Genomic DNA, 54,224 nt, shown 5'->3' with positions numbered 1-54,224 from the left:
ACACCGCGCGCTTGAACAGGTCGCGGTGGTCGAACCGGCGAGCGAGTTCCGCCGTCGTCTCCGTGTTCCGCAGCGTGGAGAGCAGGTCGTGGTCGTCCATCCGGCGGAGTTCCCCGGCGCTGGTCTCGGTCGTGTCCAGCAGGCGCTCGCCGGCCTGCCGGAGCATCGCCTTCGAGATGCGGGCGACGTGGTGACCGTACACCGTCGGGGTCATCAGCGCCCGTGCCACGAGCAGGCTCTCGGCGGTCTGGACGTTCCCCTCGTCGAGGACGAGTTCGCCGTCGTCGTCGAAGGTGAGTTCGCGGAGCAGGCGCGCGTGGTCGATGGTCCCGTACGGGACGCCCGTGTGGTGGGCGTCGCGGACGAGGTAGTCCATCCGGTCGACGTCGAGTTCGCCCGAGACGATCTGGCCGTACTGCCCGTCGCCGGCGACGAGGTCGGCGACCTCGTGGGGAGCGATGTCGTGCTCGCGCAGCACCTCGCCGATGGTCCCACGCTCGAACAGTTCGTGGACGTCGTCGTGGTACTTGCCGGTGCGCCGGTGGGTCAGCGGTTCGAGGTTGTGCGAGAACGGGCCGTGGCCCACGTCGTGGAGGATGGCGGCGGCCCGGACCTTCTCCGCGTTCTCCCCCTCGATGCCGAGGTGGTCGAGGGCCTCGCAGGCGTTGTGGTACACGCCGAGGGAGTGTTCGAACCGTGTGTGGTTCGCCGACGGGTAGACCAGCGAGGCGGTGCCGAGCTGTGTGATGTGCCGGAGTCGCTGCACCTCCGGCGTATCCAGCAGCGCCCGGGCCACACCGTCGACCTCGATGTGGTCGTGAACGCTGTCCTTGATGGTCTTCATTACCGGGTGATTCGGCGCGTTCGTATAAAAGGAACCGGGCGAGGGAGGCCGCCCTCGCGTCGTCGCTACCGTGTCTCGCTCACTCGACGACCACGTCGAAGCCGAACGACTCCTGGTTCGGGGCGCCGTTGTCGACGACCTTGACCTCACCGGAGACCGTGAAGCCGTTCGTCAGGTCGGCCGGGGTGGTGTTGATGAGCAGGTAGTCGAGGTCTCTCCCGTCGCCAGCGTTGCTGGAGGAGACGGTGGTCGGACCCGAGAGCGTCTGTGCGACGCCGTCCAGCTCGAGCGCGACGTTCTGGACCGACACCTCCGCCTCGTCGGCCTTCGTCTGGATGGCGATGCGCCCGCCGGCGAACGCGGGTGCGATGGCACCACTCACGCTGTCACCACCGACGGTGAAGGTGTACATCCCGGTCGCGTCGTCGTACTCGAACGAGAACGGCTCGAAGTCGCCGGTGTAGGTGTGCCCGACGAAGCCGTCGACGACGGCGTCACCGGTCGTCCGGAGCGCGAGCTGGTCCTGCGGGGTGTTCCCGTGCCGGGCGTGTCCCTCGGCGCTCTTGGAGCCGTCGCTGTTGAAGTTCTCCTCGAGCTTCGCCCAGCCCTCACCGGGGACGGTCGTGAACTCCACCTCGACGTCGCTGCCGGTGTTGTGGCGGCACTGCTCGGCGGTGAAGCGAAGACCCACGTGGCAGGTGTCGGTCTGGGTGACGTTCACGTCCTTCGTGACGTCGAGGCCGTCCACCTCGTCCTGGTAACCGCGGGCGCGCAGTTCGTCGTTGAAGGTCACGCCCTCCATGCCGTCCTCGCCGCCCGAGAGCGGCTCGCCGTTCACGAGGACGCCCTTGACGGGGAGGTCGGTGAAGCCGAGCCGCTCGGCGTCGAACTCCTTGCACGGGAGGTACCAGTTCATCACGTAGCAGTGGACGCCCGGTTCGAAACAGGCGGCGTCCACGTCGGGGTCGCCCGCGACGCCGGAGCCGTCTTCCTTGACGACCGGCGGGAGGCGGACGCGGCCCGAGAAGTCGGGACCGAACTGTTCGAGCCAGCCGGTCATCGACCCGGCGTAGAGGACGTTGCCGGCCTCGCCCTCCTCGCCGAAGGGGTTGAGGATGTCGTCGTCGCTGCCCGGCGTGGAGAGATTGTCACAGTCGGGGTCGGTCGAGACGACCACGTACATGTAGTCGCACAGTTCGCCGACCTCGGCGGTGTCGTCGCCGGCCGCGACCTCGGGTTCGGTCGGGTCGACGACGCCATCGCGGTAGTCCTCACCCGAGCGCGGGAGCGGGAGACCGTCGGCGTCCTCGTCCATGAGCTCCGCGTAGATGAACGACGGGTTGCCACAGAGGTGGAAACTGAAGGTCGTCTCGCCCTCGTCGTAGGGCTTGATGTCGTCGAGGTCCACGAACATCGCGGACGCGCCGTCGACGTAGCCCGGGAGGTAGTCGTTGTCGGGGTCATTCAGGACGGAGAGCCCACCGAGGACGTCCGGGTTGCGCTGGTCTGCGAGGTCGGTCGGGACCGGCAGTGCACACACGTCGAGCGACGTCTGGATGGCGCCCCAGTCCTCGTGGCTGATGGCCTCGCCGTTCTCGTCACGTACCGCGGGCGCGGCTGCGACCTCGTAGGTCATGCCATCGGTGTCGGCCACGACCGCTGGACGCAGGTCCATCGGGACGTTCTGGAGGTCGTAGCGCTCCCAGGGCTTGTACGTCGAGCGGTAGTCGAGGATGAGGTCGACGCGGCCGGCCTCGTACCAGCCCTCGAGCGATTCGCGGTCGCTGTAGAACGCGGTCGTGCCGAGACCCGCACCCGCACTCGCGACGCCGATTGTTCCGAGTCCTGCCAGCACCTGCCGGCGTGAGATCTTGTTTGCCATGGTTGTTGGTTGATGATCACCTGGGTCGCCAGGTGTTGGTTGAGACGAGGACTGGGACCCATTTCCTTATGAGGCGCTTCGGGGAATGCAACCGCTGGTTAGCCGAGAACCGAACGAAGGCAGGGCTCTCCTACCGGACGTTCAGGCTCCCCTGACCCAGGGTATGTGCGCCATACCCGGTAATCGGGGACAGTCCGAGACACCGTGATGCCGGTCGGAGGGCAGGGCTCGATACGGATTGGGGTATCGGGGGTCGATACCGGTTCAGGCACAGGTAGCTCGTCACTCGTCGGTGTGTCCGACAGGACCGACCCAGAAGAGATTCCGAGCACGAGGCCCGGACCGCACCAGGCGTGCCGGTCGCCGCACAGTCAGCGGTACCACACGTTCGTCGTCGGATCAGAACGCGATCTGGTCCACGCAGTTGTCGGGCGTCGTGATGACGACCGTGTTGTCGACGCCGGACATGTCGAGTTCGATCTCGCTGCCGTCGTCGCTATGGGCGACCCACTTGCTGATGACACCGGGGTCGAGCGGCGGCTGGTCGGCGTCGCCGTTGAAGCTCGCCGTCACCGCGATGGAGAAGCTCCCCGGCATCGGCCCGACCGCCATACCGTCGGTCTTCGCGTTCGCCCACTGCCAGTCGGCAGCCTCGAGGACGCCGCCGGTGACGGTGTAGTCGTCGCTGGTCGAGGCGTCGTCGTCCTCAACGAGCAGGTTCTGGGCCGGCGTGAAGCCGACGAACTCCATCGAGGCCGCGCCGCCGGTCCCGTTGTTCTCGTCGTTGACCACGACGAACGCGAGGCCGTCGGCCGCGTCGACGAGCATGATCTTGCTCACGTCGGAGTCGAGGCGGGACTCGATGTCGCCGGTGGCGACGAAGTTCTGGAGACCGTAGAACTCCGCGATGGTCTGGTCGGTCTGGACGGCGTCGATGCAGCCCAGCTGTTGCCCGTTCTGGAAGACCGCGAACTGGCCTTCCTCGCAGTCCGGGCAGCCCTCGAACTCGAACTGCGGCTCGGTGTTGTGGCGGCACTGCTCGGCGGTGAACGTCATGCCGACGTGGCAGGTGTCGGACTGCGTGATGTTGGCCGAGAGGACGCCGTCGTCGCCGTCTCCGTACCCGCGGGCGAGCAGTTCTTGGGTGAAGCTCCCTTCTGCCAGCGGGTTGTTGACCAGCGGGAGGTCGTCGAAGCCGTAGAGCGGCGAGTCCTCCGGTTCGGTCTGGATGCAGGGCAGGTACCACTCCATGACGTAGCAGTGGACGCCCGGCTCGAAACAGTCCCCGTCGTTCGCACTGCCGGTGACGGGCGGGAGCCGGAGGCGCCCGTCGGGCGCGTTCCGGATGATCTCGATCCAGCCGGACATCGAGCCTGCGTAGACGGGTGCGACCTCGGTGTCGGGGTCGGACTCGGTGAACAGTTCGGCGTTGCTGATGTTGTCGCAGTCCGGGTCCGGCGAGACGACCACGTAGAGGTAGTCACAGAGTTCGCCACCGTCGAAGGTCTCGTCCTCGGGGTCCTCCCCGGCCTCGACCTCGGGTTCGGTGGGCTCGTCGATGCCCTCGCGGTAGTCCTCCTCGCTGCCGGTGGTCGGTCGTCCGTCGACCATCTCCTCGACCAGCTCGACGCTGATGAACGAGGGGTTGCCACAGAGGTGGAACGAGAACGTGGTCTCCCCGCGGTCGTGGGGCTTCAGGTCGACGAGGTCGATGAACATGGCGTCCTCGTGGCCGTCGACGTACCCGGGCAGGTAGTTGCCCTCGGGCCCGACGACGCTGAAGTCGCCGAGGTCGAGGTCGTTCTCCTCGCTCGCGAGGTTGGTCGGGTCGCGGAGCGAACAGGGGTCGATGACGTCGGTGTTGAGACTCCCCCACGTCTCGAAGTCGACGGGCGAGCCGTCGGCGTTCCGGACCGCCGGGGCGGCCGCGATCTCGTAGACCATCTCGTCGGTCCCGGGCACGATCGGTGGCCGGTCCTCCGGCGCCACGTCGTGGAGGTCGTAGCGTTCCCAGGGAACGTAGGTCGAGCGGTAGTCTAGGACGAGGTCGACCCGGCCGGCCTCCAGCCAGCCCTCCAGCGACTCCCTGTCGCTGTAGAAGGCGGTCGTTCCCAGTCCGGCACCGGCGCTGGCCACCCCGATGGTGCCCAGGCCAGCCAGAACCTGTCTGCGTGATAGTTTCGAACTCATGTGTCGTCGCACCCCCACTGGGTGTCGTCCACGTGTTGGCGGAACAGGGGGTTACCTATGAGTCGCTTTGCGGGACAGAAGTGAACCTTATCTGATACTAGGAGTCGCCGAACGGGCGATTACCACGCGGTAACCACTCCCTCTGCCACGCTGCTGTCGGCCGGTTTCGAACCCTGGCCTGTCGGCCTGTGGGTACGGCTTCGAGACACGGAAACAGGAAAGAAGGTGTTCGGTCGGGGCAACCGGTCGGTTTACTGGGTGGCCAGTTCTCCGCCGGTGTTGTGGCGGCACTGGACCGCCTCGAACTCGATGGTCATGTGGCACGAGTCGGTCTGCGTGACGTTCACGTCGATGGTCGCGCCCTCGTCGTCGACGAAGCCGCGCTGGCGGAGTTCGTCGTTGAAGCTCAGGCGGCTCGCACCCTCCTGACCGTCGGTGTCGTCGTCCTGCTCCACGATCAGGGCGCCGCTCTGGTCGATGGCACCGTAGACGGGCAGGTCGGTGAAGCCCAAGCGGTCCGGGTCGTTCTCCTTGCACGGGAGGTACCACTCCAAGACGTAGCAGTGGGCACCGGGTGCGAAACAGTCGCCCGGTTCGCCCTCCGGGTCCGGGTCGAACTCGTCGTCGAACAGTTCACAGTAGAACAGCTGGACGTTCGAGATCGCCGACTGCTGGTCGTTCCCGACGATGATGTCGCTGGAGTCGACGGTGAACTCGTCGCCGGTCTCGAGGCACTCGTACTCGAAGACCTGGAACTGGTCGTCGTCCTGGTCCTCGGGGAGGGTCTCGAAGTCGGTGTTCGGACCACCGCCGCCCTTTACGACCGCGCCACAGATACCGACGTTCCCACCGAGTATCTCGAACGTGGTCTCCTTCGGGTCGTCCGTGTCGTCGACGGCGGTGACCTCCAGGGAGACGAACGCGCCGGAGTCGTCGTTGGCGGTGATGACGAACTGGTCGCCGACTGCACCGGCGGCGTCGGTCAGCTTCGCGTCGTTGTCATCGTCCTCCTCGACGTCGTACTCGCCGCCGTCGTCGTCCCACTCGATTTTGCCGAGGCGGTGACAGCCGTCATCCTCCTCGGTGATTGATATCTGTCCCTGGTCCACGCCGTTCTCCATCGTCGGGCTGCCGGCAGCACCGGCGCCCGAGGGTGGCAGGGCCACGCCCTCGGCGAGGAGCTGCTTCCAGCCGGCGAGCGACCCCGCGTAGAGGACGTTGTTCCGGAGGACGTCGAAGTCCCCGTCGATCTCGAGTTCGCTGCGGATGTCGTCCACGTCGGACTCGGTCAGGATGTTGTTCGCGGTCAGGTTGTCGCAGTCCTGGTCGACGGAGATGATCACGTACATGTAGTCGGCGAGTTCGCCACCGTCCCAGACGGCCATCTCCTCATCGGTTCGGTCTCCGGCCTCGGGTTCGCCTGCCTCGACCTCCGGTTCGATCGGGTTCTCGGTCTCGTCCGAGTCCTCGAGGTCGAGCATGTCCGCCAGCGAGGCGGTGATGAACGACGGGTTGCCACAGAGGTGGAGACTGAACGTCGTCTCCCCCTCGTCGTAGGGCTTGATGTCGTCGAGGTCGACGAACATCACCGGGCCGTTCTCGCCGTTGTCCTGCCCGTCGACGTAGCCGGGCAGGTACTGGTTCTCGGGGTCGTTCTCGACGGTGAGGCCGCCGAGGACGTCCGGGTTCCGGTCGTCCGTGAGGTCGGTCGGGACCGGGAGCGTACAGACGGGGAGCGACGTCTGGATGTCGCCCCAGTCCTCGTGGCTGATGGCCTCGCCGTTCTCGTCACGCACCGCCGGGGCGGCGCCGATCTCGTAGGTCATCCCGCCGGTACCGGCCACGACCGCCGGACGGGCGTCCATCGGGACGTCGTGCAGGTCGTAGCGTTCCCACGGTTTGTACGTGGTGCGGTAGTCGAGGATGAGGTCGACGCGACCGGCCTCGAGCCAGCCTTCGAGCGATTCTCTGTCGCTGTAGAACGCGGTCGTGCCGAGCCCGGCACCAGCGCTCGCGACACCGATTGTTCCGAGTCCTGCCAGCACCTGCCGGCGAGTGACCCGTGGGTTGTGTTGTTTCGTCATACGTTCCCCACCCCCATCTGAGGGTGATATTCACTGTACGCGAGACCAGGGGTTACCTATGGGCAACTTCGACCGGGGAGAAGCACAGGTTACCGAACGGTAGGCACGCAGGACCGATAGGACCGACCGGCTGAACTATCCGTTATATCGTGGTATGGGGCCCCTTGCAGCCGAGCCGGCCGGTCCGCAGGTACGTCCCGTCAGCAGACCTCGTCGAAGTCCTTGTGCCCGCGGATGTCGACGCCCTCACCGGTCACCTCGGCGAGGAAGACGCCGTTGCCGGAGCCGGTGTCGCGCTCGGCGGCCGAGCGGACCGCGCGCGCCGCGACGGTCTTGGCCTCCTCGTTCGAGAGGTCGTCCTCGTACTCCTGTTCGAGCAGGCCGTGGGCGACCATCATGCCGGAGCCGGTGACGGTGTAGTCGTCGCGCATGACGCCGCCGGCGGGGTCGATGGAGTAGACGTGGTGCCCGTCGTCGTCGACGCCGCCGAGGATGGGGTTGATGGCGAAGAAGGGGCCGCCGCGGGCGAAGTTGCCCGCGAGCGTCGAGAGGGCCTGCATGGACATCTCCTCGCCGCGACGGGCCTCGTAGAGGTTGGCCTCGGCGCGCAGGGAGCGGATGAACGACTGGGCGCCGCCGACGCTGCCGACGAGGGTGAGCGCCGCGGTCGGGTGGACCTGTTCGACCTTCTGGACGTCCTTGTTCGAGACGAAGATGCCGCCGAGGGAGGCGCGCATGTCGGTGGCGATGACGACGCCCTCCTCGGTGGTGATGCCGACCGTGGTCGTCCCGGTCTTCGAGACGTTCTCGAGGTCCGCCTCCTCGACCTCGGTCTCCGGGAGCGACCCCACCTGTGGCGTGTAGGGGTCGACCGGTTCGAGCGAGAGTGCGTCCGGAATCTGTGGGTCGTCCGCGCGTGGCGTTCGCATTGGTCGGCACTAACACGCGCCCCGGTATAAAAGGGCGGCGTTGCCGATGGCGGCGGCTCGCTCCGTGGGTCCGAGAGAATCGGTGGTCGTGTGTCGTGCTCAGTTCGCAGCGGTCTCCTCGTAGGCACCGCCGAACCGCTCGACGAGCCGGTGCACCGGCAGCGACACGCCGAAGCGACGCATCGCGAGTGCAAGCGGCATCAGCACGATGCCGAGTGCGATGCTGGTCTGGTACAGTGCGAACAGGGCGGCTTGGGTGGCCCGGTCGATCATCTGCCTTCGCCTGAAGCCAGTGACCAGCCAGTATATAACTGTTCCTGCCAGACAGCGCCGTGCGATGCGGACGCACCCCGACGCAGTCGTGCGATTCAATTCGACTTTGCTTCTATCCAACTGGAGGTGCGAATCTCGGCGGGATTTCGGTCTCTCATCGCTCAGGCATGGCCGGGATTCCCGTAACTTATGAGAATAATACGCTCGGCTTGCGCGACGGGACGGTCGGCGGTCGCTCGCGTCGGCGGGGCAGGACGAACCACAAAGCAAGCCTTGCTGCGGCCCAATGGTCGCGGTATGAGCAATTATCTGGTTGCGATGGAAGCCGCCTGGTTGGTGCGAGACGTGGACAACATCGACGACGCCATCGGCGTCGCGGTGAGCGAGGCCGGCAAGCGCCTCAACAACGAGGGGAAGGACTACGTCGAGGTGAACGTCGGGCTCACGGGCTGTCCGGCCTGTGGCGAGGACTTCGACTCCGCCTACATCGCTGCCGATACCGCGCTCGTCGGCCTCGTGCTCGAGATGGAGGTCTTCAACGCCGACAGCGAGGAACACGCCCAGCGCATCGCCAAGAGCGAGGTCGGCGGCGCGCTCCGGGACGTCCCCCTGAAGGTCGTCGAGACCATCGAGCGCGAAGAGGACGAGGACGCGTAGGACCCCGAAAGCTTATTTTATAACCGGGGGTTATCGGGTTGTATGGAGCTTCCCACCCCGACAGACCTCCGCGAACGTCGCAAGGGGCTCGACCTCACCCAGAGCGAACTCGCCGACGCCGCCGAGGTCTCACAGCCGCTCATCGCCCGCATCGAGGGTGGTGACGTGGACCCGCGACTCTCGACGCTGCGGCGCATCGTCGAGGCACTCAACGAGGCCGAGGGCGAGATCAAGCGCGCCGAGGACGTGATGCACGAGGAACTGGAGTTCGTCCGGATGGACGACAGCGTCGGGCGCGCCATCGACATCATGGGCGAGCAGGGCTACTCCCAGCTGCCCGTCGTGGACGAGCGCGGCACCCCCGTCGGTCTCATCTCGAACAGCGACATCCGGCTCCACCGCGAGGACCGCGACATCGAGGAGCTGCCCGTCGCCGAGGTCATGAACGAGAGCTACAGCACGGTCGGTCGCGACGCCACCCTCGACAGCATCGACAACCTGCTCGAACTCCACGACGCGGTCATCGTCAAGGAGGAGGGCGAGATGGTCGGCATCATCACCGAGGCCGACATCGCCACGCACCTGTCCTGACCCTGCAAGCATCGCACCGCTCTCGGGCGGTTCGCGGCCGCGTGCGGGGTGCGTTTCCGCTGAGAGGTTTTTATCCGTCGCGCGCCAACGTCTCCCATGACACACTACTGTCCGGACTGCGACGTGGGACTCGTCGAGACCGACTACGGGACCAGCGAGGGGTCCGAGGACATCCGCGTCGAGGCCGGCGGCGGCCTGTTCGGGGCCCTGAGCATGGAGGGGAATCCCGTCGTCGCGCACGTCTGTCCGGAGTGTCGGCTGGTGCGCTTCTACGCCGAATCGGTGATGTAGGCCGGTCTGTGCTGTTTCTGGGACGGTTCCGGTGACCGACCGACCCACGGCGCGAGCAGTTCCGGTGCGGGACCAAACACTTTGTATTTCCAATGGCAATAAACTGGTATGGTCTCGGAGAATCGCGTCCGCGACGCGGCCGGTATCACCATCATCGCCGGGGCGTTCCTGCTGCTGTACGCCCTCGTCGTACGGGGAGAACTGACCGTCCCGGTCATCGGGGCCGTGTTGCCCCTGTTCGGGCTGGGCGCCGCACTGGTCGTCGGGGGTGGGGCGGTGATGACGTACCTGAAACGGGTGTATCCGGCCGACTCGAACTGACCGTCAGTCCAGCGAGAGGCCGCGGACCTCGACGCTCGCGCCCTCGGTGACCTCGCCGATGACCTTCCCGTCCTCGGTGGCGTCGGCCAGCGCCTCGGCCTCCTCGGCGGGGACCGCCGCGACGAAGCCGGTGCCCATGTTGAAGGTGCGGTACATCTCCTCGGGCGAGACGTTCCCGAGGTCCTGCACGAGGCCGAAGATGGCCGGCGCGCCGAAGGGCTCGGTGATGTCGTACTCGAACTCGCCCATCCGGAGGAGGTTCGTCCAGCCACCGCCGGTGACGTGGGCGGCCGCGTGGACGCCGTGTTCGTGCATGGGTTCGAGCAGGTCGGTGTAGATGCGGGTCGGTTCCAGGAGCTCCTCGCCGATGGTGCGGTCGTCCTCGGCGGGCGGGAAGGGGTCGTCGTAGTCGTACTCGCGCTGGACTGCCTTGCGCGCGAGGGTGAGCCCGTTCGAGTGGATGCCCGAGGAGGGCCACGCGACGAGCCTGTCGCCGACCTGTGCCTCGCCGTCGAAGACGGCCTCCTTCGTCGCGAGCCCGGCGCAGGTGCCCGCGAGGTCCAGCCCGGAGACGACCTCGGGCATGACCGCCGTCTCGCCGCCAAGGAGCGCCACGTCGGCGCGGTCGGCGGCCTCGGCGAGGCCCTCGCCGACCTGCTCGGCGAACTCCTCGGTCGGCTCGTCCACCGCGAGGTAGTCCACGAACGCGACCGGCTTGACCCCGGCCGCGACGAGGTCGTTCGCGTTCATCGCCATGCAGTCGATGCCCACGGTGGAGTAGTCGCCAAGCGCCTCCGCGACGAGCAGTTTCGTCCCGACCCCGTCGGTCGCCAGGCCGAGGTACTGGTCGCCGATGTCCAGCAGGCCCGCGTACTCGGTGTCGACGACGTTCCCGACCGCGTTCAGTAGCGCCGCCGTCGCCGCCTCGCTCTCCTCGATGTCCACGCCGGCGTCGGCGTAGGTGAGTTCGTCCTCGTCCTCGGTCATACGAGTTCGCGCCACGTGAACGCGCAAAAGCCCACCGGTGTCCGGCCGGGGTCGCCCCGACGAATTCTAGAAGGATTCTGGTGACAGTTCGAAAAATCCCTTTCTACACCCCCTGCCTCCCATCCAGTGGAGATGCGAGACCGAACACCGATACCGAGCCGACCCGACCTCGTCCTCGCGGCGCTGGCCGGCGTGGCCGCCGTCGTGGGCTCGTACGCCCTCGCCGGCTGGTCGCGCCAGTCGTTCGTGGTCGCCCCGATAGACGCCGCGGTGGTGAACGCGACGCCGGACGTCGTCGTCAGGTACGCCATCCAGTACCTCGGCTCGGCCGGCCACGTCCTGCACATCGGACTGGCCATCGCCATCGCGGTGGCCGGCCTCGCAGTTCCGTCCCTGCTGGCGCTCGCCCTCTCGCGCCGCCTCGCCCAGCCCCTGCTGGCGCCCGTCGCCACGGGTACCATCGTCGCGGCCCTCCTCGCCGGCACGACCGGCGCACTCGGCCCCGCGGTCGCCGCCGGCCTCTCGGCCGGCATCGTCCTCGCCGCCGGTACCCTCGGCCTCTCCGGGACCGCCGCCGGCGATTCCACGCACCCCGACGCCCGGGCCGACCCGGCGCGCCGGCGGCTCGTCGGTGTCTTCCTCGGGACGGCGGCCTACGCCGGCCTCGGGTCCGCCATCGGCGGTAGCGCCCCGAAGACCGGTGAGGCCACCGAGGAACTCGCCACGAAGTCGGACACCGACGAGCTACTGAACGACGCCGCGGCGCAGTCGTTCGACGTGGCCGGCCTCGGCGGCCTCGTCACGCCCATCGGCGAGTTCTACGAGACGGACATCAACTCGTTCGACCCCTCGCCCGACCCCGATAAATGGACCCTCACCGTGACCGGCGAAGTCGACCAGGAGGTGACGCTCGACTACGACGAACTCACGGGTCGCGAACCGGAGCACCGCTTCGTCACCCTGCGCTGTGTCGGCGAGAGCCTGAACGGCCACAAGATGGACAACGCGCTCTGGACCGGCATCCCCATCGCGGCCCTCATCGAGGAGGCCGGCGTCTCCAGCGACTGCGGCTGCGTGATGGCCCGCGCCGCCGACGGCTACTTCGTCCAGTTCCCATACGCCGCCCTGAAGGAGGGCTTCCTCGCGTACGGGATGAACGGGATGGGGCTCCCGAAGCAGCACGGCCGCCCCGTCAGGCTGCTCGTCCCGGGCCACTGGGGCGAGGTGAACGTGAAGTGGATCACCGAACTCGAGTTCCTCGACGAGGCGGTCGACGGCTACTGGGAGAAGCGCGGCTGGCACGGGACCGGCCCGGTCGAGACGGTCGCGAAGCTCCACGCCACGAACGAACTCGCGGACGGCGCCGTCGAGGTCGCGGGCCACGCCTACGCCGGCACCCGCGGGGTCGACCGCGTCGAGGTCTCGACCGACGGCGGCGACACCTGGACCGACGCCGAGCTGTCCGAGCCCCTGCCGGGCGAGGACGTCTGGCGCATGTGGCGCCACCGGTTCACGCCCGGGGGCGAGACGGAGGTCGTCGTCCGTGCCGTCGACGGGACCGGGGCGGTCCAGCCCGAGGAGTACTCGCAGTCGTACCCCAGCGGCGCGACAGGGTGGGTGCGCAAGACGGTGAGTGGGTGACCCGGGTGTCGGGCAGGTGGCGCGGAACGGTGTCACTAAGTAGGCAGGTCGTGCACGGGACAGACAGGAATCGATGGAGAAGGCGCTGTGGTACCTGCTGGTGGGCACGCGCGGCGGCACGAACCGCGTCCGGATCATCCGGGCGCTCTCGGAGCGACCGCGCAACGCCAACCAGCTCTCCGAGCACATCGAGGTGGACTACAACACGGTCCGACACCACCTCGACATGCTGCTCGACCACAACGTCGTGGAGAAGGGCGGCGACGACTACGGCGCGCTGTACTTCCTCACCGACCAGTTCGAACACCACCGGGAGACGTTCGAGGAGATAATCCAACACATGGACTGACTATGGCAATGGGACAGACACTCGCGATCGCGAGCGCGTTCGCGGCTATCAACGTTGTACTGCTGGCAGTGCTGACGGCGGTCTGGGTCAAGAACTACCGGACGTTCAGGACGTCGCTGACGCTCGGGCTCATCGCGTTCGCGGTGGTCCTGCTGCTGGAGAACGCCACCGCGCTGTACTTCTTCTTCAGCATGCAGATGTTCTACGGCGAATCGGCCGCCGTCCAGCAGTCCGTCGCGGTCCTCCGGGGGCTGCAACTCGTCGCGCTGGTGTTCCTGACCTGGGTCACGCTGAAATAAGCGGGTCGGTCCGGGCCGGGTTGCCGCGGACCGGAACCGGCCGTCTCAGGCCGACTCGTCCGTCTCTTCCTCCTCGTCGTCGTCCGCCGTCGGGTCGTACTGGCCGATGATGATGGGGACGTTCCCGCCGTACCAGATGATCTGCAGCGGTTCGTCGAAACTGACCCCGTTCTTCGTGGTGTACTTGTCGCCCATGACCACGTCACCCTTCTTCTTCCAGTCCTCGGTCACGCGCTCGCCGAAACTGGTGTAGACGACCTTCACGTCCTGGAAGGCGTCACCGGCCTCGTGGGTGATGGTCACCCGGGCGTCGTCCCGGTAGCGGTACGAGAACCCGACGTTCGGGGCCGCCGAGGTGTCGATGTCGGTCAGGCGGGCCGCCAGACCGAGGAAGGGCCCGGTCACGAGCGACCACAGCGACGCCGTCTCGGTGCCGAAGGTGACCGCGACGGCCGAGTCGCTGCTCGACGCCTTCGCGTTCCACGCGCCGACCAGCGGCGCCGGCAGGTTCGGGTCGTCACCGGCCATGCGGCCGAGCAGCGCCTCCGCGGCAGCCGTGCCCGCGGCGACCCCGTTCGGCGTGTCGTAGAGGAACAGCGCCTCGACGGTGGTCCCACCGCCGCTCACGTCGAAGGCGAACCCGGCGGCGCTGGCGCCCCGGAACAGGTCCCGGACGCCGTCGTCGAGCGACGGGAACATGTCGTCGACCGCCTTGTCGTCGAGTTCGACGACGAAGTAGCCCGTCGGCGGCGTCTCCCGCGAGGCGTAGCGGTCGACCAGCGCCTTCGCGCGCTTGCTCTGGTCGAGCTGGCGACCCGCCTTCCCGCGGCCGGCGTCGATCATCGTCGTCACCGCGTCGACCGCCGGGACCGCCGGCGAGCCGACCCCGTAGACGATGGCATCCCCCGCGACCGCGGTCGCCACGTCGATGCCGCCGGTCACGTCCGCCCGGTAGACGTCGTAGCCGGCGTGGTCGCCCGCATCACGCAGGCCCTTCCGGACGAGGTCGGTCGCGACCGCCCCCGAGTCGACCGAGCCGCGGGCGAGCAGGGTCCCACCCGCCTGCTGCTTCGAGCCTGACTTCACGTAGCCGACGGCCAGCAGCTCGTCGACCGAGCCGACCGCGTCGACCGAGTCCTCGATGCGCTCGTCGGTGTCGCTCGGGACGCGGGTGGTCCCCAGCGCCGACCCATCGAGTTGCATGAAGAAGGAGAGGTTCCCCTCGAGCAGGTCGCTGTGGTCGTACACGAAGTTGGTCGTCGGACCCGACATCTTTGGGCTGCCGCTGCCGCCCCCGAAGGCGAACCCTTCGAGGCAGCCGGCCAGCGAGAGCACCGCCGCGAGGCCACCCCCCTGTAGCACGGTACGTCTACTGACACTCATGGGAGACAAGAGGGGCCGAGAGTAGAAATACTGACTACTCACCCGGGAGAAACCTCAATACGAGGGAGGCACCGACCTGTCAGAACGGCGTGGGAAAGAAGCCGAAGAAGGCCGCGAAGCCGAGCCCGCCACAGAGCAGGAACGTCAGGGCGAACGTGGGCTTGCTCCAGCGCAGCACCTTCCGGCCGTCGAGGGGGCCGTAGGGGATCATGTTGAAGCCGGCGAGGAAGGCGTTGATGAAGACCCCGAAGGCGCCGATTCGGCCGAGCACGCCCCCGAACGCGAGCAGCGGGAAGAACACGATGACGAGCGCGACGTTCGTGAGTGGCCCCGCGAGGGCGATGAGGCCGCTCTCCTTCTCGCTGGTCCGCGGGTGGTAGACCGCGCCGGGCGCGGCGAACAGGAAGCCGACCATCGCGCTGAACACCGCGAGCAGCAGCATGTTGTAGTCGGCGCGGAACTCCGCCGGGTAGCCGAAGTGCATCGCGGTGAACTTGTGCGCGAGTTCGTGCAGCAGGAAGCCGATGCCGGCCGTGACCGCCGCGAACAGCAGCAGGTCGAGCGCGGCGGCCGGGTCGATTCGGGTGATGGCGCTCGGGCCGATGATGAGGATACCGAACGCGACCGACAGCGCGATCCACGCGATACCGAGGTCCTTCAACTCGCCGTCGGCGAAGCGGAACTGGACCATCTCAGAGCACCCCCGTGATGATGTCGACGCTGTTCTGGGCCCCGCGCAGCAGCAGGTCCATGAGCTGTTCGACGTTCTCGATGCGACCCTGGGCGAGCCAGGGCAGCACCGCGACCGGGAAGAGCACGCTGGCGATGGTGCTGCCGATGTTGGTCGCCGCGACCACCATGATGAGCCGGAACAGCGGGACCTCGAACATCCGGCGGACCACGTCCAGCAGGGGGCTCTCCTCGTCGGAGAGGATCTGGTTGAGCGTGTTGATGTCGCCCACGTTGACCGGGTCGTGGCGCAACTCCATGTAGCCGGCGAACCAGCCGGGGGCGAGCAGCGGGTTCAGGCTCGTCAGCCACGCGATGGCGCCGCCGACCGCGGCCGAGGTCCAGCGCGCCCCGGCCAGTTTCGCCAGCGTGAACGCGATGACGCCGTTGAACAGGAACCACGCCGCGAACAGTTTCAGCAGGAAGAGGTTGCCCACGCCCGCCATGATGAGCAGGAAGAAGAACGCGACGTAGCCGAGCGCCAGCGTGTACGCGAACGCCTTGAAGAACGAGAACCGTCGCGAGCGGTCGGTGCCGGAGATGGACTCGAGCGGCGGGAGCGACCCGGGGTTCTCGAGGTAGCTCTCGATGCCGGCACGGTGGCCCGCACCGACGACCGCGACGACGGAGTAGCCCTGCTCGCGCAGCTCGACCAGTTTGTGGGCGATGTAGGCGTCGCGCTCGTCGATGAGCGCCTGTGCGCCGCCGGGGGAGAACTGGCGGAACTCCTCCATCATCGCCGTCACCACGTCGGCGTCGGTCATGCGCTCGATGTCGAACTCCTCGTAGTCCTCCTCGGGGGCGGCGTCGTAGCCGAGCCCGAGCATGACGAGCCCGAGCAGGCCACCGACGCCGACGCCGGCGACCACGCCGCCGACGAGGCCGCCCACGAGGGAGAGGCCGAGGCCGGTCCCCAGCACGTTCCCCACGAGGGGGTTCAGGACGCCCGAGAGGGCGACCGCGCCGCCGACGGTGACCGCCCCGGCCGCACCCAGTGCGATGGCCTGGTCGTCGGTGAGGCTGCGCAGGCCGAACTCCCAGAGGAGGTAGCCCGCGGCGAGGCCGACGAGGCCGCCACCCGCGATTCCCTGCATGGTCGCCGCCTCGATGCCGAACAGGGGCCCGGAGGCCAGCCCGAACAGCGGGCCGAGGAAGAACCCGAGCATCAGGCCGATGGTGACGCCGACGACGAGCGCGTCGGCGACGCCGAAGATGAGACCCGCCATCATCTGGACCTTCTCCTTCGTGGACATCCGCCGCCAGAAACGCTGGATGGTCACCTGGATGTCGCGGTCGACCAGCGCGACGCCGAGGTCGTGCTCCTCGGCGGCCTCGACCGCCGCGAGCATGTCCGCGCCCGGCTGGATGTCGAAGCGCTCGCCGAGGCGGGTCTGGACGTACGAGAGCATCCAGTACGCGATGAACTGGAAGACGGTGTTGCCCTTCAGCAGGTCCCGGGGCTCGATGTCCTCGGGGGTCTCGCCGCGGAGCTGGTTGTACCGGCCCTCGTCGAGTTCGACCGCGACCACGTCGGGCCGCTCGGCCGCGATGGTGTCGCGGACCTCCTCGACTGACTTCTCGGAGACGTGGGCCGTCCCGAGCACCGTGACGGACCCGTCGCCGTCACCCGGCGGGCCCAGCGGGTCCGGCGCCGGCGAGTCGGCAGATTCGCTCATTGCACGTCGCTTCTTTCTCACACCGTAAACGGTTGTCGGAGGAAAGTGGATAAGGCCGTTCGCCCGGTCTGGCGTCGTGTCACCGGACAGGAACGGCTCGCAGACAGCAGATCTGCGGCCGGTCGAGGACCGCCCAGCTCTCGGCCGCGTGCTCGGCGTACCCGGGGTCCGGTTCCGGCTCGGCCAGCACGTCGAGGTGCAGGTCCGCGCCGGTCAGCGCGGTCACGATGTCGCCGAGGGGTCGGTGGTAGGACGTGACCGTCCCGGCCTCCCAGCCGAGTTCGACCGGCGTCCGGTCGTAGTACGACGTGACCTCCGCGGCGTCGAGGTAGAACTGCATCGGGTGGATCATCGTGACGACGAGCGTCCCGTCGTCGGCGAGGACGCGCTCGAACTCGGCGAAGACGGGCTCGAGGTCGGCGATGTGGTCGAGGACGAGGTTGCTCACGACCACGTCGAAGACGCCGTCGTCGGCGAATTCCAGTGGTTCGGTGAGGTCCGCCTGTCGGAACGTCGCCCGGTCGCCCTGGCGCTCGCGGGCGACCGCGACGGCCTCCTCGCTGACGTCGACGCCGACGACGGTCGCGCCGCGGTCCGTGAACCACTCGACGTGGTCGCCGACGCCACAGCCGGCGTCGAGGACGCGAGCGCCCTCGACGTCGGGCAGGAGGTCGGTCGTCGCCGGCCAGGCGTAGTGCTCCTGGAGCGGGTTGTCGCCCCAGGGTGTGCGCCAGAGGTCGTCGTGGTCCTCGTCGGCGCGTTCGGCGTGCTGGTCGTAGCTCGCGTGCGTCTCGTCGGCGGTGGTGTCGGGGTCGTGGTCGTCCATGGGGAACCACGTCGGGCCTCGGCCGCCCCGGTGATATACTTCGTCCCGGCAGAACCCGGTAACCTATTCCGCGTCCGCGGGAAACGCCGTCGCATGCCGAGTCTGATGGACACCTACATCGAGAACCGTTCCATCGTGAACCCGAACGACGCCAACATCCTCGGGTCGGCCCACGGGGGGAACGTGATGAAGTGGATGGACGAGGTGGGTGCGATGTCCGCGATGCGCTTCGCCGGCGAGACCTGCGTCACCGCCCGGATGGACCAGACGAACTTCCGGCGGCCCATCCCGCAGGGCGACGCCGCGCTCATCCGGGCCTACGTCTACGAGGCAGGGCGGACCAGCGTGAAGGTCCGGGTGCGGGTGTACCGCGAGGACCTGCGGTCGAACGAGACGCAACTCACGACGGAGTCGTACATGGTGTTCGTCGCCATCGACGACGAGGGCGAGCCGGTCGCGGTGCCCGAGTTGACCATCGAGTCCGACCGCGGGCACGAACTCTACGACGCCGCGGTGAACGGGAAGGAGGACTGACCGTCGCCACCGTCACCGCACCGACGTCTCTCCTGCCTCTATCGCCGATTCGAACGCGTCGTCCGTCCGGACCGCCGGGAACGGTCGCGGCTCGGCCGGGTCCGCCGGTGGCTCCCGGAGCTCCCGACGCAGCCACAGCGTGTCCCGCCACTCGCCGTGTTTGTACCCGACGTCCTCGTACCGGCCGACGCGTTCGAACCCCATCGACTCGTGGAACGTGACGCTCGCGTCGTTGGGGAGGACGATGCCGGCGTAACAGTTCACGTAGCGCTGCAGCGCGAGGACGGTGAACAGCGACTCGTACAGGCCGCGAGCGACCCCTCGTCGCAGGTGCGCCTCGGCCACGTACACCGAGGACTCGGCCGACCAGCGGTAGCCGCCCCGGCCGCGATGAGCGTGGCCGTAGGCGTAGCCCGCGACGGCCCCGTCGACCTCACAGACGAGCCAGGGGAACTGCTCCTGCGTGTCGGTGATGCGCCCGGCGATGGCCTCGCGCGACGGGACCTCGGTCTCGAACGACACGGCCGTCTCGGCGACGAACGGGGCGTAGATGTCGTGGATGGCACCGGCGTCGTCGCGGGTCGCGGGACGGATGGCAGGCACGACTCCCTCGAGGGACCGGACCGTGAAAAACCTCGTTCGCGAGCGGGTCGTGCCGCCACGGATGCATCGACCCGGGACGCTCAGCGACCGTCGCCGTTCGGGCCCAGCGGTGGGTCGGCGGCCTCGCCCTGCCTGGTGAAGTGCTGCCCGTAGAGAAACAGCAGGCCGACGGCAAGCAGCCCCATGACGACGAACGCGACGACGACGCCGAGGTTGCCCCGGATGCCGAGCCCGGTCACGAACGCGAGTGCGACCAGCCCGGTCAGACAGAAGGTCACGTAGACGGTGAACCTGTCCTGCAGGGGCGAGGGGTCGTCGGGGGTCATGGGAGAGTTGAGGGGCCGAACCCACAAAAATCGATTCGCAGAAAGGAGAGATGACAAACTCGCTACTGTTCTGCCGGGTCAGCGCAGGGTGACCGTCTCGTCCGCGGGGTCGATCTCCGCGACCCCACCGATTGGGACGGGACAGGTCGGGTAGGTGTGGCCGAACTCGCAGTCGAGGACGATGGGCGCGTCGGGGTTGTACTGCGGGACGACCGACTCGATGGCCTCGCGCTGTTGCTCGCGGTACGCTTCGCGCTCGTGTGCCGGGTTGTCGCCCGCCTCGGTGTGGTTGCGGGCACACGGCCGGCCGACGAGGACGCCGTCGAAGACCTCGAGGTAGCCGGCCTCGCCGAAGGCCCGGAGCCAGCCGGTGACCCAGGCCGGGTCGGGTATCTCCTCGCTGGTCTCCAGCGCGAGCACGGTCCCCTCCAGGTCCTCGGGTTCGGGCAGCCACTCGTCGTGGACGAACCACTGGTCGAGAATCTCGAGACAGCCGCCCCAGATGCGGCCCTCGGCGGTCTCCTCGGCACCGGCCCAGGTCCGGCCGTCGGCGGGCTCGATGTCGCGGTGGTACTCGAGCGAGCGCGGGTCGGCCCAGTCGCCGGCCTGGTCGGTGAAGCAGTCGGCCTCGGCCCACTCGCCGACGTGCTCGTCGAACAGGGCGCGGCCGAGGTACTCGACGGTGTAGTCGAACATCTCGGCGTCCATCGCGTACTCCAGCAGCGTCGAGCCGCCGTAGTACGAGACGATGCCGTGGTTCCAGAGGTACAGTGCGAGGTTGGTGTTGTCGGAGTACCCGTAGAACCGCGTCGGGTTCTCGCGCAGGACCTCGGGGTCGAGGTGTTCTAGGACCGTGAGCTGGTCGTTCCCGCCGATGTTGGCGACGACCGCGGAGACCTCGGGGTCCGCGAAGGCGTCCATCACGTCCTGTGCGCGGGCCTCCGGGTTCTCGGCGAGCCACTCGGGCCCCTTCGTCGCGGTCGGGTACTCGACGGGCTCGAGGTCGAACACCTCGCGCATGCGCTCGAGGCCCAGTTCGTAGACGTGCGAGAACTCCTCGGGGACGTTCGATGCCGGGGCGACGACGGCGACCGAATCGCCGCGTTCGACCGGTGGTGGCGTGACGAACTCTGGCATAGGCAAGACGACTCGTGTCGGTCACTTAACCTTCGGGCCGGTATGAGAACGAGGGACAGAGAGCGGCTGTTGGGGCTGGTGGAGCTGGGAGACGCCTACCCGAGGTCGGCGCGCTGGAACCGCCAGTAGCCGAGCGCGAGCGGGACGACCGCCCAGAACGCGAGGATGACGAGCATGAACCAGGGGTCGAGGTACCAGACGTCCGGGCGGCTCATCCCTTCGATGCCCTTCCCCGTCATCGGGTTCCGGGTGAACACGTAGTCCAGCGAGACGAGGTACGCAGCCGTCGGACTGAGCGAGGAGACCAGCGCGAGGACGGACTCGGAGACCTCGACGCCCAGTTTGTCCGCGACGAACTGGACGATGGTCCGCGGCTGGATGGGGAAGGCGTTCCAGAAGACGTTGAGCACGAACCACGAGCCGATGGCGGCACCCATCGCGCGGGACCGGGAGGCGGTCGCCGCGGAGATGCCGACCGCGATGCTGACGTAGACGAGCGTGAACACGAGCGTCAACCCGACGAAGCCGACGTAGGTGCCCAGGTCGACGCTGTCGAAGTAGTAGAAGCCGAGGCCGAGGCCGACGACGAAGGCGAACAGCACGGACGCGCCGACGATGGCCGACCGGGCGACGAGCTTCCCGAGCACCACGTCGAGGCGGTTGTTCGGGTACGAGAGCAGGAACTTCAGGCTCCCCGACTCGCGTTCGCCGGCCACCGAGAGGTAGGCGGCGACCAGCGCGACGAGGGGCACGATGAGGATGGCGATCTGTGCCATCCCGATGAGCTGGTTCGCGAGTTCGCCACTGTTACCGCCGGAGCCGGTCCCGTAGAAGTACAGGACGGTGAAGAGCGTGTACAGGATGCCGACGCCCCAGATGAGCTTGGCGCGCCGGACGTCGAGGATGTCCTTCCGGACGACGCCCTGGAGGCTCATGCCGGCACCTCCATCTCCTCGGCAGGTTCGCCACGCTCCTCGACGTCGCCGTCGCGGCCACCGCCGGTGTACTGGTTGAACAGCTCCTCGAGGGAGGTCTCGGTGGCGACCACGTCCGTCACGGTGGCGGCGTCGTCCACTGTCCGGATGGCGGCCATCTTCGCCGTCCCGCTGTTGCAGTACGCGGTCACCTCGTCGTCCTCGATGTGGACGTTCGTGATGCCCTCCAGTCGTTCGAGCCGGCCGCGGATGCCCTCGGGCACGGCCTCGACAGTGAGTTCGACCTCGCCCGCGTCGCCGGACTGCGAGCGCAGGTTGTCGATGGTGTCGACGGTCACGAGTTCCCCCTCGGACATGATACCGACGCGGTCACAGACCGCCTCGACCTCCGAGAGGATGTGACTGGAGAAGAAGACGGTCGTCCCGCCTGCGGCCTCCTCGCGGAGGATGTCGCGCATGTGCTGGATGCCGTTGGGGTCGAGCCCGGAGGAGGGCTCGTCGAGGATGACGAGGTCGGGGTCGCCGACGAGGGCCATCCCGAGCGCGAGGCGCTGTTGCATCCCCTTGGAGTAGCCGCCGACCTTGCGGTCCTTGGCGTCGTCGAGGCCGACCCGGTGGAGGACCGCGTCGGGGTCGTCGCTCGCCTCTTTCATCTGGACGCAGAGTTCGAGGTGCTCTCTGGCGGTGAGGCGGTCGTACAGTTCCAGCCCCTCGGCGAGGACGCCGACGCGCTGGCGGATCTCGTCGACCTCCGCCTGGGCGTCGTAGCCCAGGACGGTCGCCGACCCGGAGGTAGGTCGGTGGAAGTCGAGCAGCATGTTGATGGTCGTCGACTTCCCGGCGCCGTTGGGGCCGAGGAAGCCGAATATCTCCCCCTCCTCCACGCGGAGGTCGAGGGAGTCGACGGCGACGACGTCGTCGCCGAAGCGTTTGGTCAGGGCGGTCGTCTCGATAGCGGGCATATGCATTTGCTCCGTCATTTCGCTGCATAATAAAATCAGTGTGATAGTTTCTGCCTCGGAAACTCGTCCCGCCGGTCCGCCGACCCGTTCGGGTTCGTGCTTTTACGGCTGTCGCCCCCATTCTCGGGTATGACCATCTGGGTGCTCGGCGACCAGCTCACCACCGAGGTCGGCCCGCTCGCGGCGGCCGACCCGGGCGACGACCGCGTGCTCATGATCGAGGCGCGCGGGTTCGCCCGGCGGCTGCCGTACCACGCACAGAAGTTGACACTGGTGTTCAGCGCGATGCGGCACTTCCGGGACCGACTCCGTGAGTCGGGGTACACCGTCGACTACCGGCAGGTCGAGACCTTCGGCGAGGGACTCTCCGAACACGTCGAGGCGCACCCTGACGACGACCTCGTCCTGATGGAGCCGGCGAGTCACGGTGCGGCCGACCGGTTCCAGACACTCGTCGCCGAGGCGGGTGGGCGACTCGACGTCGTCGAGAACGAACTGTTCCTCTGTTCGGCAGACCGGTTCGACGAGTGGGCCGGCGACCGCGAGACGTACAGACACGAGGACTTCTATCGCACGATGCGCCGCGAGACGGGCTACCTGCTGGACGGGGATGGCGACCCGGCGGGCGGCGAGTGGAACTACGACGACGAGAACCGGGAGTTCCCCCGGCCCGAGGTCCGGTTCCCGCACCCGCCCGCGTTCGAGCCCGACGAGACCACCCGCGAGGTGCAGGCGTGGGTCGCCGACGAGTTCGAGACGTGGGGGGACGGCGAGGGGTTCGCATGGCCCGTCAAGCGAGCGGAGGCCCTCGCTGCACTCGAGGACTTCGTCGAGAACCGCCTCCCGCAGTTCGGCCCGTACCAGGACGCGATGCTCCGGCGGTCGTGGTCGCTGAACCACGCCCTGCTCGCACCCGCCCTCAACCTCGGCCTGCTGACGCCCCGCGAGGTGGTCGACCCGGCCATCGCGGCGTACGAGGCCGGCGAGGCCGACCTCCCGAGCGTCGAGGGGTTCGTCCGGCAGGTCGTCGGCTGGCGCGAGTTCGTCCGGCACGTCTACCGGCGCTCGATGCCGGACCTCGCCGACGCGAACCAGCTCGGCCACGACCACGCCCTGCCCGAGGCGTACTACACCGGCGACACCGACATGCGCTGTCTCTCCGAGTGCGTGGGCCACGTCTGGGACCACGGCTACGCCCACCACATCGAGCGCCTGATGGTGCTCTCGAACTTCGCCACCCTCTACGGCGCCGACCCGCAGGAGCTCAACCGCTGGTTCCACTTCGGCTTCGCCGACGCCTACCACTGGGTCACGACGCCCAACGTCGTCGGGATGGGTAGCTTCGCCAGCGACGTGCTCTCGACGAAACCGTACGTCTCCTCGGCGAACTACGTGGACAAGATGTCCGACTACTGTGCCGAGTGCCCCTACGACGAGGACGCCACGACCGGCGAGGACGCCTGTCCGTTCAATTCGCTGTACTGGGAGTTCCTCGCCCGCCACGAGGACACCCTGCGGTCGAACCACCGGATGGGCCTGCTGTACTCCCACGTCGACCGGAAGTCCGACGACGAACTCGACGCCATCCGGGCGCGCGCCGACGAGGTCCGGCAGATGGGCGCCGACGGCACCCTCTGACCGACGACCTGCCCGACCGCCGGACCGGTGTCGCGTATCCTTATCCTCGACGGGTCCGTATGGCCGGGTATGGGATTATCCGTCGAGACGCCGGCCCCGCCGGAACTGGAGTTCGTCGACCCGAACGAGTACGATGACGCCTCCGTCGCCGCCGACGCCGACTACCGCCGCGAGGAACTCGAGGCCTTCCTCCACGAGGGCGCGTGGGAGCGCTCGTGGAACGAGTGGGCCGAACACACCGACCTGACGGTCGAGGAGTTCGAGATCGCCCGCGACCTCGACCTCTTCGCGGAGTTCGACTTCTTCTGGGACGACTTCGCGGACCGCGTCGGCTACCACGCGCCGGGCATCCCCGAGGACTGGAAGGAGCGCCAGTACCACCCCGACCTGCAGTCGTGGGGCACCGTCTCCTCGATAAACGCCTCGCTGACCGAACTCGGGCAGGTGGTCTGTGACGTGCTCAAGGAGGAGTACATCGACTGGGAGGCCGAGTACGAGCCGCCGGAGGACCTCCCGGACTTCTGAACTGGCGCGAGACCGAGAGAGAATCGAGGTGCTGCGACCCGACTGGAGTCGCTACCTGTGCTGGTCGCCGGACTGTTCGTTACTCCCGCGAGACCGAGACGTTCCGGATCTCCCCGTGACACATCGGGTGGTCACAGGACGCTCGTGGGGAGTCGAAGCGTGCGCCACAGCGGACGCACTCGTACTCCGTGGTGGTCGGTGTGTATGGGTCGGTTCGTACCATCGTGGTAGTGTGTAACGAACTCTCACCGTTAAGGGTTATCCTGTAACATAGGTATACTGATGAAGTTCCTTCTAGGTCATTATACACGGTGTTCGAAGAGAAGTGGACGATTGGGCACTTCACCTCTCGGCGGGGCGGCCGTGACGCTCAGTCGAGGCGCGCCGCGAGCAGGAACGTCTCGGGGCGCTCGCTCGCCGTCTCGACGGTGAAGCCGGCGCTCTCGTGGTGGGCGATGGCCTCCTCGAGCGTGAACCGCTCCTCGGTCGGCGGGCCGGACTCGCCGTCGCCGTTACCGGACCAGTCGACCGTGACGAGTCGGCCGTCCGGGCCGAGGACCCGGGCCAGCTCGGCGAGGGCCGCGTCGTCGGCGTACTCGTGGTACGTCATCGTCGAGAAGGCGGCGTCGAGTTCACCGTCGGCGAAGGGGAGGTCGCCGATGCTGGCGGTCACGAGTTCGACGCCCTCGGGGAGGCCCTTCTCGCGGTAGACGTCGTGCATCTCGCTCTGGACGTCGACGCCGTAGGTCTTCGCCGCGAAGGGCGCCACGTCGTCGGTGTAGAACCCTGTCCCGCTCCCGAGGTCGGCGACCGTCTCGTCGCCAGAGAGCGAGAGCGACGCGACCAGTTCCTCGCGCGAGCAGTAGCGATACCGCGACTCGTCCTCCAGTTTGTCGGCGCGGTCGACCGGGAACGTGTGGAATCCCATGGCGGGAGTTCGCGGGGTGGCAGAAAGAACCTCCCGGTCGCGGATGCGCGCGCTGCCCCCACCACCGTCGCAAGTGAAGCCGGCAGGCCGGTCCGGGCGGACTCCGACGCCTCTTTCTCGCGAGCGCGCCATCGTGACCCATGACCGACCACGCCTTCCTCACCGACGGCCGGGTGTCGCTCCGGCCCATCGAACCAGACGACCTGCCCGCGCTCCGGGCGGGCTGGAACGACCCCGCCGTGTGGCGGATGCTCGACACGGTCGAACCGCAGTCGCCGGGGTCCTTCGAGCGCATGGTCGAGGGCTGGCAGGACGACGACCGGCACGTCCCCTTCGCCATCGACGCCGACGGGCTGGTCGGGCTCCTGCAGGTCAAGCGCATCCACTGGCAGTCGCGCATCTGCACGTTCTCCTACTTCGTGCTGCCCGACGCGACGGGTGACGGGTACGCCACCGCCGCGGTCGAACTCGGCCTCGAGTACGCGTTCGACTCGCTGGGGCTGCACCGGGTGCAGGCGAAGACCATCGCGCTCAACGAGGGGTCACAGCGCGTGCTGGAGAAGGCCGGGTTCACCCACGAGGGGACCGCCCGCAGGCAGGCGTACGTCGACGGGAGCTACCACGACCTGCTGAGCTGGGGACTGCTGGACGAGGAGTGGCGAGAACGGCGAGAAGGATAGAAGGGCCGGCGACTACCGGAACTCGGGTGCGACCTCGCTCCCGAGCCGCTGGATGCACTCCTTCATCGTCTCGGTGCCGATGCCGGGGTGGTAGGTGCGGAAGATGACGTGGATGTCGTCACCCAGCGCGTCGCGGTAGCGTTCGAGGTGCTCGGTGACCTGCTCGGGCGTCCCGTAGATGGCCTGCTTCTTCAGTTCCTCCTTGCGGTCCTCGGGGAGCTCGTCGACCGACTCGCCGGAGAACAGTTCGGCGTACCGGCGCTGGATGTAGAAGTAGCCGGGCTTCATCGTCTCCCAGGCCTCCTCCTCGGAGTCGGCGACGAAGCCGTGCTTGATGACGTAGACCTCGAAGTCGCCCTCTACGTCCTCCTCCTCGCGGACGTTCCGGATGTCCTCGACGCGCTTCTTCAGCCCGCCGATGGAGAGCTTCGAGGGGGCACACCACGCGTCGGCCTCGCGGGCGGCCCGGCGGACCGCCGGCTTCGCCGCGCCCCCGAGCATCACGGGGACGTCGTTGTCGACCGGTTTCGGCGTGACGTTCACGCTCGGGTCGATGTCGTGGAACTCCGCGTCGTAGTCGAGCGGTCCCTCGGACCACGCGGCGCGCAGGAGCTTCACCTGGTCGGCGAGCCGGTCGGCGCGCTCCTCGATGGGGACGCCGAACGCCTCGAACTCGCTCGGGTTCGAACCGATGGCCAGCCCGAGGGTGAGACGGTCGTGGGAGATGTGGTCGACGGTCGCCGCGTCCTCGGCGAGGCGGACCCCGTCGTACAGCGGGGCGAGCGCGATGCAGGTGCCCAGCTCGACGTTCTCGGTCTGGGCCGCGAGCGCGGACAGGGAGGGCATCGTCCCCGGGAGGTACTCGTCCTCGGTGAAGTGGTGCTCGGAGACCCACATGCTGTCGAGGCCGGCCTCGTCGATGGTCCGGCCGAGTTCGAGCATCTCGTCGTAGATCTCGGTCGTGCTCCGGTCGTCGTCCGGGCGCCGCTGACAGGTGAACAGTCCCGTGCCGAGTTTCATGGTCGTAATTGTTGCCGGGAGTGGTGAAAGTCGTTCCCCCATCGGCATGGAAGCGTACGTTTCGATGCCACGTCCCGGCCGACTCCACACCGCGACATCACATCCGAGAAACCGGTACACAGGAACTACTTCATGCACCCTGACCTACGTGGTGGCATGAACGACTTCGAGCGACGAGCGCGTGCGTGTCAGGACCGTCTCGAATCGGTCGACGCGGCCGCCGCCGTACTGTTCCCCAGTCCGAACCTGTACTACGCGAGCGGGTTCCACGAGGAACCGGCCGAGCGCCACCTGTTCCTGTTCGTCCCCGCGACCGGCGACCCGGTCTTCCTCGTCCCGGAGCTGTACGCCTCCCAGATCCGCGACGAGTCGTGGGTCACAGATGTCAGAACGTGGGGCGACGGCGACGACCCCGTCGCGGCGGTCGAGACCGTCGCCGAGGAACTCGACCTCTGGGGCCGGCACCTCCTCGTCGACGACACGATGTGGGCGCTGTTCACGCAGGACCTCGAGGCCGCCCTGCCCGAGGCGACCTTCGGGCTGGCCAGCGAGGTGTTCGACGACCTGCGCCTGCGCAAGGACGAGACCGAACTCGACGCCCTCCGGCGGGCCGCCGAGGTGGCCGACCAGGCGAGCGAGGAGGTCCGCAAGCTCGGGAGCGCGGCCATCGGGCTGACCGAGCGCGAACTCGCCGAGGAGGTCGAGTCGACCCTCGCGGGCATGGGTGGCGACGGCCTCGCGTTCGACGTCATCGCCGGCTCGGGGCCGAACGGCGCGAAACCCCACCACAGCCACGGCGACCGCGAGATTCAGCGCGGGGACCCCGTCGTGCTGGACTTCGGGGCGTACGTCGACCACTACCCCGGCGACCAGACCCGGACCGTCGTCTTCGCGGGCGACCCCCCGGACCGGTTCGAGGCGGTCCACGCCATCGTCCGCGACGCACTGGAGGCGGGCGTGGCGGCGGTCGAACCGGGCGTCGAGGCACAGGCGGTCGACCGCGCCGCCCGCGAGGTCATCGAGGAGGCGGGCTACGGCGAGCAGTTCATCCACCGGACCGGCCACGGCGTCGGCCTCGACGTGCACGAACCGCCCTACATCGTCGAGGGGAACGACCTCGAACTCGAACCGGGGATGGTGTTCTCGGTCGAGCCCGGCATCTACCTCGACGGCGAGTTCGGCGTCCGCATCGAGGACCTCATCGTCGTCACCGCGGACGGCTGCGAGCGACTCAACCAGTCGCCGCGGACGTGGGAACCGCTCTGACGGCTGGACGGGGCATCTCGCGCGGCGGCGACTTCAATGGCAGTATGAATATGAAAGTATGTGAACTGTTGGCAACATACTCTTGAGGTTTCGGCACAGTCCCCACTACAATGTCAGGGACAGTGGGGCCGAACGACGAGGGGACGTTCCAGGGCACGCGGCTGACGCTCGACCTGTGGCACCCGAACTGCTGGGCGTGTGAATCGACCGACGAGGTGGCGGGTGGGGTCATCGCCCACGCCATCTACGACGGGCCGGACGGCACCGTCGACCAGACCGTCAGGGGGCTGTTCACCGCCTACGGCGAGACCACCGGCGAGGTCGAGGAACTGCTCGCGACCATCGAGGCGTCCCGGCTCACGGGCGAGGTCCACGAACTCCAGGAGCGCTTCGACTACGCCGGCCAGTCGACGACACCCGGGAACGTCGCCCGCGAGTTCTTCCTCGACTACCACCCCCGGGACATGGTGTGCCCGACGCTGCTCAAGCACGGGTTCGTCCACAACGCCCCCTGCCGCATCGAGGGCGGGCGCGAGTTCTGGCAGGTCGTCTTCTCCGGCACCAGAGACCAGGTCGAACCCGAACTCGACGCGGTCCGCGACGAGGCCGGCGCCGACATCGAGGTCGCGAGCATCACCTCGTTCGACACGCCCCTGAACGAGAAGCGCTGGCGGATGGACTCGCTGACGGACACCCAGCGCGAGGTGTTCGAGCACGCCCGCGAACGCGGCTACTACCAGTGGCCCCGCGGCGTCTCGACCCGCGAACTCGCCGCCGAACTCGACGTCTCGAAGACGACGCTGCTGGAGCACCTCCGGAAGGCGGAGTCGAAGCTTCTGGACCCGGACTCGAACTGAGCGGGTCTCCGAAAGAGGTGGTTCTCTGATAGTCTGACGAGGTCGTGCTGAATGTAGAGCACATATCGGTCGGTTCACTCGCCTTCGATGCCTCTCATCGGCGTTCCGAAACGTGTACGGCAATGGATATTGTGAGTTACCCGATAGCATTCACCAACATTTTTGACAGGCTGATACCAGCCATTCCACATGCTCAGAGAGTGGACTCGCACCCACCAGCTCAGGGCATTCGTTCTCATCGCCTTCGGCTGGACCTGGACGTGGGACGCACTCTACTACATCTTCAACTGGGGGGAGGTACTACCCGTCACTCTGGGACGGCAATGGGGCGTTCCGATTGCTGCGCTCGTAGTCGTCTGGGTCAGCGATGTCCCGGTTGGGGATTGGCTCGGACGCGTACTCGACTGGCGACTCCATCCGACTCTATTTGGCATCGCGCTCTTCATCCCGTTGTTCATCACGAACGTCCAGTCCGTGGTCGGCGCACTCGGTGGAGGATCGCTGTCGTATTCACCGCCGGGGAGCCTGCCTATCATCGTGCTGTTCGTTCTTGCGCAGATGCTCCTGTTCGGCGGTGTCGAGGAGATCGGCTGGCGTGGATTCCTCCAGCCACGCGTTCAGGAATCGATGTCCGTATTGACCGCCGGGCTCAGTATCGGCGTCCTCTGGTGGGTCTGGCATCTCCCGCTGTTCATCGGCCATGAACAGTACCGCCTCGAACCGGTCTTCTTCGTCCAGTATACCCTGTTCGTCATCGGTGCATCCATCGTGTTCGGGGCATTCGTGAACGTAACCGACGGGAGCGTACTCCCGCTGATGCTGATGCATGGAACCGTGAACCTGGGTCCGGTTCTCGCCGGATCTGGTGGCCTGCTGGACGGTACAGGGATCATCTCCATCGTCCTCGGGGCAGGGCTGTGGTGGCTGATAGTCTTGGCCCTTGTACTCCAGCACGGGCGGAAGATGGTGTCGAAAACCGCCGTTACATCGGGATGAAGAGACAGGGTTCGTTCAGAACAGCGTAGGGCGATCATCGGTCCCATCTGGTGGCTGTCGCGGACAGCATCTACTGAACACATCCCCTCTATCTCGCACGGAACTGCTGACAGAGTTCGAGTAGCTCCGTTCGCTCGTGCTGCAGACAGAACACGACCTTCGACAGGGGAAGAGCTACTGCGGCCCGTCGGAAGAACGGGGAGGACCGCGGACTCACCGGTTTCGCTCGACGACTCGCTCGGGCGTGTCGCTGGTGAAGACCGCTTCGAGCGCGTCCTCGAGCTCGGCGTCGGTGAGTCGGCCCTCGGCGTACTGGGTCTTCAGCTCCTCTATCGCCTCCTCCTCGCTCATCGCAGCGCCCTCCTTCCGGCTGGTATCGGAGCGTTCCTTCGCGGCGTCGATCTTCCGCTGGACGCGGGCGGGGATATCGGTCCGGAGGTAGACGAAGCCGGAGACGGCGAGCATCGTCACGAAGAGTCCCAGGACCGCGAGCGTGACGAGGACGGCGACGGGACCGACCGCGAACACCAGGAACAAAAGCGTCGCCAGCACCAGCAGGACCGTGACGACCGCGGCGGCGGCAGCCCCGAGTGCGAGCACGACCAGCAGCGGGTTCTCGACGAGGTCCTCGAGGAACTCCGCCGGGTCCGTGAGTTCCTCCACGATGTCTTCGATGTCGTCGACGGCGTCGACGAGATCTTCGAGGTCGACCATACAGTCTATTGGCGAGTCGAGATGTTCGCGGTTTCGGTCGTGGAAGGCCGCGGATTTCGCCCAAGAGAACCAGTTCTGTGCGTTCCTACCCGGTCAGCACGGCCCGCAGCGCGAACAGGGCGTTCGACTTGCGCTCGCGGACCCGGCGGTAGAAGTACTGGAACCACTTGTCGCCGTAGGGGACGTACTGCCAGACCTCGACGTCGTCGCTGGCGAGGTCGAACTGCGCGCTCTCGCGCACGCCCATGAGCATCTGCACCTCGTAGGGGGTGCCGTACTCGGCGTGGAGGTCGCGCGCGAACGAGATCATCTCTGGGTCGTGGCTGCCGACGGCGACGCCGTCGTCGAACTCCCGGAACATGTACTCCAGCAGGTCGCGGTACTGCTCGTCCACGCGGGCCTTCTTCTTGTACGCGACCGACTTCGGTTCGTCGTAGGCGCCCTTCACGAGGCGGACCTTCCCCGGGACCTCGGCGAGGCGTTCGAGGTCCTCGGGCGTGCGCTTGAGGTTCGCCTGCACGCAGACGCCGACGTTCCCGTCGGTCGCGTGCCCGAGTTCCTCGACCGCGTCCAGCGTCGCGTCCGTGGTCGTGTGGTCCTCCATGTCGACCCAGACGAACACGTCGTGCTCGGCGCCGGCCATCGCGATGCGTTCTAAGTTCTCCGCGAACACGTCGTCGCCGAGGTCGAGCCCGATCTGGGACGGCTTGACGGAGACGCACGCCGTCGCCGGACTGGTTGCGATGTCGGCGACCAGCTCGACGTATTCGTCGGCGTCCGCGTCCGCGGGCGGGCGCTCCTCGTAGTGCTCGCCGAGCAGGTTCAGGATGCAGCCCACGTCACGCGTCGAGGTCTGTTCGGCGTGCTCGATGGCGGCGGCGGGTGTCTCGCCCGCGACGAAGTTCGATGCGATAGGCGGTATCATACCACGACACTCGGGGAACTACCCCCCTAAATCACCACCCGACCATACGTTTCAGCAGAACGTTCACGAACGAAAATGAGTCCCGACCATGGTCGGGACCCACCTTAACCATCGCCTCGTGGTACCGTGGGACAGTTCGTCATGCAATCAGATACGAATCGCAGATTGTCACGCAGAGAGATACTGATGGGAACAGGCGTCTCGATAGCCGCGCTCAGCGCCGGCTGTTTCGAGAGCAGTGGTGGGGACACCGAGGGCGGTGACGACGGTGGCTCCGGCGGCGATGGCGGGGGCGGTGGTGGCGGCGGTGGCGGCGACGACGGCGGCTCCGGCGGCGACGGCGGGATGAGCACCTACACCATCGGGATGGTGGACTCGCTCACCGGCTCGCTGGCACCCTATGGCAAGCGCAACAAGCGCGGCAAGGAGCTCGCCCTCTCGAAGATCAACGAGGTCGGCGTCGGCCCGAACGGCGAGGGCACGCTCGAGATCTCCGTCGAGGACGACGAGAGTACCAACCAGGCGGGCGTGAACGCGGCCTCGAAACTGGTCAACCAGGACGGCGTCCCGCTGCTGCTGGGCTCCGTCGGCAGTGGCGTCTCCATCGCCATCTACGACAGCGTCGTGAAGGGCAACGACGTGGTCCAGATCAGCCAGAACTCCACGAGTCCGGAGCTCACGACCCGCAAGGGCCTCAACCGCATGAGTCCGAGTGGGGCCGCGAAGGGCAAGGCGCTCGCGCAGTTCGTCGCCGACGAGGGCCACGACACGGTCGCCGTGACGTGGATCAACAACGACTACGGGCAGGGCCTCCAGGGCGTCTTCGCCGACGAGTTCTCCGGCACCGTGGCGTACAACGAACCGCACGACCAGGGCCAGTCCACCTACAGCAGCCTGCTGGCGGAGATGGCCGGCACGGACGCCAGCGCGTGGCTCTTCCTCACCTACGCGAACGAGTTCACGGTCATGGCCAACAACGCGTTCGACCAGGGCTACAACGAGCAGGTCGACTACTTCGGTGCGGAGTCGACCGTCGCCGACGAGATCCTCGCGAACACGCCCGAGGGCAGCCTCGACGGCATGATGGGCATCACCGAGAGCGCCCCGGCGTCCCAGGACAACTACCAGACCTTCGTCTCGGACTTCGAGAGCGAGTTCGACGCGTCCCCGACCGTCTGGTCCGCGTACGCCTACGACGCCGTGACGGTCGCGGCCATCGCGGTCACCGCGGCGGACGACTTCACCGGCTCGGGCATCGAGTCGGTCGTCCGCGACGTGACCCGCCCCGACGGTGAGGAGGTGTTCACCTTCGAGGAGGCTGCAGCCATCCTCCAGGACGGCGGCAGCCCGAGCGACATCAACTACCAGGGCGTCAGTGGCCCGGTCGACCTCGACGAGAACGGCGACCCGCCGGGGTTCTACCAGGTCTACAGCGTCGCGAACCACGAGTACGACTTCGGCGACTACATCACGAGCTAAGATGACACGGGACTCGGCTTCGTGCTCGACTACGCCTGTACGGGGGTCGGTAGCGTGAGCCTCGTCCTGCAGGTGAGCGTCAACCCGCTCCAGTACGTCGTCAACGGCGTGGTGTACAGCAGCATCATCGTGCTCGCGGCCATCGGCCTCTCGCTGGTCTACAGCATCGCCGACTTCGCGAACTTCGCCCACGGCGACACGATGACCGTCGGCGCGTTCGGCGCGCTGGCGACCGCGGGCGTCCTCAAGCCGATGCTCGGCAGCGCCGGCATCTTCGGGCTACCGGCGTGGTTCTTCGCGGCGCTGCTCGTCGGCATGGCGCTGGCGGCGGTCGTCGCGATCGCGACGGACCGCATCATCTACGAGCCGCTGAAGAACACCGACGCGGGCTCCATCGAGTTGCTCATCACGAGCATCGGGGTCGCGCTGTCCTATCGGGCGCTGGTCTACCTGAGTCCGTTAGAGACCGGCGGTACCCGCTACGGCGTGACCCGGACCGGGCCGATTCCGGCGATCCAGGACGCGCTTTCCGTCTCGGTGACGCCGCGGAAGATCGCCATCGTGTTCATCGCGTTCGTGCTCGTCGTCGGCCTGCACCTGCTGCTCCAGTACACGACGCTGGGCCGGAAGATGCGTGCGACCGCGGACAACCCCTCGCTGGCCCGGGTGAGCGGCATCCGGACCCGCGAGGTGACCCTCGCGATGTGGGTCATCGGCGCGGCGCTCGCGGCGGCCGGCGGCGTCTTCCTCGGCCTGGAGACGCTCGTCCGCCCGCGCATGGGCTTCGACATCCTGCTGGTCGTCTTCGCCGCGGTCATCCTCGGCGGAATCGGCAGCGTCTACGGCGCGATGCTCGGTGGATTCGTCATCGGGATGGTCCACGAGCTGACGCCGCTCATCTTCGACACCTTCGGCATCCCGCTCAGCATCGACTACGCGCCCGCGGTGGCGTTCCTGCTGATGGTCGCCATCCTGCTGGCCAGACCCAGCGGTATCATGGGTGATGCGGCATGAGCGTCGTCGATTCGATGCGCGAGTCCGTCGAGGAGGACGGCCTCGCCGTCACGGTGGTCGCGATCGCTGCTGCACTCGTGCTCATGCTGCTCGCGGCCGGGGTGCTCAAGCTCCCCTACGTGTTGCGGACCATGGCGTTCGGCGGCTCGTGGGTCCTGCTCACGATGGGGCTGAACGTCCAGTGGGGCTACGCCGGCCTCATCAACTTCAGCGTCGCCGCGTTCTGGGGCATCGGCGCGTACTCGACGGCGTTGCTCACGTCGCCGAACTCACCGCTCCAGCTGGGGCTGCACCCGGTCTTCGGGTTCCTCACCGCCATCGTGGTGAGCGCGCTCATCGCGATACTCATCGGCATCCCGACGCTCAAACTGCGCGAGGACTACCTCGCCATCGCGAGCCTCGGGCTGGCGGAGGTCATCCGCCTCGTCATCCGGAACGAGCGCGACTGGACGGCCGGCAGCTCCGGCATCAGTGGCATCCCGACCCTGTTCGAAGGGCTGCCCCTGACCCAGGAGGCGACCAACCTGGCCATCGTCGTGGTGCTCATCGGGGCCGTCTACCTGCTGTTGCGTCGGATGCAGCGCTCGCCGTGGGGTCGTGTCCTCCGGACCATCCGGTCCGACGAGGACCTCGCGAAGGCCCTCGGCAAGAACACGTTCAGCCTCAAGATGCAGGCGTTCGTGTTCGGGAGCATCATCATGGCCATCGCGGGGGCGTTCTACGTCCACGTGAACCTCTACATCGACCCCTCCGACCTCGTGCCCCTGACCACGTTCTACATCTGGGTCGCGGTCATCCTGGGCGGGACCGGGAGCAACCGCGGGGCCATCCTGGGTGGCATGACCCTCATCGCCATCCTGGAGGGGACGCGCTTCATCGGCGACGTCTCCCTGTTCGCCGGGCTCGACCTCGCGTCGATGCGCCTGCTGTTCATCGGTCTGCTCATCATCACGGTCGTCCGGTTCAAGCCGGCCGGCCTGCTGCCGCCGCGGTCGGAGCTCATCTGGCCCGGCGCCCGGCGCTCCAGCGAGGGTGAGAACCAGTGAGCCTGAACGAACTCGACTACTCCGGCGCGGTGCTGAACAAGGACGACCCGGTCCTCCGGACCGAGGGTCTGAAGAAGTCCTTCGGCGGCCTCACGGCGACCGACGACGTGACCCTGGAGGTCGAACGTGGCTCCATCACGGGGCTCATCGGCCCGAACGGCGCCGGCAAGTCGACGCTGTTCAACCTCGTCTCGGGGTTCTACGACCTCGACGACGGGCGGGTGTTCGTCAACGACCACGAGGTCACCGACGACCCGCCCTACGAGGTGTCGCGGGCCGGGCTCGTCCGGACGTTCCAGACGCCCCGGCGACTGGAGGGCATGACGGTGCGCGAGGCGATGCTGGTCGGGCCGCGCCCGCAGGCGGGTGAATCGGTCGTCTCGCTGTTCACCTCGCCCGGTTCGGTCACCGAGGAGGAGTCGGCCAACATCGACCAGGCCATCGACCTGCTCGAACGCTTCGAGATCGACCACCTCATCGACCAGCCGTCGACCGAACTCTCGGGCGGCCAGCTGAAACTGGTCGAGCTGGCGCGTGCCATCACGACCGACCCGGACGTACTGTTGCTCGACGAGCCGGTCGCCGGCGTCAACCCGACGCTGGCGAACGACATCAAGCGCTTCGTCAGGGAACTCAACGAGGAGGGCCAGACGTTCTGCATCATCGAGCACGACATGCCGTTCATCATGGACCTCGCGGACCCCATCATCGTCCTCGACCAGGGCCGGGTCCTCATGGAGGGCACCCCCGACGAGGTCCGGAACGACCCACGTGTCATCGAGGCGTACCTCGGAGGTGGCGAATGAGCGCCCAGCGCGCACTCGACGTGCAGGGCGTCGACTCGGGCTACGGCGAGGCACAGGTCCTCTACGACCTCTCGCTGCACGTCGACGCCGACGAGATCGTCTGCATCATCGGCCCGAACGGGGCCGGCAAGTCGACCGTCCTCAAGACCGTCTTCGGCCTGCTCGACCCCTGGGCCGGCCAGATAACGGTCGGTGACACCGACATCACCCACACCGCACCCGAGGACCTCGTCCGCAAGGGCGTCGGCTACGTCCCGCAGGTCGAGAACGTCTTCGGGTCGCTCACCATCGACGAGAACCTGCGGATGGGTGGCGTCGCCAAGGAGAGCGGGCTGGAGTCGACCATCGACGGCCTCTACGACCGCTTCCCCGTACTGGAGGAGAAGCGCGAGGCGAAGGCGCGGACGCTCTCGGGCGGCCAGCGACAGGTGCTGGCGCTCGCCCGGGCGCTCGTCATGGAGCCGGACGTGCTCCTCATCGACGAGCCGAGCGCCGGCCTCGCGCCGAACATCGTCCAGGACGTCTTCCAGAACGTGAAGAAGGTCAACGAACTCGGGACGGCAATCCTGATGGTCGAACAGAACGCCAAGGAGGGGCTCGGCATCTCCGACCGCGGCTACGTCCTCGACCAGGGGTCGGTCGAGTTCGAGGACCGCGCCGGCGACCTGCTCGACAACCCCGAAGTGTCCAGACTCTACCTCGGTGGGTGAGGTGTTCCGGGGCGTTCGCGGACTCGCGTTCGCGCTCGCTCCCCTCACCGCCGCCGCCCTCTGGGGCGGGATGTTCGTCGTCAGCGAGTGGAGCTTCGCCAGCATCCCGCCGGTGACGCTCGCGTTCCTGCGGGTCGCCCTCGGCGCCGCGGTGCTGTTGCCCGTGGTGTGGTACGACGGCCAGCGCCTGCCGCGCTCGGAGTGGCGGCGCGTGGCCGCCCTCGCGGGCTGGGTGGCGCTGACGCTCGTGACGCAGTTCGTCGGGACCGACCTGACGAACGCCAGCCAGGGGTCGCTCGTCACCATCCTGACGCCGGTCGCGACCGTCGCCCTGGGCGCGCTCGTCCTCGGCGAGACCGTCACCCGGCGCCGGGCCGTCGGGGTCGGGCTGGCGGTCCTCGGCACGGTCGTCGTGCTCGCGGGCCAGTACGATTTCACGGCGCTCGCGGGCGGGAGCCTGCTCGGCATCCTCGGCCTCGTCGTCGCCAGCGTCGCCTGGGCGGTGTACACGATCCACGGGACGCCCCTCGTGCGCGAGTACTCCGCGCTGGCGACGACCGCGTACTCGGCGGCCGCCGCGGTGCCAATCATGGCGGTGTTCGCGGCCGCCGAACTCGCCGTGGTCGGCGTGCCCGCCCTGCCGGGGCCGGTCGGGGTCGCGGCCGTCGGCTACCTCGGCGTCGCGGCCACGGCGGCCGCGTGGTACCTCTGGTACCGCGGCGTCGAGTCGGTCGACGCCGGGACCGTCGCGGTGTTCTTCTTCGTCCAGCCGGTCGTCGGGACCGCACTGGGCGTGCTCGTCCTCGACGAGTCGGTCGGGGCCGGCTTCGTCGCCGGGGGCGTCGTGATGGCAGCCGGCATCTGGCTCGTCAGCACCGAACGCGACTGAAATCCTTCTTTCAGCCTGAACAAAGCACTTACCCGGTCGACAGCTACCTGACAGTATGCCCCGCGCTCCGCATTCCTCCACGCGCCGCGCCTTCCTCGCCGGGACCGCCAGCGCCGGCCTCGCCGCCCTCGCGGGCTGTCTCGACGGCTCGCTCGGCGGCGGGACCGGCACCGAGACGACCGTCGCCACGACCCCCGGGACGACCCCGAAGACGGACTCCGGGACCCACCCGACCTCCGCGACCGGGACCAGCTACCCCGACACCGAGGTCGCCTTCCCCGGCGGTCCGAAGTCCCGTCCCGAGCGCCCCGACGAATTGACCCGTGCGACCGCCCGGGAGTTCGTCCACGAACACGAGTACAACTGGGTGTACAACCAGCTCTGGTACAGCGAACACACCGAGGTCGACCTCTCCTGTGAGGTCCACTCGGTCGAGCAGGTCCGCGACGGCTACGAGGTCCTCGTGAGCTGTACCGGCTACTCGAACACCGGCGGCGAGAGCACAGAGAACGGGACCGCGACCCAGGTCCACGCCGACTGGTTCACGCAGTGGTTCGTCTACTACGTCGACGCCGACACCATCGCCCGCCGGCAGGCAACCGAGGACGAGAAGGACGAGGCACAGGGCTGACCCCCGCGGTACCGGGTACGCCCGTGGGCGCGGCCGACCCCGCCTCTGCCCGCCGCGACGGAGAAACAGTCATCCGACATGCCTGCGTTAGCATCTAGCATGGACTACCGGCCCGCAACCGTCGACGACATCGACGCCATCCAGCGAGTCGCCGAGCGCTCGTGGGAACAGGACTACCCGGACATCGTCAGCCGGGAGAGCATCCGCGAGACCGTCCACGAGTGGTACGGCGAGGACCGCCTCCGGACGGACATCGCGGCCGCCGACACGATGGTCCTCGCCGCGGTCGACGAGGACGACGTCGTCGGGTTCGCCCACGGCGTCGTCGCGGACGACACGGGGACGCTGATGCGGGTGTACGTCGACCCCGACCACCGCGGCGAGGGCGTCGGCCGGTCGCTGGTCGAGGTAGCCGTGGACGACTTCGCCACCCGCGGGGTCGACCGCGTCGAGGCGCTGGTGCTCACCGCGAACGACCCCGGCAACGAGTTCTACCAGCGCCTCGGCTTCGAGCACGTCCAACGCGCCACCACGACCATCGGGGGCGAGAGCTACGAGGAGAACATCTACCTCAAACTGGTGTAGTTCAGCGCGACCGCGACGAGGCCGCCGAGGACCACGGCCGCCACGATCGCCTCGACCGTCCCGAGCGTCTGCGACGCCGCGAGGTAGGTGCCGGCCGCGACGACGGCGACCGCGATGTCGGCCCACCCCCGTCCCGTGGCGTCGGTCGTCGTCTCCTCCTGTCCCTCTGGTTCTCCGGTCATGAGCCATCGTTGGCGGCGAACCAGCATATCTCTGAGCCATCGCGGCGACGAGGTTTCAATTCGCCAAACCTTCAGTACGAGCGTCGTGACAGCCGATATCGGTGAAATAACTCTCTGAGCTAGGCGAAGGGCTTCATGTACCCACCCCGTTGCCCCAGGTATGCGAACGAACCGACGAACCCTCCTCCGAACCCTCGGTGCCGCCGCGCTCGCCGGTGCCGCCGGCTGCCTGGCGGACACGAGCAGCGCCCCCGGCGACTCGCCGGACGGAACCGGCAGCGACGACCCGCAGGACCTCTCGTTCGAGACACACAGCTACCGCGCGAACACCCTCGTCGTCGAGGACGGCATCGCCCCGGACGCGACCGGCGACCGCTACGCGACCGTCCTGACCGAGGCGAACGGCGCCGACCAGTTCGTCTCCGGTGCGCTCGACGACGCGACCCGCACCTTCGTCGACGAGACCGACTTCGCGGCCCAGGACCTGCTGGTGGTCCAGACGTACCTCTCCAGCATCTCGACGGAGTTCGGGCTCGACTCGGTCGCCCGCGCCGGCACGGAACTGCGCGTGAGCGCGACCATCGACGAGGCCGACATGGGCGCACAGGCCGTCACCTACGAGACGGTGCTGGCCCGGGTCGAGTCCGGCGAGCGCGCGCCCGAGACGGTGTCCCTCGGCGTCGGTGGCGGCTCGCCGGAGACCTACGCGGTCGAGGCCCCGACGTCGGTCGACCACGAGGCCGTCCACGCCCGCCACACCGGCGCCCTCTACGACGACGGCCTCACCGTCTCCGGGGGACAGGGCCCCCACCTCCGGGTGCGGACGCTCACCTCGGCCGACGCCTTCTCGCTCGACGGTCAGAGCGACGTGGCCGCCTTCGTCGAGGGGACCGACTTCGCCTCGCAGGCCATCGTCGCCCTGGAGAAGCAGGTCCCGAACGCCTGCGAGTCGCTGGCCGCGACGACGGTCGAGCAGGGCCGGCGCCTCCGGGTGCACGCGGCGGTCGAGGAGAAAGAGTCGATGTGTACCCAGCAGGTCCAGATATCGTCGCTGCTGGTCCGTGTGCCGGCAGAATCGTTGAACGGTCGCACGGTCGCCGGTGTCGTCACCGGGACCGACGGGAGCGAGCGCGCCGTGCTGGCGCGACAGTAAACTGCTTCTCGGGGGGAGTCAGGACATGTGCGCCGTCACGTCGGTCGAGGAGATCATGCCGACGTAGTCGTCGTCGACGACCGGGAGGTGCTTGATGCCGTAGGTGGTCATCATCGCGGCGACCTCCTCCATGTAGAGGTCGGGGGCCGCGGTCTCCACGTCGGTCGTCATCACGTCCGACACCTGTAACTGCGTGACGTCCTGCCCGTCGGCGACGGCGTCGAGGACGTCCGTGCTGCTGATGATCGCCCGCGGGTTCGTCGGGACGACGAGTGCGTTGATGTCCTGCTCGCGCATGCGCTGGGTCGCCTCCATCACGGTCGCGTCGGGTGAGATGGTCTCCAGCGGGCTCGACATCACGTCTTCCACGGTCGGTCTGTCGTCGGGACTCATGGACAGTGCATGGCGAGCCACGACCAAGGGAGTTTCCCCCTGACAGGTGCGTCGGCTGGCCGACAGGCTGCCGGCCGCTCAGGCGTCCGGGAGCCGGACTGCGAAGAAGGTCCAGGGCGACTCGTCCTCGTCTTCGTCGTCGTCCGCATCGGCCTCGCCCGCGTCGAGGAGTTCGAGGTCGCCGCCGTCCGCGTGCTCCTGTCGGTCCCACTCGAGTGCGGTCGGCGCCCCCCAGACGTTCTCGACCTCGAACCCCGCGGCGAGCAACTGGTCCCGGGTGACCTCGGCGCCGGCCATGTTCCACTGCATCTCGACGCCGGCGTCGAGCCAGTCCGGGTTCTCGCCGTTCCACGGTTCGGCGGCCTCACAGACCAGTGCCCGGCCACCCGGCCGCAGCACCTTGGCGAACTCGTCGAGGACCGCCTGGTGGTCGGCCTCGGGGACGTGGATGAGCGACCAGTACGCGACCACGGCGTCGAAACTGTCGGCCGCGAAGGGGAGCCTGGTCATGTCGCCCTGCAGGAGCGCGGCGGCCGGGGCGTGCTCCCTCGCCAGTCGTACCTGCTCGGCCGAGATGTCGAGGCCGACCGCCTCCGTCGATTCGGCGAGCCGCCGGAGGACCGGCCGCCCACCACCACAGCCGGCGTCGAGCACCCGGTCCGGGTCGTCGAGCGTGTCGAGGAACGCCTCCAGTATCGCCACGCTGTGGCCCGCCCTGTCGCGCTGTGCGTCGTACGTCGCCGCCAGGTCGTCGTACCCGCGGCGGACGGCGTCCTTCTCGACCATCGGGGAGAGCTACAGGGAGGGGGCTGTTGAAGCTTCGGCCGGTGTGCGACGTCGTGTCGGGGACCCGATGGCTTTCGACACCCACGCCATCGTGCCTGTGTCCCACACAATTTTCCCGGTGTATGCCGTGCGTTAGCGCACCAATGTCACTCTGGCGCGACCCGACCAGGCGGCGGTGGCTCGGGTGGTTCACCCTCGCGACCGCCTTCGTGCTCGTGAACTTCCACCGGGTGTCGACGGGCGTGCTGGCCGACGACCTCACCCAGGTATTCGACACCAGCGCGGCGGAACTGGGGCTGCTTCACGCCTCCTTCTTCTACATCTACGCGCCGATGCAACTCGTCGCGGGGATGCTCGCGGACCAGACCGGGACCCGCCGGGTCGCCACCATCGGCTCGCTCGTCATGGCCGTCGGGGTGTTCGGGTTCGCCGCCAGCGACACCTACCTCGCCGGCTTCGCCAGCCGGGCGCTCATCGGGGTCGGCGCCAGCGTCATCTACATCGCCACGTTGCGCTTCTGTGCGAACTGGTTCGAGACGGGCGAGTTCGCCACCGTCGCCGGGATGACGCTCTCGGCGTCGGCGGTCGGCGGCATCATCGCGACCACGCCGCTGGCCCTGTTCGTCGCCGACTTCGGCTGGCGCACCGCCTTCCTCACCGTCGGTGCGGTCGGCCTCGTCAGCACGCTCGCCATCTTCCTCGTGGTGCGGGACGACCCGGCCGACGCCGGTCTCGACACCATCGAGGGAACCGCCGACCCGCCGGACCTCACCCCGCGCGAGACGGTCGACAACGCGCGGCTCGTCCTCTCCGAGCGCGAGACCTGGGTCCTCGGCGGGATGCTGTTCTTCGTCATCGGGACGAACTTCACCGTCATGGGGCTGTGGGGCATCCCCTACCTCGTGCAGGCCTACGGGCTCTCGGTGTCCGAGGCGTCCGTCTACACCCTGCTCGGGAACGCGGGGCTGGTGGTCGGCTCGCCGGCGATGGGCTGGCTCTCGGACTACCTCGGTCGACGCACCGGCCTCATCGTCGCCGCCGGCGTCGTCTACACCCTCGCCTACGCCCTCATCGCGGCCCTCGAGACCCCGCCCCTCGCTTTCGTCGCGGCCGCCTTCTTCACCGTCATGTTCCTGCTCGGCGGCTTCACCATCGCCTACACCGTCGTCAGGGAACGGTTCCACGGGTCGGTCAGCGGGACGGCGACCGGCGCGGTCAACGCCCTCGGGTTCTTCGGCGGCGCCATCTTCCCGGCCGTCCTCGGCGCGGCACTGGACGCCTACTGGACCGGCGAACTCGTCGCCGGCTCGCGGGTCTACTCCCTGTTCGGCTACCGGGTCGCGTTCGGCATCGCGGCGCTGAACGGCCTCATCGCGCTGGGCTGTGCGGTCTGGCTCCACCGGCGGGAGACGGCCGACGCGACGCCTGAGGGGAGCGAGACGGCCACCGCAGGGTCCCAGTAGTCCGGGGGGCCGGCGCGCCGAGCCACGGTCGGCCGTCCTGCCAGTAGCTTTACATCGTCCGTCAGATACGGTTGAGCCATGCATCGGCGGGAGTTGCTCGCTGCGCTGGGGCTGGTGGGCGCCTCGGGCTGTCTTCGACTCGATTCCGCGAGCACCCGGACAGACCGGACGGCGGCGACCGAATCCGGCCCCGCGAGCACGCAGACGGCGACCGACGTGGAGACGGCGACCGAGACGACCAGGGCCGAGCCCGCCCCGTACCCGACGGGCCTCGACGAGGCGGGACCGAACCTGTTCTTGCTGCCCAGTCACACCCAGGCGCTCAGGCAGACGAGCTTCCGGGTGGCCGAGAGGAAACTCAACCTCTCGCAGACCGAGGTGTACCGGGACCGCGAGTACCGGAGCGAAGGCGGCGCGATACTGGGGTCCTTGCTGGGCCGGGACGGGTCGAGGGTCGACCTCTTCCGCACCGACGAGAACGCCTACTGGCGGGAGGACCTCGGCGGCTCCTACACCTACGGGAACGACAGACACAGGAACGACAAGCGGTACGAGTGGACGCTGTGGAAGCGGGAACTGAACGCCTTCCTGAAGGCCGGGAACTGGGGGGCGCCCGAGGTCGTCCAGACCGGCCCGACCACCATCTGGCGGGTCCAGGCCGACTCGCTGGACGAGGAGGGGGTGGTGGACCCCGGGACGGGCGGCACCATCACGGACGTCGCCTCGGGCGAGCTGACGGTCGACGAGGACGGGGTCATCAGGAGCCTGTCCGCGCGCCTCGCCGAGGACCTGCGAGACGGGGGCGAACAGGTCCTCGAGGTGGAGTACACCGTCGACTCCATCGGGTCCGTCTCCGTCTCGCGGCCGTCCTGGGTGGCGACGGCGAGCGAGCAGGCCCCGAAGCTCTCGGTCGCCGTCACCGACGACGACTCGTTCGTCAGACTCCGGATCGAGTCCGGCGGCGCGATCGCTGCGGGGTCGGTGTTCCAGGTCTACGACCGCGCGAAGGACGGGGGCGTCATCGACTACAGACTCGAGGAGCCACTGGAGCCGGGGACGACGGCGTACCTGTCCCGGGGTGGCGACTCGTTCGCACGTGGGAGCCCACCGTCCGAGGAGCCGACGCAGACGCTCACGAGCAGCTACGACGTCTGGGCACGGCGACGGGGCCTCCACTACTTCAAGACGTACGAGGTAGAGTCGTAGGCGGCTGTTCCGGCCACAGAAACGATGACGACGAACCGGTATCGGCAGCTATCGAGCCGGCCTCAGTAGTCGATGCGGGTGATCTCGTCGACGGGCCACTGGCTCAGCACCTCGACGCCGTTCTCGCGGACGACGACCATCTCCTCGACGCGGACGCCCTGCCGGTCGGCGGGCTCCATCGTCTCGACGGCCATCGTCATGCCCTCCTCGATCTCGATGGGGTGGTCCGGGGAGAGGCCGCGCCAGATGAGCGGGACCTCGTAGAGCTGGAGACCCAGCCCGTGGGCCCAGTGGTTGGTCGTCATCTGCCAGTGGTCGGTCGCGCCGTACCAGTCGGCGTGCTCCCCCTCCATGTCCGGGAAGCCCTGGCAGATCTCGTCGGTGGTCGCGCCCGGCTCGATGCGGTCGAGCACGTCGTAGAGGTTGTCGCGGGCGATCTCGTAGGCGTCCTGCTGGGCCTCGGTGGGTTCGCCCATGGAGAAGGTCCGGTAGTAACAGGAGCGGTAGCCGAGGTAGCCGATGTTGTACATGTCGGCGTAGACGATGTCGCCGGGGCGAATCATCCGGTCGGTGGTGTTGGCCTGGTGCTTCGGCCACGTGTTCGGGCCGGAGGTCAGGTAGCCGCCGCCGACGAACGCGCCGTGGCGCCAGAGTTCCTTCGTCACGTCGCCCCAGACCTCGGACTCGCGCTTGCCGGGGCGGGCGTTCTCGACGACCTGCTGGAAGCCGGCCTCGCAGATGGCCGCGACCTGGCGCAGGCACTCGATCTCGTCCTTCGTCTTGACCTTCCGGGCGTCGTGCATCAGGTCGACACAGTCCTTCGTGCGGACCTCCACGTCGTTGTTCTCGAAGGCGGAGATGAGTCCCTGGTTGCCGACGTCGAGGCCCATCGGCTCCTTGTGGACGCCGTACTCCTCCATCGCCTCGTAGACGAGGTCGGCCATCTTCTGCTTGAGGAAGCCGCGGGCGGAGTCGGACCCGGAGGCCCGCGGGACGTTCCCGAGGCCGGGGCAGGCGTAGCGGATGTCGTGGAGCCACGGGCAGTTGAACCGCTGGTTGCTGGCGTGGTCGGCGGTGTCCCAGTGGACGATGTCGCCCTCCTCGGTCAGGAGGGTGTAGTGGTCGGCGCCGGACCCGCCGGTCATGGCGAGGCCGGTGACGTACCGGATGTTCGGGTCCGACACCAGCAGCATCGAGCCCATCTCGGAGTCCTCGAGGCGGGCGAGCGCCTTCGCGTAGCGCTCCTCGCGCAGTCGCTTCACGTCGATGCGCTCCTCCCAGTCGACCGCCTGGGTACCCCGCGTCCCTTCCATGAAGGTGCGTTCGTACATAGAGGGCACTACCGGGGAAGTCCATATCAAACTACGGTGATAGACTCCCACACGGAACCGAGTTATCGGAGTACTCACCAAAGGCTTATGATACGATTGGGAGTAGCCTAGACCGGTATGAAACGAGTGCTCTCCAGCGTGGGAATCGGTTCCGCCAACGTCGACACCATCCTCCCGAAGACGTCGCTCGAACCCGGCGAGACGGTCGAGGCGACCGTCGAGATCGAGGGTGGGTCGGCCGAACAGGAGATCGAACACATGTACTTCGCCCTGATGACGCGGTACCGCACCGAGGACGGCTACTCGCAGGCCGTCATCGACAAGTTCCGCGTCGGTGATAACTTCACCATCGATGAGGGCGAGCACCGCGAGGAGACCGTCGAGGTCACGGTCCCCTACGGGACACCCCTGACGATGGGCAACGTGAAGGTGTGGCTGAAGACCGGCCTCGACATCGACTGGGCGGTCGACCCCAAGGACACCGACCACATCGAGGTCCGCCCCGACGAGCGCATGCAGGCGCTGTTCGACGCGGTCGAGGACCTCGGGTTCAGTTTCTACAGCGCCGAGGTCGAGAAGGCGCCGTTCGGCCGCAGCCAGCCCTACGCCCAGGAGTTCGAGTTCAAGCCCCGCGGCGGCGAGTTCCGCGGCAAGCTCGACGAACTGGAGGTCATCTGCGCACCCACCCGGGAGTCCGTGACGGTGTACCTCGAGATCGACCGTCGCGGCGGCGTCCTCTCCGAGTGGGCCGACACCGACGAGTCGAAGGCGAGTTTCACCTTCTCCGAGCCCGACCGCGACGCCATCCGCGACGAACTCGAGAGCATCGTCCGCCGGCACGCCTGAGCAGGGCCGACCCGGTCGCGAACCGTCACGACCTGTCCCGCGTCACCTCCCCCGCCCGACCCCCCGTTCCTATCACCCGACCGAACCGTTAACTACCCGCCAGTGCATCTTCCGCCCAATGCGACGCGTACTCTCCAGCGTGGGCATCGGTGCGGCCACGGTCGACACCGTCCTGCCCCGGAACAAGGTGACGCCCGGGACGGAACTGACGCTCACCGTCGAGGTCGACGGGGGCGACGCCGACCAGCAGGTCGACGGCATCTCCTTCGCGTTCGTCACGCGCTACTGGGCCGGGACCAGTCACGCCACGGCGGTCATCGACTCGACCACCGCCGCCGAGGACTTCACCATCGCGGCCGGGTCGCACCGGACAATCGAGGTCGACGTGACGGTCCCCGCGGCGACCCCCGTCACCGTCGGCAGCACGAACGTCTGGCTGAAGACCGGCCTCGACATCGACTGGTCCATCGACCCGACCGACAGGGACTCCATCACGGTCGACCCCGACCCGTACCGGCAGGCCTTCTTCGACGCCGCAGACGCCCTCGGGTACGCCTTCGACGAGGCCGACTGCAAGGAGGCCCACACGGTCGACCCGGCGCGCCCGTTCGTCCAGGAGTTCGACTTCGTGCCGCAATCCGACGAGTACGCCGACTCGGGCGACCTCGAGGCGGTGTTCGTCCCTGACGACGACGGCCTCACCGCGGTCGTGCAGGTCGAACCCGAGGGCGGCATCGAGGACTTCGAGGAGTTCGCCGCGGAGTCGAGCGAGTTCACCATCACCGACCCCGACCCGGACACGGTCGCGGAGACGCTCGACGACGTGCTGGCCGACCACGTCTGAGGACGAGGCGGAGTACCGATACCGGCCGGGCGTGTGACCACCTGAAGGGCTAAGGGTGCCCCGGTCGTGTTGTCCCCCGATGACACACGACACACCGATACGGGTCGACCACGTCGGCATCGCCGTCGAATCGGTGGCCGACGCGGAACCCGTGTTGCGGGCGCTCGGGTGCGAGAAGCTCTCCGACGAGACCGTCGAGGACCGCTTTCGCTGGGTCTACTACCGGCTGGGCGACGCCTCCCGCATCGAACTCATCGAACCCATCGAGGAGGACTCCTTCCTGACGGAGTTCCTCGACCGCGAGGGCGCGGGCCTCCACCACGTCACCCTCGAGGTGGCGGACATCGAGGTCGTCATCGACGGACTCGAAGCCGCCGACGCGGACCTCCGGGTCGTCGACTACGCCGAGTTCGACACCTGGACCGAGGCGTTCGTCTCCCCGGCGAACCCGACCGGGACGCTGTTCCAGCTCATGGAGTACCACGACGACTACCCGGAGGGGCGGCTCCCGCCAGAGGAACTGTTCGTCAACGGCGGGCGCGTCCAGGAGGTGCAGTCATGAGCGAGATTCCCGAGGAGACCCGCGAACACATCGAATCGGACCCGTTCTGCGCGAAGCTCGGCATCGAACTCGTCGACCTCGGTGCGGGGACCGCGGTGACGGAACTGGAGGTGACCGAGGACATGCTGAACTTCCACGGGACCCCCCACGGCGGCGCCGTGTACTCGCTGGCCGACGCGGCCTTTGCCGCCTCGTCGAACTCCCACGGGACCACCGCGGTCGCACTGGAGACCAACATGTCCTACCTCGAGGCGGTCGAGGTCGGCCAGACGCTCCGCGCCGAGGCCGAGGAGACCCACATGGCCGGGCGGACCGCCGAGTACAGCATCGACGTGACCGCCGACGGCGACCGCGTGGCGACCTTCCGCGGCCGGGTGTACCGGTTCGTGGACTGACCAGGAGGACGTGGGGCCCGGGAGCACGTTCTCGGCCCGTGAGAGCCGCCAGCGGCATATATCTCTTCGGCTGACGTATCACTCATCGTGAATACGTTCCTTCGCGCACTGGTCGCCCTCGTCGCCGGCATCCTGGGGTTCGCCCTCGTCACCGTCGCGGTCACCGCCGGTTTCGAGTCAGAGATAGCGTTCTCGCTGCTCATCGGTCTCCCGATGGGCGTCTACGCCGGGACGACGGCCGTCTTCGTGGCCTACGTCGGCCTGTGGTACCGTGACCGGGTCGCCACAGGGGAACCTGGCAGGACCGCAGCCCGCCTCCGATGGTCGGCCGTCGCGAGCGTGGCTGCCTTCGTCCTCTCGACCGCGCTCGGCCTCGCCCTGTACCTCGTCTTCGACGCGAGCATCGGCATCGGGATGCTCGTGCTCGGGGTCCCGGCCGTCGTGCTCGTCGCAGCAATCGTCGGCTACGTCGTGGGCGGAGGCGACTCCGGTGTAGCGCCAGGACAGCGGTCCTCGTCCGGGTGACTCACTTGCGCGGGTCGTCCTCGATACGGCGGTCGTCCACGGGGAACGACTCAGCCACCGCCTCGGCCAGCGCCTGCGTCTCGGCCGCAGCCACGTACACGACCCGTCCGTCGGTGACGACGACGTAGTGCATCGTCGGCCGGTGGTCGGTCCCGGGGACCGTGAGGACCCCGTCGCGCTCGGTCGCGTTCAGGTTGCCGAGCATGTCCCGCCAGGTCCCGGCGAACTCGGTCGCGTCCTCCTCGCTCGCCCACCGGGTGGCCCAGCTGGCCGCGACGCCGTCGGGCCGGTCGAAGGTCCGGAGCGAGTCGTTCCACCAGCCGGTGCTGGCGGTGGCTGCCCGGCGGTAGGGCACGTCGTTCGTCCGGAGCGCGTACCGGACCGCGAGTTCCCCGACGCGGTTCCGGGAGGCGGTCGACCAGTCGTCGGGCGCCGGTGCCGTCACGGCCGGGCCGGGCAGGTCCCACGACTGGTTCGGGTGCATCACCTCGGCGGTCGTATCGGGCGGGTTCGCGACGTGGTCGTTCCGGCGGTCCGCGGGGACCGACTGGAGGTACAGCGCCCCGTAGTACCGGGTCTTGTCGCTGAAGCCGAACGTCCAGTAGCCCCGTGGCTCGGTCCGGTTCCGGGCCGCGAGCGGGTTCCGGCCCGGGAGGTCGTACTGCCGCCAGTACCGGTACGTCGTCAGGGTCGCGTCGCCCTCGGTGAGCATCAGCCGGGCGTAGTACCCGTCGGTCGTGCTCCGGTAGCGCTCGCGCTCGGTGATGCCGTACTGCTCCTGGAGCGTGTGGACGAACTCGTGGACCAGCAACGCCTCGAACGACTCGGAGAACAGCCCTTCGTAGCGTTCCTCGTTCATCACCCCGACCGAGGTCTCGTCGGCGAAGCCCGAGGCGGCCGCACCGAGCAGTGGCACCTCCCTCGAACTGTAGAACTGGAGGACCTTCGCCTGCAACTCGCCGAGGTGCTTCGCGTCGTCGGGGTAGTCGAAGGGGTCGCCGGGTTCCATGGGTTCACCCTCCTGGTCCACGATGGCGACCGCGTGTGCCTCGACCTTGACCTGCTCGCGGGCCGTCACCCCGCGGAGAGTCTCGACCCGCCGGTAGACGGTGTCGACGGCCGGGTCGTGCGAGAAGTTGGTCGCGACGGCCCGTGGCTCGGGTGGCTCCTCGGGCGGTGAGAGGGGTTCGACCGTGGGGACGGCGGTTCGCCGTGCCGGCGTCGGCGGCGTCGTGGCGGTCGCCGGGGCTGTCGTGGTCGGCTGGCGGGACTCGGTCGCGGGTTCGGTGCCGTCGGTGGTCGGCGTCCCGTCGCCGGGCAGCAGCCCCGAACAGCCGGCGAGGAGGACGCAGACGACCAGGAGGACGGGGAGGGCGGGTCGCGTCACGGTCGAACGTCTCGCCGAACCGTGGTACTTCTTCGCAAAGGACAAGTGATTGCTGTAGTCTCCGGGGAGACACGCGAATCGTCGTTCTCAGCGCACGAGAGCCGGCATCGCTCGATATATCCGCGGCTGTCGTAGTATCACTCATGAAGACGATAGTCAGAGCCCTGGTCGCGGTCCTCGCCGCCATCCTCGGGTTCGTCCTCACGACGGTCGGCGTGACAGCCCTGTTGGCACCGCAGATAGAGTTCTCGCTGCTGGTCGGGCTCCCGGTCGGCGTCTACGCCGGCCTGACCGCCCTGTTCGCCACCTTCGTCGGCCTCTGGTACCGCGACCAGACCGCCACGGGCACCCCCACCGAGGGCGTGACCCGCGGGCTCTGGGCCGCCGGGGGCGCAGTCCTCGGGTTCCTCGGTACGGTCGCCTTCGGCCTGGGCCTCTACCTCGGCGCCGGCATGTCGATGGGGCTCACGGTGTTGCTGTTCGGCGTGCCGGCGGTCCTGCTCGTGGCTGGCGTCGTCGGGTTCGTGGCGGCCAGACTCGACCGCGATGGTGACGCCGGACGGCGGTTCTCGTCGGGCTGAGGACGGGACTCCCGCTGTTTCTCACTCCCAGTCGTACCGGTCCGCGACGACCGCCCGCCCCTCGACCCCGAGTTCGTAGTGCTCCCGCAGGTCCGCGAGTGGCGTCCGCGTCGCGTTCGTCCGAAGGTCGTTGTAGTACGAATCTCCGAGTGGTGCCTCCGGGTCGACCACCCGGAGCGTGGCGGACTGGATGTCGAGGTCGCGACGGTCGCCCCCCGCGTCCTCGCCGGCCTCGAGCACGTCGATGAGCCGCTTCGCGAGGTCCTCGTCACGGTCGCCGTCCTCGTAGCACTCGGCCATCGCGTCGAGGACTGCGTCCGAGGCGAGCAGGTTGCCGGCGACGGTGTAGTTCGTGCCACTCCGGTGGCCACGCCAGTCGTTGCACCCCTCGCCGGTGTAGGTGGCCGTCCCGTGGCTGTCGACCCCGTGTATCTGCCGGTTCTCCGGGTCGAGTTCGGGCCCGAGGACGGTCTGGATCACGTCGTCGAGGTAGTAGCCATCGGCGAGCAGGTCGAGAAGCCGCGGGCCGAGTGCCCCCGTGACGTGACCCTGGACGGCCACCGCGCCGTGTCGGGAGACGAACGGCGAGAGGTCTCCGATACCGGGCATCCGCGTCGTCACGGCGACGCCGAACCGGTCGTGGTCGCCGCAGGACTCTCTGACGCAGATGCTGAACGTCACGTACGGGACGCGACGCTACGGCTGTAAGTACGTTCTCCATTAGCTTGCAAGCCAGGGTAAAAAACAGCGATCGGCGAGCGAAGCGAGTGAGGCTCGCGAAGAGGTTACACTTCGCGGTGTCCCCGCGAGCGAAGCAAGCGGGGGCTCGCGAGGAGTTTACTCCTCTCTGTGGTCGAAGACGCGCTTGACCTTGCCGACCTCGGTGCGCTCGATGACGCCCGGGCCGACGACCTCGATCTCGTCGGGCTTGACGTCGAGGACGTCCTTGAGGCGGTTCTCGATCTGTGCCTCGAGTTCGGCGTGGGTGCCCTCGTAGTCCTCGTGGTACTCGACCGTGAGCTCCATGGTGTCGAGGTTGCCCTTCCGGTAGAGGTCGATGCGGTAGTACGGCGCGACGTCCTCCATGTCGAGCATGACCTCCTCGATCTGGCTCGGGTAGACGTTGACCCCGCGGACGATGATGAGGTCGTCGGCGCGGCCGGTGATGTTGTCCATGCGGACCATCGTGCGGCCACACTCGCAGGTGTCGTAGTTGAGCCGGGTCATGTCGCCGGTGCGGTACCGGATCATGGGCAGGGCCTGCTTGGTGAGCGAGGTGATGACGAGTTCACCCTCCTCGCCCTCGCCGACGGGTTCGCCCGTCTCGGGGTCCAGGACCTCCGGGTAGAAGTGGTCCTCCCAGATGTGCAGGCCGTCCTGGGCCTCGGTACACTCGATGGAGACGCCCGGGCCGATGACCTCGGAGAGGCCGTACACGTCGACCGCGCTGACGCCGAGGGCCTCCTCGATCTCCTCGCGCATGGGGTCGGTGAACGGCTCGGCACCGATGACGACCCGCGAGAGGGGCAGTTCGCTGAGGTCGATGCCGCGCTCTTCGGCCTCCTCGGCGAGGTAGAGGCAGTACGACGGGGTGCAACAGAGCACGTCCGATTCGAGGTCCTGCAGCATGTCGAGCTGGCGGGCCGTGTTCCCGCCGCCGGTCGGGATGACCGAGGCGCCGAGTTCCTGGATGCCGTCGTGGAAGCCGAGGCCGCCCGTGAACAGCCCGTAGCCGTAGGCGTTCTGGACCATCATGCCGGGTTCGACGCCGCCCGCCTTCAGCGAGCGCGCCATGGCCTCGCGCCAGACGCCGAGGTCGTCCTCGGTGTAGCCGACGATCTTGGGCTTGCCCGTCGTCCCGGAGGAGGCGTGGATGCGCCGCAGTTCGCTGCGGTCGACCGCGAACAGGTCCATCGGGTAGTTGTCGCGGATGTCCTCCTTCGTGGTGAACGGGAGCTTCGTGATGTCGTCGATGGTCTCGATGTCCTCGGGCGTGATGCCCAGCTCCTCGAACTGCTCGCGGTACCACGGCACGTTCTCGTAGACGTGCTCGACGGTCTCGCGAAGGCGCTTGCTCTGCAGTGCTGTGACCTCTGCTCGTGATGCGGTTTCGATCTCGTTGTAGACCATGTTTTGAACCATCTTTCGTGTCAGTAAATAGCTTCAGGTGGCGACAGGCGCACCCGTCAGATGCTCACCCCGAGGTGCCTGTCGCGCACGGATTCGTTCTCGTCCAGTTCCTCTGGCGTGCCCTCGTAGACGATCTGGCCCTTGTCGAGGATGAACACGCGGTCGGCGAGTTGGCTCGCCACCGCGACGTTCTGCTCGACCAGCAGGACCGAGATGCCCTCCTCGTTCAACTCGGTCACCAGGTCGGCGACGCGTTCGACGATGATGGGCGCGAGCCCCTCCGTCGGTTCGTCGAGCAGGAGCAGGTCCGCGCCGGCGACCATCGCCCGGGCGATGGAGAGCATCTGTTGCTCCCCGCCGGAGAGGTCGGCGCCGCGGCTCTGTTTGCGCTCGCGCAGGTTCTCGAAGGCGTCGAGCTGCCAGATGTCCTCGACGGAGCGCCGGTGGGCGGTGTCGCTGCCGCCGAAGCGGCCCATCCGGAGGTTCTCGGTGACGGTCAGGCCGGGGAAGACCCGGCGCTCCTCCGGGACGAAGCCGATGCCCTTCCGGGCGACGTCCTCCGCGGACGCCTCGGTGATGTCCTCGCCCTGGTACCGGATGGCACCCTTCGACGTCTCGACGACGCCGACGATGCTCCGCAGGGTGGTCGTCTTGCCGACGCCGTTGCGGCCGACCAGCGAGACGACCTCGCCGTCCTCGACGTCCATGGTGACGCCGGAGAGCACCTCCGTCTCCCCGTAGCCGCCGTGGACGTTCTCCAGTTCGAGCAGGCTCATACCACACCACCGCCGAGGTAGGCCTGCTGGACCTCGTCGTTCTCCGCGACCTCTTCTGGTGCGCCGGTCGCGAGCTCTGAGCCGCGGTTCAGGACCGTGATGCGGTCGGATGCGTTCATGACGAGTTCGATGTCGTGTTCGATGAGCAGGACGGTCCTGTCCGAGAGGACGTCCCCGATGAGTTCCATCGTGGCACGGGTCTCGTCGGCGCTCATGCCCGCGGTGGGCTCGTCGAGCATGACGAGGTCCGGGTCGGTCGCGAGCACGAGGCCGATCTCCAGCCGGCGCCGGTCGCCGTAGGCCATCGCCGAGGCGCGCTCGTCCCCGCGGCCGTCGAGGCCGACCCGGGAGAGCACGTCGTCGGTGCGCTCGTTCAGGTCGGGGAACGAGTCCTTGTTGCCGAAGAGGTTCTGGACGGGCGAGCGCTCACCGACGGTCGCCTGTGCGGCGAGTCGGACGTTCTCGCGGACCGAGAGGCCCCCGAAGACGTTGGTGATCTGGAACGA

61 protein-coding genes (2 of these 61 only partly in view) are annotated in these 54,224 nt (G+C 67.9%); 31 read left to right on the top strand and 30 right to left on the bottom strand.

Annotation, left to right across the window (positions count from 1 at the left end; genetic code table 11):
* The 6 genes from NOV86_RS02300 to NOV86_RS02275 form a co-directional block, all read right to left on the bottom strand.
* Positions 1-844, bottom strand: the 5' portion of a protein-coding gene (locus NOV86_RS02300; protein WP_267639610.1) for an HD domain-containing protein. It extends 389 nt beyond the left edge of the window; only the first 844 of its 1,233 coding nucleotides appear in the window; the start codon lies at positions 842-844; its stop codon lies off the left edge, out of view.
* Positions 845-923: 79 nt separating this feature from the next.
* On the bottom strand, positions 924-2,726 hold the full coding sequence (locus tag NOV86_RS02295; RefSeq protein ID WP_267639609.1) for a hypothetical protein: 1,803 nt from the start codon (positions 2,724-2,726) through the stop codon (positions 924-926).
* Between the two features lie 399 nt (positions 2,727-3,125).
* Positions 3,126-4,916 carry a hypothetical protein gene (locus NOV86_RS02290; RefSeq protein ID WP_267639608.1) on the bottom strand — a complete coding sequence of 597 codons (1,791 nt, stop codon included), beginning with the start codon at positions 4,914-4,916 and terminating at the stop codon, positions 3,126-3,128.
* Between the two features lie 251 nt (positions 4,917-5,167).
* Positions 5,168-7,000: a hypothetical protein gene (locus NOV86_RS02285; RefSeq protein WP_267639607.1), complete on the bottom strand. Its 1,833-nt coding sequence runs from the start codon at positions 6,998-7,000 to the stop codon at positions 5,168-5,170.
* Between the two features lie 200 nt (positions 7,001-7,200).
* The gene (gene psmB / locus NOV86_RS02280) at positions 7,201-7,929 is read right to left on the bottom strand and encodes an archaeal proteasome endopeptidase complex subunit beta (RefSeq protein ID WP_267639606.1); all 729 of its coding nucleotides are present in this window, start codon (positions 7,927-7,929) and stop codon (positions 7,201-7,203) included.
* A gap of 99 nt (positions 7,930-8,028) precedes the next feature.
* Positions 8,029-8,202 (bottom strand): hypothetical protein, encoded by a 174-nt coding sequence (locus tag NOV86_RS02275; RefSeq protein WP_267639605.1) that lies wholly within the window; start codon positions 8,200-8,202, stop codon positions 8,029-8,031.
* A gap of 297 nt (positions 8,203-8,499) precedes the next feature.
* Between NOV86_RS02275 and NOV86_RS02270 the strand changes: the two genes are divergently transcribed.
* The 4 genes from NOV86_RS02270 (at position 8,500) to NOV86_RS02255 (ending at position 10,062) form a co-directional block, all read left to right on the top strand.
* Entirely contained in the window at positions 8,500-8,859 is a 360-nt protein-coding gene (locus tag NOV86_RS02270) for a DUF555 domain-containing protein (protein ID WP_267639604.1), read from the top strand.
* A gap of 42 nt (positions 8,860-8,901) precedes the next feature.
* A complete protein-coding gene (locus NOV86_RS02265) occupies positions 8,902-9,450 on the top strand; it encodes a CBS domain-containing protein (protein WP_267639603.1) in 549 nt (182 codons plus the stop codon).
* A gap of 96 nt (positions 9,451-9,546) precedes the next feature.
* Entirely contained in the window at positions 9,547-9,741 is a 195-nt protein-coding gene (locus NOV86_RS02260) for a hypothetical protein (protein ID WP_267639602.1), read from the top strand.
* Between the two features lie 108 nt (positions 9,742-9,849).
* Positions 9,850-10,062, top strand: a complete 213-nt coding sequence (locus tag NOV86_RS02255; protein ID WP_267639601.1) for a hypothetical protein — start codon at positions 9,850-9,852, stop codon at positions 10,060-10,062.
* 3 nt (positions 10,063-10,065) lie between these two features.
* On the opposite strand, the gene purM is transcribed toward NOV86_RS02255, so the two are convergent.
* On the bottom strand, positions 10,066-11,049 hold the full coding sequence (purM, locus tag NOV86_RS02250; RefSeq protein WP_267639600.1) for a phosphoribosylformylglycinamidine cyclo-ligase: 984 nt from the start codon (positions 11,047-11,049) through the stop codon (positions 10,066-10,068).
* 132 nt (positions 11,050-11,181) lie between these two features.
* On the opposite strand from purM, the gene NOV86_RS02245 reads away from it, so the two are divergent.
* The 3 genes from NOV86_RS02245 to NOV86_RS02235 all read left to right on the top strand — a co-directional run bounded on the left by NOV86_RS02245 (position 11,182) and on the right by NOV86_RS02235 (position 13,338).
* Entirely contained in the window at positions 11,182-12,690 is a 1,509-nt protein-coding gene (locus NOV86_RS02245; RefSeq protein ID WP_267639599.1) for a molybdopterin-dependent oxidoreductase, read from the top strand.
* A 73-nt stretch (positions 12,691-12,763) separates the two neighbouring features.
* On the top strand, positions 12,764-13,039 hold the full coding sequence (locus NOV86_RS02240; RefSeq protein WP_267639598.1) for a winged helix-turn-helix domain-containing protein: 276 nt from the start codon (positions 12,764-12,766) through the stop codon (positions 13,037-13,039).
* 8 nt (positions 13,040-13,047) lie between these two features.
* Positions 13,048-13,338, top strand: coding sequence for a DUF8036 family membrane protein (locus NOV86_RS02235; protein WP_438266701.1), 291 nt, complete (start codon positions 13,048-13,050; stop codon positions 13,336-13,338).
* A 45-nt stretch (positions 13,339-13,383) separates the two neighbouring features.
* Here NOV86_RS02235 and NOV86_RS02230 read toward each other — a convergent pair whose 3' ends face one another.
* From NOV86_RS02230 to NOV86_RS02215, 4 genes are all read right to left on the bottom strand, one after another.
* On the bottom strand, positions 13,384-14,721 hold the full coding sequence (locus NOV86_RS02230; RefSeq protein WP_267639596.1) for a hypothetical protein: 1,338 nt from the start codon (positions 14,719-14,721) through the stop codon (positions 13,384-13,386).
* A 79-nt stretch (positions 14,722-14,800) separates the two neighbouring features.
* The gene (locus tag NOV86_RS02225) at positions 14,801-15,412 is read right to left on the bottom strand and encodes a zinc metalloprotease (protein ID WP_267639595.1); all 612 of its coding nucleotides are present in this window, start codon (positions 15,410-15,412) and stop codon (positions 14,801-14,803) included.
* 1 nt (position 15,413) lies between these two features.
* The gene (locus NOV86_RS02220; RefSeq protein WP_267639594.1) at positions 15,414-17,126 is read right to left on the bottom strand and encodes a TraB/GumN family protein; all 1,713 of its coding nucleotides are present in this window, start codon (positions 17,124-17,126) and stop codon (positions 15,414-15,416) included.
* Between the two features lie 79 nt (positions 17,127-17,205).
* Positions 17,206-17,952, bottom strand: coding sequence for a class I SAM-dependent methyltransferase (locus NOV86_RS02215; protein WP_267639593.1), 747 nt, complete (start codon positions 17,950-17,952; stop codon positions 17,206-17,208).
* A 93-nt stretch (positions 17,953-18,045) separates the two neighbouring features.
* Between NOV86_RS02215 and NOV86_RS02210 the strand changes: the two genes are divergently transcribed.
* Positions 18,046-18,486: an acyl-CoA thioesterase gene (locus NOV86_RS02210; protein ID WP_267639592.1), complete on the top strand. Its 441-nt coding sequence runs from the start codon at positions 18,046-18,048 to the stop codon at positions 18,484-18,486.
* A gap of 12 nt (positions 18,487-18,498) precedes the next feature.
* Here NOV86_RS02210 and NOV86_RS02205 read toward each other — a convergent pair whose 3' ends face one another.
* The 5 genes from NOV86_RS02205 to NOV86_RS02185 all read right to left on the bottom strand — a co-directional run bounded on the left by NOV86_RS02205 (position 18,499) and on the right by NOV86_RS02185 (position 22,449).
* Complete coding sequence (locus NOV86_RS02205; RefSeq protein ID WP_267639591.1) at positions 18,499-19,089, bottom strand: GNAT family N-acetyltransferase; 591 nt, start codon at positions 19,087-19,089, stop codon at positions 18,499-18,501.
* 80 nt (positions 19,090-19,169) lie between these two features.
* Positions 19,170-19,415 (bottom strand): hypothetical protein, encoded by a 246-nt coding sequence (locus NOV86_RS02200; RefSeq protein WP_267639590.1) that lies wholly within the window; start codon positions 19,413-19,415, stop codon positions 19,170-19,172.
* A 78-nt stretch (positions 19,416-19,493) separates the two neighbouring features.
* Complete coding sequence (locus tag NOV86_RS02195) at positions 19,494-20,552, bottom strand: S66 family peptidase (protein WP_267639589.1); 1,059 nt, start codon at positions 20,550-20,552, stop codon at positions 19,494-19,496.
* Between the two features lie 95 nt (positions 20,553-20,647).
* Positions 20,648-21,487: an ABC transporter permease gene (locus NOV86_RS02190; RefSeq protein ID WP_267639588.1), complete on the bottom strand. Its 840-nt coding sequence runs from the start codon at positions 21,485-21,487 to the stop codon at positions 20,648-20,650.
* A complete protein-coding gene (locus NOV86_RS02185) occupies positions 21,484-22,449 on the bottom strand; it encodes an ABC transporter ATP-binding protein (protein WP_267641697.1) in 966 nt (321 codons plus the stop codon). The genes NOV86_RS02190 and NOV86_RS02185 overlap by 4 nt, the downstream gene beginning before the upstream one ends.
* A 129-nt stretch (positions 22,450-22,578) precedes the next feature.
* Here NOV86_RS02185 and NOV86_RS02180 point away from each other — a divergent pair, with 129 nt between their 5' ends.
* Both NOV86_RS02180 and NOV86_RS02175 read left to right on the top strand, forming a co-directional pair.
* On the top strand, positions 22,579-24,087 hold the full coding sequence (locus NOV86_RS02180) for a cryptochrome/photolyase family protein (protein ID WP_267639587.1): 1,509 nt from the start codon (positions 22,579-22,581) through the stop codon (positions 24,085-24,087).
* Between the two features lie 69 nt (positions 24,088-24,156).
* Entirely contained in the window at positions 24,157-24,612 is a 456-nt protein-coding gene (locus NOV86_RS02175; RefSeq protein WP_267639586.1) for a DUF7992 family protein, read from the top strand.
* 79 nt (positions 24,613-24,691) lie between these two features.
* Here the strand turns inward: NOV86_RS02175 and NOV86_RS02170 are convergent, their stop codons facing one another.
* Together NOV86_RS02170 and NOV86_RS02165 are read right to left on the bottom strand one after the other, a co-directional pair.
* The gene (locus tag NOV86_RS02170) at positions 24,692-24,835 is read right to left on the bottom strand and encodes a DUF7129 domain-containing putative zinc-binding protein (protein ID WP_267639585.1); all 144 of its coding nucleotides are present in this window, start codon (positions 24,833-24,835) and stop codon (positions 24,692-24,694) included.
* A 147-nt stretch (positions 24,836-24,982) separates the two neighbouring features.
* A complete protein-coding gene (locus NOV86_RS02165; protein WP_267639584.1) occupies positions 24,983-25,540 on the bottom strand; it encodes a class I SAM-dependent methyltransferase in 558 nt (185 codons plus the stop codon).
* Positions 25,541-25,680: 140 nt separating this feature from the next.
* On the opposite strand from NOV86_RS02165, the gene NOV86_RS02160 reads away from it, so the two are divergent.
* Positions 25,681-26,220, top strand: coding sequence for a GNAT family N-acetyltransferase (locus tag NOV86_RS02160; protein WP_267639583.1), 540 nt, complete (start codon positions 25,681-25,683; stop codon positions 26,218-26,220).
* Positions 26,221-26,232: 12 nt separating this feature from the next.
* Here NOV86_RS02160 and NOV86_RS02155 read toward each other — a convergent pair whose 3' ends face one another.
* A complete protein-coding gene (locus NOV86_RS02155) occupies positions 26,233-27,240 on the bottom strand; it encodes an LLM class flavin-dependent oxidoreductase (protein ID WP_267639582.1) in 1,008 nt (335 codons plus the stop codon).
* Between the two features lie 156 nt (positions 27,241-27,396).
* On the opposite strand from NOV86_RS02155, the gene NOV86_RS02150 reads away from it, so the two are divergent.
* The 3 genes from NOV86_RS02150 (at position 27,397) to NOV86_RS02140 (ending at position 30,359) form a co-directional block, all read left to right on the top strand.
* Positions 27,397-28,506: a M24 family metallopeptidase gene (locus NOV86_RS02150; RefSeq protein ID WP_267639581.1), complete on the top strand. Its 1,110-nt coding sequence runs from the start codon at positions 27,397-27,399 to the stop codon at positions 28,504-28,506.
* A 110-nt stretch (positions 28,507-28,616) separates the two neighbouring features.
* The gene (locus NOV86_RS02145) at positions 28,617-29,363 is read left to right on the top strand and encodes a helix-turn-helix domain-containing protein (protein WP_267639580.1); all 747 of its coding nucleotides are present in this window, start codon (positions 28,617-28,619) and stop codon (positions 29,361-29,363) included.
* Positions 29,364-29,552: 189 nt separating this feature from the next.
* On the top strand, positions 29,553-30,359 hold the full coding sequence (locus tag NOV86_RS02140; protein ID WP_267639579.1) for a CPBP family intramembrane glutamic endopeptidase: 807 nt from the start codon (positions 29,553-29,555) through the stop codon (positions 30,357-30,359).
* Positions 30,360-30,572: 213 nt separating this feature from the next.
* Here the strand turns inward: NOV86_RS02140 and NOV86_RS02135 are convergent, their stop codons facing one another.
* Both NOV86_RS02135 and NOV86_RS02130 read right to left on the bottom strand, forming a co-directional pair.
* Positions 30,573-31,073 carry a hypothetical protein gene (locus NOV86_RS02135; RefSeq protein ID WP_267639578.1) on the bottom strand — a complete coding sequence of 167 codons (501 nt, stop codon included), beginning with the start codon at positions 31,071-31,073 and terminating at the stop codon, positions 30,573-30,575.
* Between the two features lie 85 nt (positions 31,074-31,158).
* Positions 31,159-31,998: a proline dehydrogenase family protein gene (locus tag NOV86_RS02130; protein ID WP_267639577.1), complete on the bottom strand. Its 840-nt coding sequence runs from the start codon at positions 31,996-31,998 to the stop codon at positions 31,159-31,161.
* A 165-nt stretch (positions 31,999-32,163) separates the two neighbouring features.
* Here NOV86_RS02130 and NOV86_RS02125 point away from each other — a divergent pair, with 165 nt between their 5' ends.
* The 8 genes from NOV86_RS02125 to NOV86_RS02090 all read left to right on the top strand — a co-directional run bounded on the left by NOV86_RS02125 (position 32,164) and on the right by NOV86_RS02090 (position 39,158).
* Positions 32,164-33,477: an ABC transporter substrate-binding protein gene (locus tag NOV86_RS02125; RefSeq protein WP_368408752.1), complete on the top strand. Its 1,314-nt coding sequence runs from the start codon at positions 32,164-32,166 to the stop codon at positions 33,475-33,477.
* Positions 33,478-33,531: 54 nt separating this feature from the next.
* Positions 33,532-34,491, top strand: a complete 960-nt coding sequence (locus tag NOV86_RS02120) for a branched-chain amino acid ABC transporter permease (protein WP_368408751.1) — start codon at positions 33,532-33,534, stop codon at positions 34,489-34,491.
* Positions 34,488-35,537 carry a branched-chain amino acid ABC transporter permease gene (locus NOV86_RS02115; protein ID WP_267639574.1) on the top strand — a complete coding sequence of 350 codons (1,050 nt, stop codon included), beginning with the start codon at positions 34,488-34,490 and terminating at the stop codon, positions 35,535-35,537. Before NOV86_RS02120 ends, NOV86_RS02115 begins: the two co-directional genes overlap by 4 nt.
* A gap of 2 nt (positions 35,538-35,539) precedes the next feature.
* Positions 35,540-36,343 carry an ABC transporter ATP-binding protein gene (locus tag NOV86_RS02110; RefSeq protein WP_303647532.1) on the top strand — a complete coding sequence of 268 codons (804 nt, stop codon included), beginning with the start codon at positions 35,540-35,542 and terminating at the stop codon, positions 36,341-36,343.
* Positions 36,340-37,053 carry an ABC transporter ATP-binding protein gene (locus NOV86_RS02105; RefSeq protein ID WP_267639572.1) on the top strand — a complete coding sequence of 238 codons (714 nt, stop codon included), beginning with the start codon at positions 36,340-36,342 and terminating at the stop codon, positions 37,051-37,053. The genes NOV86_RS02110 and NOV86_RS02105 overlap by 4 nt, the downstream gene beginning before the upstream one ends.
* 1 nt (position 37,054) lies before the next feature.
* A complete protein-coding gene (locus tag NOV86_RS23185; RefSeq protein ID WP_438266713.1) occupies positions 37,055-37,942 on the top strand; it encodes a DMT family transporter in 888 nt (295 codons plus the stop codon).
* A gap of 55 nt (positions 37,943-37,997) precedes the next feature.
* Complete coding sequence (locus NOV86_RS02095; protein ID WP_267639570.1) at positions 37,998-38,573, top strand: hypothetical protein; 576 nt, start codon at positions 37,998-38,000, stop codon at positions 38,571-38,573.
* 99 nt (positions 38,574-38,672) lie between these two features.
* On the top strand, positions 38,673-39,158 hold the full coding sequence (locus NOV86_RS02090; protein WP_267639569.1) for a GNAT family N-acetyltransferase: 486 nt from the start codon (positions 38,673-38,675) through the stop codon (positions 39,156-39,158).
* Here the strand turns inward: NOV86_RS02090 and NOV86_RS02085 are convergent.
* Positions 39,140-39,340, bottom strand: coding sequence for a hypothetical protein (locus NOV86_RS02085; RefSeq protein WP_267639568.1), 201 nt, complete (start codon positions 39,338-39,340; stop codon positions 39,140-39,142). The genes NOV86_RS02090 and NOV86_RS02085 overlap by 19 nt on opposite strands.
* Before the next feature lie 160 nt (positions 39,341-39,500).
* Here NOV86_RS02085 and NOV86_RS02080 point away from each other — a divergent pair, with 160 nt between their 5' ends.
* Positions 39,501-40,493, top strand: a complete 993-nt coding sequence (locus tag NOV86_RS02080) for a hypothetical protein (RefSeq protein WP_267639567.1) — start codon at positions 39,501-39,503, stop codon at positions 40,491-40,493.
* Between the two features lie 18 nt (positions 40,494-40,511).
* Here NOV86_RS02080 and NOV86_RS02075 read toward each other — a convergent pair whose 3' ends face one another.
* Positions 40,512-40,886, bottom strand: coding sequence for a CBS domain-containing protein (locus NOV86_RS02075; protein WP_267639566.1), 375 nt, complete (start codon positions 40,884-40,886; stop codon positions 40,512-40,514).
* Between the two features lie 78 nt (positions 40,887-40,964).
* Positions 40,965-41,672, bottom strand: a complete 708-nt coding sequence (locus tag NOV86_RS02070) for a class I SAM-dependent methyltransferase (RefSeq protein ID WP_267639565.1) — start codon at positions 41,670-41,672, stop codon at positions 40,965-40,967.
* Positions 41,673-41,815: 143 nt separating this feature from the next.
* Between NOV86_RS02070 and NOV86_RS02065 the strand changes: the two genes are divergently transcribed.
* Positions 41,816-43,135 (top strand): MFS transporter, encoded by a 1,320-nt coding sequence (locus NOV86_RS02065; RefSeq protein ID WP_267639564.1) that lies wholly within the window; start codon positions 41,816-41,818, stop codon positions 43,133-43,135.
* Positions 43,136-43,213: 78 nt separating this feature from the next.
* A complete protein-coding gene (locus tag NOV86_RS02060) occupies positions 43,214-44,341 on the top strand; it encodes a hypothetical protein (protein ID WP_267639563.1) in 1,128 nt (375 codons plus the stop codon).
* 62 nt (positions 44,342-44,403) lie between these two features.
* Here NOV86_RS02060 and NOV86_RS02055 read toward each other — a convergent pair whose 3' ends face one another.
* Positions 44,404-45,672, bottom strand: coding sequence for a M24 family metallopeptidase (locus NOV86_RS02055; RefSeq protein ID WP_267639562.1), 1,269 nt, complete (start codon positions 45,670-45,672; stop codon positions 44,404-44,406).
* Positions 45,673-45,789: 117 nt separating this feature from the next.
* Here NOV86_RS02055 and NOV86_RS02050 point away from each other — a divergent pair, with 117 nt between their 5' ends.
* The 5 genes from NOV86_RS02050 to NOV86_RS02030 all read left to right on the top strand — a co-directional run bounded on the left by NOV86_RS02050 (position 45,790) and on the right by NOV86_RS02030 (position 48,844).
* On the top strand, positions 45,790-46,518 hold the full coding sequence (locus NOV86_RS02050; RefSeq protein ID WP_267639561.1) for a sporulation protein: 729 nt from the start codon (positions 45,790-45,792) through the stop codon (positions 46,516-46,518).
* A 118-nt stretch (positions 46,519-46,636) separates the two neighbouring features.
* Positions 46,637-47,362 (top strand): sporulation protein, encoded by a 726-nt coding sequence (locus NOV86_RS02045; protein WP_267639560.1) that lies wholly within the window; start codon positions 46,637-46,639, stop codon positions 47,360-47,362.
* A gap of 79 nt (positions 47,363-47,441) precedes the next feature.
* On the top strand, positions 47,442-47,924 hold the full coding sequence (locus NOV86_RS02040; protein ID WP_267639559.1) for a VOC family protein: 483 nt from the start codon (positions 47,442-47,444) through the stop codon (positions 47,922-47,924).
* The gene (gene paaI / locus NOV86_RS02035) at positions 47,921-48,319 is read left to right on the top strand and encodes a hydroxyphenylacetyl-CoA thioesterase PaaI (protein WP_267639558.1); all 399 of its coding nucleotides are present in this window, start codon (positions 47,921-47,923) and stop codon (positions 48,317-48,319) included. The genes NOV86_RS02040 and paaI overlap by 4 nt, the downstream gene beginning before the upstream one ends.
* An 87-nt stretch (positions 48,320-48,406) precedes the next feature.
* A complete protein-coding gene (locus NOV86_RS02030; RefSeq protein ID WP_267639557.1) occupies positions 48,407-48,844 on the top strand; it encodes a DUF8147 domain-containing protein in 438 nt (145 codons plus the stop codon).
* Between the two features lies 1 nt (position 48,845).
* Here NOV86_RS02030 and NOV86_RS02025 read toward each other — a convergent pair whose 3' ends face one another.
* The gene (locus tag NOV86_RS02025) at positions 48,846-50,231 is read right to left on the bottom strand and encodes a hypothetical protein (RefSeq protein WP_267639556.1); all 1,386 of its coding nucleotides are present in this window, start codon (positions 50,229-50,231) and stop codon (positions 48,846-48,848) included.
* A 143-nt stretch (positions 50,232-50,374) separates the two neighbouring features.
* Between NOV86_RS02025 and NOV86_RS02020 the strand changes: the two genes are divergently transcribed.
* Entirely contained in the window at positions 50,375-50,812 is a 438-nt protein-coding gene (locus NOV86_RS02020) for a DUF8147 domain-containing protein (RefSeq protein WP_267639555.1), read from the top strand.
* Between the two features lie 21 nt (positions 50,813-50,833).
* On the opposite strand, the gene NOV86_RS02015 is transcribed toward NOV86_RS02020, so the two are convergent.
* The 4 genes from NOV86_RS02015 to NOV86_RS02000 form a co-directional block, all read right to left on the bottom strand.
* The gene (locus NOV86_RS02015; RefSeq protein ID WP_267639554.1) at positions 50,834-51,493 is read right to left on the bottom strand and encodes a DUF1028 domain-containing protein; all 660 of its coding nucleotides are present in this window, start codon (positions 51,491-51,493) and stop codon (positions 50,834-50,836) included.
* Between the two features lie 156 nt (positions 51,494-51,649).
* A complete protein-coding gene (paaK, locus tag NOV86_RS02010; protein WP_267639553.1) occupies positions 51,650-52,942 on the bottom strand; it encodes a phenylacetate--CoA ligase PaaK in 1,293 nt (430 codons plus the stop codon).
* 56 nt (positions 52,943-52,998) lie between these two features.
* Positions 52,999-53,718: an ABC transporter ATP-binding protein gene (locus tag NOV86_RS02005; RefSeq protein WP_267639552.1), complete on the bottom strand. Its 720-nt coding sequence runs from the start codon at positions 53,716-53,718 to the stop codon at positions 52,999-53,001.
* Positions 53,715-54,224: the 3' portion of an ABC transporter ATP-binding protein gene (locus tag NOV86_RS02000; protein WP_267639551.1), read on the bottom strand. The gene runs 288 nt beyond the window's last position; only the last 510 of its 798 coding nucleotides appear in the window; its start codon lies off the right edge, out of view; it ends in the stop codon at positions 53,715-53,717. Before NOV86_RS02000 ends, NOV86_RS02005 begins: the two co-directional genes overlap by 4 nt.

Origin of the sequence: Haloarchaeobius amylolyticus (genome assembly GCF_026616195.1) — an archaeon.
Classification (GTDB): Archaea; Halobacteriota; Halobacteria; order Halobacteriales; family Natrialbaceae; genus Haloarchaeobius; species Haloarchaeobius amylolyticus.
Note: the sequence above shows the minus strand (reverse complement) of the source record. Positions and strands in the feature narration are given on the sequence as shown.

Coding starts and splice junctions, on each gene's coding strand:
- NOV86_RS02085 (WP_267639568.1), bottom strand. CDS start 39,340: ATGACCGGAGAACCAGAGGGACAGGAGGAGACGACGACCGACGCCACG.
- NOV86_RS02115 (WP_267639574.1), top strand. CDS start 34,488: ATGAGCGTCGTCGATTCGATGCGCGAGTCCGTCGAGGAGGACGGCCTC.
- NOV86_RS02095 (WP_267639570.1), top strand. CDS start 37,998: ATGCCCCGCGCTCCGCATTCCTCCACGCGCCGCGCCTTCCTCGCCGGG.
- NOV86_RS02145 (WP_267639580.1), top strand. CDS start 28,617: ATGTCAGGGACAGTGGGGCCGAACGACGAGGGGACGTTCCAGGGCACG.
- NOV86_RS02055 (WP_267639562.1), bottom strand. CDS start 45,672: ATGTACGAACGCACCTTCATGGAAGGGACGCGGGGTACCCAGGCGGTC.
- NOV86_RS02020 (WP_267639555.1), top strand. CDS start 50,375: ATGAAGACGATAGTCAGAGCCCTGGTCGCGGTCCTCGCCGCCATCCTC.
- NOV86_RS02265 (WP_267639603.1), top strand. CDS start 8,902: ATGGAGCTTCCCACCCCGACAGACCTCCGCGAACGTCGCAAGGGGCTC.
- NOV86_RS02220 (WP_267639594.1), bottom strand. CDS start 17,126: ATGAGCGAATCTGCCGACTCGCCGGCGCCGGACCCGCTGGGCCCGCCG.
- NOV86_RS02190 (WP_267639588.1), bottom strand. CDS start 21,487: ATGAGCCTCCAGGGCGTCGTCCGGAAGGACATCCTCGACGTCCGGCGC.
- NOV86_RS02155 (WP_267639582.1), bottom strand. CDS start 27,240: ATGAAACTCGGCACGGGACTGTTCACCTGTCAGCGGCGCCCGGACGAC.
- NOV86_RS02295 (WP_267639609.1), bottom strand. CDS start 2,726: ATGGCAAACAAGATCTCACGCCGGCAGGTGCTGGCAGGACTCGGAACA.
- NOV86_RS02080 (WP_267639567.1), top strand. CDS start 39,501: ATGCGAACGAACCGACGAACCCTCCTCCGAACCCTCGGTGCCGCCGCG.
- NOV86_RS02060 (WP_267639563.1), top strand. CDS start 43,214: ATGCATCGGCGGGAGTTGCTCGCTGCGCTGGGGCTGGTGGGCGCCTCG.
- NOV86_RS02230 (WP_267639596.1), bottom strand. CDS start 14,721: ATGAGTGTCAGTAGACGTACCGTGCTACAGGGGGGTGGCCTCGCGGCG.
- NOV86_RS02130 (WP_267639577.1), bottom strand. CDS start 31,998: ATGATACCGCCTATCGCATCGAACTTCGTCGCGGGCGAGACACCCGCC.
- purM (WP_267639600.1), bottom strand. CDS start 11,049: ATGACCGAGGACGAGGACGAACTCACCTACGCCGACGCCGGCGTGGAC.
- NOV86_RS02170 (WP_267639585.1), bottom strand. CDS start 24,835: ATGGTACGAACCGACCCATACACACCGACCACCACGGAGTACGAGTGC.
- NOV86_RS02150 (WP_267639581.1), top strand. CDS start 27,397: ATGAACGACTTCGAGCGACGAGCGCGTGCGTGTCAGGACCGTCTCGAA.
- NOV86_RS02285 (WP_267639607.1), bottom strand. CDS start 7,000: ATGACGAAACAACACAACCCACGGGTCACTCGCCGGCAGGTGCTGGCA.
- NOV86_RS02195 (WP_267639589.1), bottom strand. CDS start 20,552: ATGCCAGAGTTCGTCACGCCACCACCGGTCGAACGCGGCGATTCGGTC.
- NOV86_RS02090 (WP_267639569.1), top strand. CDS start 38,673: ATGGACTACCGGCCCGCAACCGTCGACGACATCGACGCCATCCAGCGA.
- NOV86_RS02185 (WP_267641697.1), bottom strand. CDS start 22,449: ATGCCCGCTATCGAGACGACCGCCCTGACCAAACGCTTCGGCGACGAC.
- NOV86_RS02175 (WP_267639586.1), top strand. CDS start 24,157: ATGGGATTATCCGTCGAGACGCCGGCCCCGCCGGAACTGGAGTTCGTC.
- NOV86_RS02105 (WP_267639572.1), top strand. CDS start 36,340: ATGAGCGCCCAGCGCGCACTCGACGTGCAGGGCGTCGACTCGGGCTAC.
- NOV86_RS02270 (WP_267639604.1), top strand. CDS start 8,500: ATGAGCAATTATCTGGTTGCGATGGAAGCCGCCTGGTTGGTGCGAGAC.
- NOV86_RS02290 (WP_267639608.1), bottom strand. CDS start 4,916: ATGAGTTCGAAACTATCACGCAGACAGGTTCTGGCTGGCCTGGGCACC.
- NOV86_RS02065 (WP_267639564.1), top strand. CDS start 41,816: ATGTCACTCTGGCGCGACCCGACCAGGCGGCGGTGGCTCGGGTGGTTC.
- NOV86_RS02235 (WP_438266701.1), top strand. CDS start 13,048: ATGGGACAGACACTCGCGATCGCGAGCGCGTTCGCGGCTATCAACGTT.
- NOV86_RS02140 (WP_267639579.1), top strand. CDS start 29,553: ATGCTCAGAGAGTGGACTCGCACCCACCAGCTCAGGGCATTCGTTCTC.
- NOV86_RS02210 (WP_267639592.1), top strand. CDS start 18,046: ATGCCGAGTCTGATGGACACCTACATCGAGAACCGTTCCATCGTGAAC.
- NOV86_RS02200 (WP_267639590.1), bottom strand. CDS start 19,415: ATGACCCCCGACGACCCCTCGCCCCTGCAGGACAGGTTCACCGTCTAC.
- psmB (WP_267639606.1), bottom strand. CDS start 7,929: ATGCGAACGCCACGCGCGGACGACCCACAGATTCCGGACGCACTCTCG.
- NOV86_RS02255 (WP_267639601.1), top strand. CDS start 9,850: ATGGTCTCGGAGAATCGCGTCCGCGACGCGGCCGGTATCACCATCATC.
- NOV86_RS02160 (WP_267639583.1), top strand. CDS start 25,681: ATGACCGACCACGCCTTCCTCACCGACGGCCGGGTGTCGCTCCGGCCC.
- NOV86_RS02050 (WP_267639561.1), top strand. CDS start 45,790: ATGAAACGAGTGCTCTCCAGCGTGGGAATCGGTTCCGCCAACGTCGAC.
- paaK (WP_267639553.1), bottom strand. CDS start 52,942: ATGGTCTACAACGAGATCGAAACCGCATCACGAGCAGAGGTCACAGCA.
- NOV86_RS02225 (WP_267639595.1), bottom strand. CDS start 15,412: ATGGTCCAGTTCCGCTTCGCCGACGGCGAGTTGAAGGACCTCGGTATC.
- NOV86_RS02045 (WP_267639560.1), top strand. CDS start 46,637: ATGCGACGCGTACTCTCCAGCGTGGGCATCGGTGCGGCCACGGTCGAC.
- NOV86_RS02005 (WP_267639552.1), bottom strand. CDS start 53,718: ATGAGCCTGCTCGAACTGGAGAACGTCCACGGCGGCTACGGGGAGACG.
- NOV86_RS02240 (WP_267639598.1), top strand. CDS start 12,764: ATGGAGAAGGCGCTGTGGTACCTGCTGGTGGGCACGCGCGGCGGCACG.
- NOV86_RS02040 (WP_267639559.1), top strand. CDS start 47,442: ATGACACACGACACACCGATACGGGTCGACCACGTCGGCATCGCCGTC.
- NOV86_RS02245 (WP_267639599.1), top strand. CDS start 11,182: ATGCGAGACCGAACACCGATACCGAGCCGACCCGACCTCGTCCTCGCG.
- NOV86_RS02075 (WP_267639566.1), bottom strand. CDS start 40,886: ATGAGTCCCGACGACAGACCGACCGTGGAAGACGTGATGTCGAGCCCG.
- NOV86_RS02180 (WP_267639587.1), top strand. CDS start 22,579: ATGACCATCTGGGTGCTCGGCGACCAGCTCACCACCGAGGTCGGCCCG.
- paaI (WP_267639558.1), top strand. CDS start 47,921: ATGAGCGAGATTCCCGAGGAGACCCGCGAACACATCGAATCGGACCCG.
- NOV86_RS02165 (WP_267639584.1), bottom strand. CDS start 25,540: ATGGGATTCCACACGTTCCCGGTCGACCGCGCCGACAAACTGGAGGAC.
- NOV86_RS02135 (WP_267639578.1), bottom strand. CDS start 31,073: ATGGTCGACCTCGAAGATCTCGTCGACGCCGTCGACGACATCGAAGAC.
- NOV86_RS02275 (WP_267639605.1), bottom strand. CDS start 8,202: ATGATCGACCGGGCCACCCAAGCCGCCCTGTTCGCACTGTACCAGACC.
- NOV86_RS02260 (WP_267639602.1), top strand. CDS start 9,547: ATGACACACTACTGTCCGGACTGCGACGTGGGACTCGTCGAGACCGAC.
- NOV86_RS02215 (WP_267639593.1), bottom strand. CDS start 17,952: ATGGACGACCACGACCCCGACACCACCGCCGACGAGACGCACGCGAGC.
- NOV86_RS02070 (WP_267639565.1), bottom strand. CDS start 41,672: ATGGTCGAGAAGGACGCCGTCCGCCGCGGGTACGACGACCTGGCGGCG.